The organism is Enterobacter cloacae complex sp. P2B (genome assembly GCF_014895985.1).
Taxonomy (GTDB): domain Bacteria; phylum Pseudomonadota; class Gammaproteobacteria; order Enterobacterales; family Enterobacteriaceae; genus Enterobacter; species Enterobacter bugandensis.
In genome coordinates this window covers 120254-167019 of record NZ_JADBQQ010000005.1, presented here as the reverse complement: position 1 = coordinate 167019, position 46766 = coordinate 120254, and the positions used below count along the sequence as shown (strand labels likewise).

Genomic DNA, 46766 nt, shown 5'->3' with positions numbered 1-46766 from the left:
GAAATAGGTGGTGGTTTTTTCATACCACACTCGCAGGGTATTGTTATTGGCGCGTCTAAAATTGGTGTTAATGCAACAATATACCAGCAAGTTACGCTGGGTGCGAAAAATATCGATATTCCATTCAATCACGCTAATCGCCCTGTTTTAGGTGATAATGTAGTAATTGCATCAGGGGCTAAGGTTCTTGGTGGTATTCGAATTGGTGACAATGTTATTGTCGCGGCTAACGCTGTTGTAATGCATTCCTGTGATGACAATGTGCTACTTGTAGGCATTCCGGCCATTGTGAAGAAGAGTATTTAAAATGAAAGTGCTGTTTTTATGTCCTCGCTTTTTTAATTATGAAACCGAAATATCTGATGGATTAAGGCGAGCCGGTGCCACCGTTGATTATTTCGATGAAAAGCCATTTAATAACGTCTTTTTTAAAATTTTACTTAGGCTCTGGAAAGATAATAATTTCCTTAAACGCATTTCAGACGCGTATTTTGAGAGGATATTGCTTCAAACAAGAGATGATTACGACTATGTTATAGTACTTAAAGGTGAGTCTCTCGATAGAAAAAATCTACTTAAATTCAAAAATAAATATAAGAGTGCTCAATTCATTTACTACGCGTGGGATTCTATTAAAAATTACCCTCATATTCAGGAGTATCTAAACTTATTTGACCGAGTGTTTACCTTTGATGATAATGATGCTCGAGAATATGATTTTATGGATCATTTGCCATTGTTTTATTCCCCTGATTTTGTAAGCACAGCGACAAGAAAAACAGCAAAGAATGTTAAGCCAAGTATTGCATTCCTCGGTACCGTACATAGTGACAGATACAAGCTATTAGGGGAAATTTATGAGAAATATAAAAATGAATATGATTTAAGGTTTGTGCTTTATTTTCCTTCTATTGTTGTATTGGCTGGTTTTATTCTTACCAATATAAAAGATGTCATTAAATACAGACTCTTTAGTTTTACACTTCGCTCTAGAAATAAAAAACAGATTGCGTCATTCTTCTCTGGTGCTGATGCTGTGCTTGACATCCAGCATCCCCGGCAGACAGGTTTGACGATGAGAACAATAGAATGCTTACCTCTAAAGAGGAAGTTCATAACTACTAATAGCAGAGTTAAGGACTACGACTTTTATGCATCTGAAAATTTTTATTTTATAGACCGCAAAAATATTTATATAGACTCTGCTTTTTTTGATATCCCGTATGATGAAAAGCATACGGATGCAATTTCGCGTTATAGCGTAGACTCATGGGTAAAAACATTGTGCTCAACTGATATCAGAAAAGATGTTGTTTAATTGAAAGATATTAATTCTAATTTAGCTTAAGAGTATTGAGGTAGTAGAATGAAGGGTATTATTCTTGCTGGCGGTTCAGGAACACGTTTACACCCAATTACACGTGGAGTCTCTAAACAACTTTTACCCATTTATGATAAACCTATGGTTTATTATCCAATGTCGGTGCTTATGCTTGCGGGTATCCGTGATATTCTCTTAATCACAACACCTGAAGATCTGCCTTCTTTTAAACGTTTGTTAGGAGATGGTAGTCGTTTCGGAATTAATTTGTCCTATGAAATTCAGCCGTCTCCTGATGGCCTTGCGCAAGCATTCATTATTGGTGAAGAGTTTATCTCTGGTGATAAATGTGCCTTAGTATTAGGTGATAATATTTTCTTCGGGCAGAGTTTTGGTAGGAAACTTGAATCGGTTGTTTCAGGTAATGCCGGGGCTACTGTTTTTGGCTACCAGGTAATGGATCCAGAGCGTTTTGGTGTTGTAGAGTTTGATGAAAACTTCAAGGCATTAAGTATAGAAGAAAAACCAGCTGCACCTAAATCCAACTGGGCTGTTACTGGCCTATATTTTTATGATGCAAACGTGGTTGATATGGCAAAACGCGTTAAACCATCAGCACGCGGTGAACTTGAAATTACTACGCTGAATGAGATGTATCTCGAACAGGGAAATCTTCAGGTAGAATTACTGGGACGAGGCTTTGCATGGCTCGATACCGGTACCCATGACAGTTTAATCGAAGCATCACAATTTATTCATACTATTGAGAAGCGACAAGGGTTCAAAATCGCCTGCCTGGAGGAAATTGCTTACCGTAACGGTTGGCTCACTGAGAGTGAGGTCCTGACCTACGGGAATGAAATGAGCAAGACCAATTACGGCCAGTATTTGCTCAATTTAATAAAAAATAGCAAATAGCGATTCATAAAATTAACAATATCATACCCTTAATAGCTATCAGGTTTTGATTATAAAATGAAAGCAAAATATTTTTTCCTTACCTCTGCGCTTCTTTTACCTCCTGCATTCTCTGGTGAAAAACAACAATGTGATTTTCTCTGGGGCACGGCATCCTCATCTTACCAGGTTGAAGGTGGCTGGAATGAGAGTGGAAAGGGTCCTTCAAACTGGGATTATTTTACTCATAATGAAGTAACAAAATATACTATTGGTACCGTTGAAAATGGAGATGTTGCAGCCAATCAAATTTCTCGGGATGTCTATCTAAAAGATATACAACTCATGAAAGAATTAGGTGTCAATTCGTACCGCTTCTCCATATCCTGGTCCAGGGTCATGCCTGACGGTGTAACGGTAAATAAAAAGGGATTAGAATATTACAACCAACTTATTGCTGACTTAAAAGAAGCTAATATTGAGCCGGTGATTACACTTTACCACTGGGACATGCCATTAGCGCTTTATAAAAAAGGTAGTTGGTCTAACCCTGAATCACCAGTGTGGTTCGAAAAATTTGCGCAAGTAATTTTTGAGAATTTTGGTAATAAAAGTCATAATTTTATTACCTTTAATGAGCCTGAAGGCTATGTTTTTACTCTTGAACCCCTTGCAGCAAATCTCATTGAAAAAAAACCAGACGGATACCGTGACGTTTTGTCCGTAGCGTCTCGTGGAAAACAAGCGGTAGCATTACACAACCTTTTGATTGCAAATGCGATGGTGGTACGTAATTACCATAAGGCTAAATATGATGGACGTATTGGCATTGCGTTAAACTTATCTCCTTGCATCGATAATGGACATCCAAATAGTACTACTGAGCAGTTATGTAACGATCTCCACAACAACTGGATTCTCGATGCTCTATATAAGGGAAAATATCCAGATTCAGTATTGAAAATGTATCAATCAGCATATCCTAAATTTAAGCCCACATCTCAAGATATGCAATTGATTACCCAAGGAAAACCTGATTTCATCGGCGTAAATTATTATGGTCCAACATTGGTTAGGTATGATAAATCTGAACCGTTTGAAATAGGTAATGTCCCTAACCCAGATAAAAAACCATCCGTCAACGGACCTGTTTCTCCTGAGGCGTTGGTTACAATGATGAAAAAGATTGATGCCGAATATGCTCATCCTACCTTCATTATTACTGAGAATGGTGCAGGTTTTGGTTTAGCTGATGAACAACTTAAGGAAGGGGTCATTTCTGATAAGTTGAGAGCAGACTATCTCAAGAGACATGTTACTGCCGTTATGAATGCAAAAAAGGAAGGATTGGATATTCAGGGCTATCTATTTTGGAGCTTGCTCGATAATTTCGAGTGGTTATGGGGTTACAAAAATAGATTTGGAATAATTGGTGTCGATTTCGATGATAAGAATTTGAAACGTATACCTAAGTTAAGCTATTATATTTACCAGAAAACTATTAAAGAATATAAAAAGCAATGTATTTCAACGACGCAAAAATGACCACTTGATAAAGCCATGCTTTTGTTATGGCTAAAGTGTATTAATGACCATAATTACCTACCTCTGCTCTCGATTTCTGAGTTAAGATTATTCGATAATATATCCACCGGGAAGTACCTGGTGGGACCACACCTGACAGGAGTATGTAATGTCCAAGCAACAGATCGGCGTTGTCGGTATGGCAGTGATGGGGCGCAACCTGGCGCTCAACATCGAAAGCCGTGGTTATACCGTCTCCGTTTTCAACCGCTCCCGTGATAAGACTGAAGAAGTGATTGCCGAGAACCCAGGCAAGAAGCTGGTTCCTTTCTATACGGTGAAAGAGTTCGTTGAGTCTCTGGAAACGCCTCGTCGAATCCTGCTAATGGTGAAAGCGGGCGCAGGTACCGATGCAGCTATCGACTCCCTGAAGCCTTACCTCGAAAAAGGCGACATCATCATTGATGGCGGTAACACCTTCTTCCAGGACACCATTCGTCGTAACCGTGAATTGTCCGCTGAAGGCTTCAACTTCATCGGTACCGGTGTTTCCGGTGGTGAAGAGGGCGCGCTGAAAGGCCCATCTATCATGCCTGGTGGCCAGAAAGAAGCGTACGAACTGGTTGCGCCTATTCTGACTAAAATCGCTGCTGTTGCGGAAGATGGCGAGCCGTGTGTGACTTATATCGGTCCGGACGGTGCGGGTCACTATGTAAAAATGGTGCACAACGGCATCGAATACGGCGATATGCAGCTGATCGCAGAAGCATACTCCCTGCTGAAAGGCGGCCTGAATCTCTCTAATGAAGAGCTGGCTGAAATCTTTACCGAGTGGAACAAAGGCGAGCTGAACAGCTACCTGATCGACATCACCAAAGATATCTTCACGAAGAAAGATGAAGAAGGTAAATACCTGGTTGATGTGATTCTGGATGAAGCAGCGAACAAAGGTACCGGTAAATGGACCAGCCAGAGCTCTCTGGATCTGGGCGAGCCGCTGTCTCTGATCACCGAATCCGTCTTTGCGCGTTATATCTCTTCTCTGAAAGAGCAGCGCGTTGCGGCTTCTAAAGTGCTGTCAGGCCCACAGGCTAAACCAGCCGGTGACAAAGCTGAGTTCGTCGAGAAAGTTCGTCGCGCCCTGTACCTGGGTAAAATCGTCTCCTACGCGCAGGGCTTCTCACAGCTGCGTGCGGCGTCTGACGAGAATAACTGGGACCTGAACTACGGCGAGATCGCGAAGATCTTCCGCGCGGGTTGCATCATTCGTGCGCAGTTCCTGCAGAAAATCACCGATGCCTATGCTGAAAACGCAGGTATCGCTAACCTTCTGCTGGCACCGTACTTTAAGAAGGTTGCAGACGAGTACCAGCAGGCGCTGCGTGACGTGGTTGCCTACGCTGTACAGAACGGTATCCCGGTTCCAACCTTCTCCGCTGCGGTGGCGTATTACGATAGCTACCGCGCTGCCGTTCTGCCTGCCAACCTGATTCAGGCACAGCGTGACTATTTCGGCGCGCATACTTACAAGCGCACGGATAAAGAAGGCGTGTTCCACACCGAATGGATGGAATAAGTTAATTTACTCGCTTTCATCAAACCCGGAGCCTGTCTCCGGGTTTTTTTATGCAAAAAATGCCGCGCATTATTCGAAGTAGTCTGAATCTCATCCCCCTCGTTGTGATTACTCCTGGTTTGCCTTGACAGTGCTGTTTGCCAGGAGGTACAAAGCCCAACAGTTATGTTTATCGCGATGGTCTGCCGGCCATCAATACAGTTAACTAAAAGAAGTCATTAGCGAATGAAAATAACAATTTCCGGAACAGGGTATGTCGGTCTTTCTAACGGCATTCTGATTGCTCAGAACCATGAAGTGGTTGCGCTGGATATCGTGCAGGCCAAAGTGGATATGCTCAATCAGAAGAAATCGCCGATTGTCGACAAAGAAATCCAGGACTATCTCAGCAACAAACCGCTGAATTTCCGCGCCACGACAGATAAAGAAGATGCATACCGCGATGCGGATTACGTCATCATTGCGACGCCTACTGACTACGATCCAAAAACCAATTACTTCAACACCTCAACCGTAGAAGCGGTTATCAAAGATGTTATTGCGGTCAATCCTGATGCGGTGATGGTTATTAAATCAACCATTCCTGTCGGCTTTACCAAATCCATCAAAGAAAAGTTTGGTATCGATAATATTTTCTTCTCGCCTGAGTTCCTGCGTGAGGGGAGAGCGCTTTATGATAACCTGCATCCTTCCCGTATCGTTATTGGCGAACGCTCTGATCGCGCTGAACGTTTCGCTGCGCTGCTTCAGGAAGGCGCAGTGAAGAAAGATATTCCGGTGCTGTTCACAGACTCCACCGAAGCGGAGGCGATTAAGCTTTTCGCAAACACCTATCTGGCAATGCGAGTCGCGTACTTCAATGAGCTCGACAGCTATGCAGAAAGTCTTGGGCTTAACACCCGCCAGATTATTGAAGGGGTTTGCCTCGACCCGCGTATTGGTAACCACTACAACAACCCGTCATTTGGCTACGGCGGTTATTGCCTGCCAAAAGATACCAAGCAGCTGCTGGCAAACTACCAGGCTGTACCGAATAATCTCATTTCTGCGATTGTTGACGCTAACCGTACGCGTAAAGATTTCATCTCCGATTCTATTCTTGCGCGCCAGCCGAAAGTGGTCGGCGTGTATCGTCTGATCATGAAGAGCGGTTCCGATAACTTCCGCGCCTCTTCCATTCAGGGGATCATGAAGCGCATCAAGGCGAAAGGCGTTGAGGTTATTATTTATGAACCGGCCATGCAGGAAGATCAGTTCTTCAATTCCCGCGTGATCCGCGATCTGGATGCTTTTAAGAAGGAAGCGGATGTCATCATCTCGAACCGTATGGCCGAAGAGCTGGCTGACGTCGCTGACAAAGTCTATACCCGCGATCTGTTCGGTAGCGACTAATTCTCTTACGTTAAAATAAAAAACCCGGCTGATTTGCCGGGTTTTTTATTTTCAGACCTTGTAAAACTCGCGGTACCAGTCAACGAAGTTCTTCACGCCGTCTTTAACCGAGGTTTGCGGTTTGAAACCGATCACGTCATAGAGCGCTTTCGTGTCGGCGCTGGTTTCCAGGACGTCGCCCGGCTGGAGTGGCAACATATTTTTCTCGGCTTTCTTACCCAGCGCCTCTTCCAGCGCGGTGATGTAGTCCATCAGTTCTACCGGCGAACTGTTACCGATGTTGTAAACGCGGTAAGGTGCTGAACTGGTTGCCGGTGAGCCAGTCTCGACGGTCCAGTTTGCGTCAGGATGGGGAATAACATCCTGCAGGCGGATAATTGCTTCAGCGATATCATCGATGTAGGTGAAATCGCGCTTCATCTTGCCGTAGTTATAGACATCGATGCTTTTGCCTTCAATCATCGCCTTAGTAAACTTAAACAGCGCCATGTCCGGGCGTCCCCACGGACCGTATACGGTAAAGAAGCGCAATCCGGTGGTCGGCAGGTTGTAGAGATGCGAATAGGTGTGCGACATCAGCTCATTGGCTTTTTTGGTCGCGGCATAGAGTGAAACCGGGTGATCTACGGAATCGGCAGTGGAGAAGGGCATCTTACGGTTGAGGCCATATACGGAGCTGGATGAGGCATAAAGCAAATGCTGAACGTGGTTATGGCGGCAGCCTTCCAGCACGTTGAGATGGCCAATAAGGTTGGCATCGGCGTACGCATGCGGGTTTTCCAGGGAGTAGCGTACGCCTGCCTGTGCGGCCAGGTGAATAACGCGATCGAACTTCTCGTCAGCGAAAAGCGCAGCCATACCTTCCCGGTCAGCTAATTCCATCTTGTGGAAGGTGAATCGCTCAGATTGTAGCCGTTCCAGACGTGCCAGCTTTAAATTAACATCGTAATAGTCGTTCAGGTTATCAATACCGACAACCTCATGACCGGCCTCAATGAGGCGTTTGCTGACATTCGAACCGATAAAACCCGCTGCACCCGTTACCAGAAATTTCATATCTTTCCTCAAATACCTAACGCTTACAGATGCGATAACGCATCACATGGTGACTATGATAGCGCGAAGGGGGGCGAGTTACATAACGCATCTTTCCGATATAACTCATCGGATTCTTATAGAAAAATCTTCAGCAATATATACACTATGCAAACATAATAATGTTCCCCCCCTTTTTATCTGTTAGGGATTGTATGACGCAAAACAACAATAGTCCGGTCAGCCGAAGCAATGACCCTGAGCACATTGATTTACTTGCATTAATGCTACAGCTGTGGCGTGGGAAGTGGACGATAGCAATTTTTGTTATTGTTTTTATTGCCATGGCGATAGGATATCTATCAGTCGCGAAGGAAAAGTGGACCTCACGGGCGATTATTGCACAACCAGATGCGGCCCAGATAGCGACTTATTCAAATGCATTGAACATCCTCTACGGCAGCGCTGCCCCTTCGATGCTGGACATTCAAACGCGCGCTATTGGACGTTTTAACTCTTCTTTCTCAGCGTTATCGCAGGCGCTGGACAATCAGGACGTGCCAGAAAAACTGACCATTGAGCCTGCTGTTAAAGGGGAAACGTTGCCATTAACCGTCTCCTATATCAGTACTTCTGCTGAAGCGGCTCAAAAGCAGTTAGCGCAGTACATTCAGCAAGTAGATGAACAGACGGCAAAAGAACTTGCCCTTGACCTCAAGGACAATATCAAGGAACAGATTAAATCCCTGAACGATTCTCTGGTAAGCCAGGAAAAGGTCGCTCAAGAGCAGAAAGAGCTGCGAATCAAACAGATTGCTGAGGCGCTGAAAAATGCTGAGGCGGCGAAAATTACCTCGCCGCGCATTCAGCAAACCCAGGATGTGACTCAGGAAACGATGTTTCTGCTGGGAAGCGACGGTCTGAAATCGATGATTGACAATGAAGCGTCACGCCCGCTTGTCTTTTCTGCTGCTTACTATCAGACCAGACAAAACTTGCTGGATATTCAAAACCTGAACGTAAACCCGGATACTATCCACGTCTACCGTTACGTTATGAAACCAAATCTGCCTGTACATCGTGACAGCCCCAAAAAACCAATCATTCTGACTCTTGCCGTGCTGCTGGGCTTGATGATGGGTTCTGTAGTGGTACTGGCGCGTAACGCATTGCACAACTACAAACCAAAAGCCTGATTTGCAGATTAAAAAAAACCGGGGAAATTCCCCGGTTTTTTTATTTATGACGCTTTCGAAGATTCTCAATCACCGCCGTCAAATCCAGCTCCTGATCCTGCAGCAGCACCAGCAGGTGATACATCAAATCCGACGCTTCATTCGTCAACTCTTCCCGGTCGTGTACGGTCGCGGCCAGCGCCGTCTCAACGCCTTCTTCACCCACCTTCTGCGCAATACGCTTAGTCCCGCTGGCATAGAGCTTCGCGGTATAGGAGCTCTCTGGATCCGCGGATTTACGCTCCGCCAGGAGTTGCTCAAGCTGGTACAGGAACAGCCACTGGTGACTCGCCTCGCCGAAGCAGCTGCTGGTGCCTTTATGGCAGGTTGGGCCGATTGGGTTCACCAGCACCAGCAGGGTGTCGTTATCGCAGTCTGGCGTCATGCTGACCACGTTCAGGAAGTGCCCCGAGGTTTCCCCTTTGGTCCACAGGCGCTGCTTCGTGCGCGAGAAAAACGTCACTTTGCCGCTGTCGATTGTTTTTGCCAGCGCGTCCTGGTTCATGTATCCCAGCATCAGCACTTCGCCTGAGACGGCATGCTGTACAACCACCGGCAGTAATCCGTCAGTTTTTTCCCAGTCCAACTGCGCCTGTTGTTGCTCTGTTAACATACCCTGATCTCCACGCCCTGGTCGGCCAGGTACGTTTTTAACTCGCCAATATTGATAATCTGTTTGTGGAACACGGACGCGGCCAGCGCGCCGTCGACGTTCGCATCGCGTAAGGCTTCCAGGAAGTGTTCCATGGTGCCCGCGCCGCCGGAGGCAATCAGCGGAACGTGGCACACCGCGCGAACTTTCTTCAGCTGCTCAAGATCGTAACCGTTACGCACGCCGTCCTGGTTCATCATGTTCAGCACAATCTCACCTGCGCCGCGCTTCTGCACTTCCTGCACCCAGTCGAGCGTTTCCCACTGCGTCACGCGCGTCCGGCTTTCATCGCCGGTATATTGGTTAACGTGATATTTGCCGGTCGCGGCGTCGAACCAGGTATCAATCCCAACCACTATGCACTGCACACCAAAGCGATCGGCCAGGCGGGTAATCAGTTCCGGCTCGGCCAGAGCAGGGGAGTTGATGGAAATCTTGTCGGCGCCAAAAGAGAGAATTTTGGCGGCGTCATCAGCAGACTTAATCCCGCCCGCCACGCAGAACGGAATATCAATCACTTCCGCCACGCGCGCGACCCAGCTTTTATCTACCACGCGGCCATCGCTGGAGGCGGTGATATCATAGAAGACCAGTTCGTCAGCGCCTTCATCGGCATAGCGTTTTGCCAGCGGGACGATATCGCCAATGATCTCGTGGTTGCGGAACTGCACGCCTTTCACAACCTGACCATCGCGCACGTCAAGACAAGGAATTATCCGTTTTGCCAGCATTGAATCGCCTCCGTCACCGTAAATTTACCTTCCAGCAGGGCCCGGCCCACAATCACGCCCTGTACCCCCGTTCCGCGCAGCGCGGCGATATCGGCTAAGTCACCGATGCCGCCAGATGACTGGAATGCCACCTGCGGATAACGGGCGCAAACTTCTTCATATAAAGAAACGTTGGAACCCGCCAGCGTGCCGTCGCGCGAGATGTCCGTGCACAACACGTGCTTCAGACCCACAGGGAGATACGTCTCGACCAGCGCTTCCAGCGTTACGCCGGAATTTTCCTGCCAGCCGCTGACCGCCACCTGTTTATTACCCTGTTCGTCAATGCGCACGTCCAGCGCCAGTACCAGGGCGTCGGCGCCAAAGCGGCGGAACCAGCCTTTCACCGTCTCAGGATCTTTCACGGCGGTTGAACCGACCACCACGCGCGCCACGCCCGCATCCAGCAGAGCCGCCACGTCGTCTTCGGTGCGTACGCCGCCGCCTACCTGCACGGGCACGTCAACACCAGCAACCAGTTTTTTCAGCAGCGGGATCTGGCGCTTCGCCGGATCTTTCGCGCCCGTTAAATCCACCAGATGCAGCACCTCTGCACCCTGGGCGGCATAATCCTGCAGGCGCGGCAGAGGGTCCTTTCCGTAGTCGCGCTGTTGACCGTAATCGCCCTGATGAAGACGGACAACCGTGCCGTCGATTAAATCTAAAGCGGGAATAATCATCACATCTCCAGGAAGTTTTTCAGCAACTGCGCGCCCGCGGCGCCAGAGCGTTCCGGGTGAAACTGCACGCCGAAGAAATTGTCTTTCTGCACCGCCGCGGTAAACGCCTCGCCGTAAGTGCACTGGGCGATGGTATTGACGTTCACCGGCATAGCGTAACTGTGCACGAAGTAAAAGTACGCGCCGTCTTCGATGCCGCGAAACAACCTGTCACCCGCTTTGGCGTAAACTCGGTTCCAGCCCATATGAGGCAGAGGCAGGCCGTGGTCGGTCATTTTCGGTACGTCTTCGTCGATAATGCCCAGCAGGTCAACGCCGTTGCTCTCTTCGCTGCGGCGGCCAAGAAGCTGCATGCCCAGGCAAATCCCCAGCACCGGCTGGGTACAGGCTTTGATCAAATCGACCAGATCGCGTTCGCGAATCTGGTCCATCGCCGCCTGTGCGGTGCCAACGCCCGGCAGGAAAAGCTTGTCAGCGCGCAATACAATGTCCGGATCGCGGCTCACCACCGGCTCATAGCCGTGGCGCGCGATGGCCGATTTCACGGAGTTGAGGTTGGCGCATCCGGTATCCAGAATCACCACGTTCATCACAGCACTCCTTTCGACGAGGGCAGGGCATCGCCTTCCACGCGGATCGCCTGGCGAAGCGTACGGCCAAAGGCTTTAAACAGGCTCTCCACGCGGTGGTGATCGTTTTTGCCTTTGGTTTTCAGGTGCAGCGTCAGTCCCATGGTGTAGGACAGGGAACGGAAGAAGTGCTCCACCATTTCGGTGCTAAGATCGCCGACGCGCTGGTAGGTGAAATCAGCTTTGTATTCCAGGTGCGGACGACCCGAGATGTCCATGGCGCAGCGCGCCAGGCACTCGTCCATCGGCAGGACGAAGCCGAAACGGTTGATGCCGCGCTTGTCGCCGAGCGCCAGCTTCAGGGCTTCACCCAGCGCCAGGCCGGTATCTTCCACGGTGTGGTGATCGTCAATATAAAGGTCGCCTTTTACCGCGATCTCCATGCGGAAACCGCCGTGGGTGGCAATCTGGTCCAGCATGTGGTCAAAGAAACCGACGCCGGTGTGGATCTTGCTGCCGCCTTCACGGTCCAGCCATACCTTTACATCAATCTGCGTCTCTTTGGTGTTACGCTCAACGTGAGAATAGCGGTCGCGTTTTGTCAGTTGCTCGCCAATCTTTGCCCAGTTAAGGTCGTTACGATCGTAGCGCAGCCCCGCGATGCCCATGTTTTCCGCCAGCGTAATATCGGTGATGCGATCGCCGATGACGTAGCTGTTGGTTTTATCCAGCATATCTTCGGCCAGATAGCGCTCAACCAGCTTCACCTTTGGCTTACGGCAGTCGCACTCGTCGGCTGGCATGTGCGGGCAAATCAGCACTTCATCAAATACCACGCCCTGAGAGGTCAGCACCTGCATCATCAGGTTATGCGGGCCGTCAAAGTCCGCCTGCGGGAAACTGTCCGTACCCAGACCGTCCTGGTTGGTAATCATTACCAGCTTATAGCCCGCTTTCTGAAGCTTAAGCAGCACCGGGATCACGTCCGGTTCAAAAGCCAGCTTGTCGAAACGATCGACCTGGAAATCGGCTGGTGGCTCCGAAATAAGGGTGCCGTCACGATCGATGAAAAGGATCTTCTGGGTCATACTTTCTCCGCTTTCAGGGCGTCAATGACGCGCTGGCTCTCTGCGCGGGTGCCTACGGTGATACGTAAACAGCCACTCAGGGAAGGTTGTTTATTCTGGTCTCGTAAGATAATGCCCTGATCCCATAAAGATTTAAATACGGCACTGGAGGCGGTGAAGCGCGCCAGGATGTAGTTGGTTTCCGAGTCGAACACCTGCTCGACGCAAGGGATGTCTTTCAGCGCGGTGACAAGGTACTGACGTTCCTCCAGGATCTGCGCCACGCGTTCGCGCATCGCGTTGATACCCTGAGGCGTCAGCGCCTGTGCCGCAATATCGGCAACCGGCGTTGAGAGCGGGTACGGGGCGATCACTTTCAGCAGCAGGTCGATAACCTCTTTATTCGCCAGCGTAAACCCGCAGCGCAGGCCCGCGAGGGCGAAGGCTTTTGACAACGTGCGCAGCACAACGAGATGCGGATACTCTTCCAGCCAGCCCGTCAGCGTCGCCTGCGGGCAGAACTCGATGTAGGCCTCGTCGGCCACCACCAGCGCTTTACCACGGGTCATCTCCAGCAGGGTGCGGATATCCTGCGGGTTAATAATCTGCCCGGTGGGGTTATTTGGGCTGCAGACGAAGACGACCTTCACGCCGTCGAGATTGTCGGCAATGCCCTGTAAATCGAGCTGCCAGTTCTCCAGCGCCTGGACGTTGCGGCACGCCACGCCGAAGGTTTCGGCGCTGACGCTGTACATGCCGTACGTGGGCTGGCAGTACATCACCGCGTCTTTGCCCGGCTCGCAGAACGCGCGGATCAGCAGCTCAATGCCCTCATCCGCGCCGCGGCTGACCAGTACCTGCTCCGGCTTCACACCCGCGTACTGGGCGTAGTTTTCAATCACCGCTTTTGGCTGACACTCCGGATAGCGGTTCAGCGTTTGCTGCGACAGCTCAAACTGCACCGCAGTCGGGAATTCGTTGGCGTTCAGCCATACGTCCCCGTTTCCGCCCAGACGACGCGCAGACTGGTAAGGCGTCAGGCGGCGGACATTTTCGCGGGCTAATTCTTCAATGTTCATGCTTGCTCCTTCAGGGCGGCAACGCGCAGCGTCACGGCGTTTTTGTGGGCGGTCAGACGCTCGGCGGCGGCCAGGGTTTCAATAGTAGAAGCCAGTGAAGCAAACCCCTCGCGGGACAGCTCCTGCACGGTCATGCGTTTCTGGAAATCCGCCAGGCCGAGGCTGGAACAGGTAGAGGTGTAGCCATACGTTGGCAGCACGTGGTTGGTGCCGGAGGCGTAATCCCCTGCGGACTCCGGTGACCAGTCGCCGAGGAACACCGAGCCCGCGCTGGTGATGCTGTCGACCAGATCGCGCGCGTTGCGGGTCTGAATAATCAGGTGCTCCGGGCCGTACTGGTTGGAGATGGCGATGCACTGCTTGAGATCGCGCGCCACAATCAGGCGGCTGGCCGCTAACGCCTGACGTGCCGTGTCGGCGCGGGGCAGGTCGGCAAGCTGGCGTTCAACGGCTTCGCCCACGCGTTTCGCCATATCGGCATCCGGCGTCAGCAGGATGACCTGCGAGTCCGGGCCGTGTTCTGCCTGTGAAAGCAGGTCGGAGGCCACGAAGTCCGGCGTTGCGCCGCTGTCGGCAATGACCAGCACTTCAGACGGACCGGCAGGCATATCGATGGCAGCGCCGTCGAGACGCTGGCTGACCTGGCGCTTGGCTTCGGTCACATACGCATTGCCCGGGCCAAAAATTTTGTCGACCTTAGGAATGGACTCCGTCCCGAACGCCAGGGCGGAAATCGCCTGCGCGCCGCCCACTTTATACACCGCCTGCACGCCGCAGAGTTTTGCCGCGTAGAGGATCTCATCGGCGATCGGTGGCGGAGAGCACAGCACTACTTTCTGGCATCCGGCGATACGCGCCGGCGTGGCGAGCATTAATACGGTCGAAAACAGCGGCGCTGAACCACCAGGGATATAAAGTCCCACTGACGCCACCGGGCGCGTCACCTGCTGGCAACGCACGCCGGGCAGGGTTTCGACATCCACGGTCTGCAGCTTCTGCGCGGTGTGGAAGGTATCAATGTTTTTCACCGCAACGGCCATCGCCTGCTTGATGTCGTCACCCAGACGATTACTGGCATCAATGATTTCCTGCTCCGTAACCTGCAATGCGCCGACTTCCGTCTTATCAAACTTCACGCTGTATTCACGCAGGGCGTCATCGCCACGGGCTTTGACGTTATCCAGGATCTCCGCCACGGTGCGGGAGATGCTTTCAGAGGCGGAAATTGCCGGGCGCATCAGCAGCTCGCGCTGTTGCTCGTCGCTACAATTATTCCAGTCGATGATTGTGTTAAAGCTCATGGCCATTATTCCATCATCTTCTCAATTGGCAGCACCAGGATGGAGCTTGCGCCCAGCGCCTTCAGTTTTTCCATGGTTTCCCAGAACAGGGTTTCGCTGCTCACCATGTGCATCGCCACGCGCTGCTGATCGCCCGCCAGCGGCAGGATGGTTGGGCGCTCAGCGCCCGGCAGCAGGGCAATCACTTCATTCAGACGCTCGGTTGGGGCGTGCATCATGATGTATTTGGACTCACGCGCCTGAATCACGCCCTGAATACGGGTCAGCAGCTTGTCGATCAGCTGCTGTTTGGCGTCGGCCATCTCGCCGTCGCGCTGAATCAGGCACGCTTTAGAGCGGTAGATGACTTCCACTTCGCGCAGACCGTTCGCTTCCAGCGTCGCGCCGGTCGAGACGAGGTCACAGATGGCGTCCGCCAGACCCGCACGCGGTGCCACTTCAACGGAGCCGTTCAGCAGGCAGGATTTAAACTGCACGCCTTTCTGGTCGAGATAACGCTTCAACAGGTGAGGGTAAGAGGTGGCGATACGTTTGCCGTTCAGCGCGGCCGGGCCGTCCCACGCTTCATCAACCGGCGTTGCCAGCGACAGGCGGCAACCGCCGAAGTCCAGACGACGCAGGGTGAAGTAACGCGGGTCTTCACCCTGGGCGCGGCGGGTCAGCAGCTCTTCTTCCAGCACGTTTTCACCGATGATACCGAGGTCAACGACGCCGTCCATCACAAGGCCGGGAATATCGTCATCACGCACGCGCAGAATGTCGATGGGCATGTTTTCAGCCAGGGCAATCAGGCGCTGGGTGTGCAGGTTGATTTTAATCCCGCAGCGGGCCAGCAGTTCGCGTGAATCGTCGCTCAAACGGCCTGATTTTTGAATAGCTATGCGTAAACGTGAGTTATCTAACATTCTTTATTCCTCGTTAACCTGTTTTAACCTGTCTGAATTCGGTCCAAAAAAAAAACCCCGGAAGAAGATCTTCCGGGGGCTTTTTCATGCGTTCATGCACCACTGGAAGATCCAAACGTCTTCCAGCACACATCGCCTGAAAGACTAGTCAGGATGATGGTGATGATGGTGGTGTTTAAATTGAACGCGTGTCATATAAATTCTCGATGAATGCTTATTCATTTGATGTCTTTTAACCTAAACCAGTTGTACGACATATTGCAAGGGCTTTTTTTGATCATTAATTCATTTCATATTGATGCTATGAATTGTGTGTTCTGCCGGGCTGGCGTAGCCTTATGAAAGACGAGTGAGAGTCAGGAGAATTCGCATGAAAAAGGTCGCGATTGTCGGTTTAGGATGGCTGGGAATGCCGCTGGCGATGTCATTAGCCGCGAAAGGCTGGCAGGTGACCGGGAGCAAGACCACCCGGGATGGGGTCGAAGCGGCACGCATGTGCGGTATTGATGGCGTTGAGCTGCGTCTGGAGCCGGAGCTGGTGTGTGATGCGGACGATCTGGACACGCTGATGAACGTAGATGCGCTGGTGATTACGCTACCCGCACGGCGCAGTGGCCCGGGCGAATCATTCTACCTGCAGGCGATGCAGGAGATTGTCGACAGCGCGCTGGCGCATCACGTCCCGCGCATTATTTTTACCAGCTCGACGTCGGTTTATGGCGATGCTGAGGGCGTGGTGAAAGAGAGTTCCGAGCGCCGTCCCGTAACCGCGAGCGGTCAGGTCCTGAAAGAGCTGGAAGACTGGCTGCATAACCTTCCCGGCACGCAGGTCGATATCGTTCGTCTGGCGGGGCTGGTTGGCCCGGGGCGTCATCCGGGGCGCTTCTTTGCCGGTAAGACGGCACCAGACGGTCAACATGGCGTGAATCTTGTGCATCTTGAAGATGTTATTGGCGCGATTGAGCTACTCTTACAGGCTCCAAAAGGCGGACACATCTATAATATATGTGCACCGTCTCATCCGGCGCGCAGCACGTTTTACCCGCTCATGGCACGCCAGCTTGGGTTGGCTCCGCCGGTTTTTGGTGAGGCAAAGAACGAAAGTAAAGGCAAAATTGTTGATGGCAATCGCATTTGCCATGAGCTGGGGTTTGAGTATCAGTATCCCGATCCGCTGGTGATGCCCATGGAATAAGACCCTCAGCGGAGACAATCGCACACCGGAAGGGGGCGAGCATGAAACCGCTGCTGGATGTTCTTATTATTCTGGATGCACTGGAAAAAGAGGGGAGCTTTGCGGCTGCCTCGGCAAAGCTTTACAAAACCCCTTCGGCCCTGAGCTATACCGTTCAAAAACTGGAAAGCGACCTCAATATTCAGATCCTCGATCGCTCCGGGCACCGCGCGCGGTTTACCCGCACCGGGCAGATGCTGCTGGAAAAAGGCCGTGACGTTCTTCATACCGTTCGCGAGCTGGAAAAGCAGGCCGTCAAGCTCCATCAGGGATGGGAGAATGAGCTGGTGATTGGCGTGGATGATACCTTTCCGTTTTCTCTACTGACGCCGCTCATTGAAGCGTTTTACCAGCATCACAGCGTCACCCGGCTGATCTTCATCAACGGGGTGCTGGGCGGCTCCTGGGAGGCTTTAACCCAGGGCAGGGCGGACATCTTTGTCGGTGCCCTGCACGAGCCTCCCCAGTTGAGTGACTTTGGTTTTGCCCGCCTGGGCGTGCTGGAGCAGGTATTTGCCGTGGCGCCCCATCATCCGCTGGCTCAGGAGCCTGATCCTCTTAACCGCCGCGTTATTAAGGGGTACCGCGCAATAGTAGTCGGGGACAGCTCGCGCCCCGAATGTGCGGTTTCCTCGCAGCTGCTGGATGAGCAGGAGGCCATTACCGTTTTTGACTTTAAAACCAAGCTGGAGCTGCAAATTAGCGGCCTGGGCTGCGGCTATTTGCCGCGCTACCTGGCGCAGCGCTTTATTGATAGCGGTGCGCTTGTTGAAAAACAGGTGCTTGCGCAAAGCAGTAACGAATCGGTGTGGGTCGGCTGGAATGAACAAACCGCCGGGCTGGCCAGCGCCTGGTGGCGGGACGAAATTTTAGCAAATAGTGCTATCGCCGCAGTTTACTCTCAGGGGAGCGCCGAGAAATCAGCCAGTTAGAAAAAAGAAAATGACCCGGTGCGTTGCAAAGTATTGCCTTTTGTATCCGATGTGGGGCAAAATGCCGCCGCTGCAACCAAATGAATAATCGACGATATAAAAGGCGTCGGTTATTTTTTTTTGCATGTACGAAACGAAACTAAAAACCAAGAGGCCGGGCTTCGTACCGGATAGATATTTACTAAAATCCGACAGTTGTTGTCGCTGAGGAAGAAAGAAATGGGGCAATTTTTCGCTTACGTGGCGGTTATCACCGTAAAGGAGAATAACTATGTCGCATAACGCAACTCCAAACACCTCTCGCGTGGAATTACGTAAAACGCTTACGTTGATTCCGGTTGTTATGATGGGCCTTGCCTATATGCAACCGATGACGCTGTTCGATACATTCGGTATCGTATCGGGCCTCACTGACGGTCATGTGCCGACGGCTTACGGCTTTGCGCTGATTGCGATCCTCTTTACCGCGCTGAGCTACGGTAAACTGGTGCGTCGCTATCCGTCTGCAGGTTCCGCCTACACCTATGCCCAGAAATCCATCAGCCCGACGGTTGGCTTTATGGTGGGCTGGTCTTCGCTGCTCGACTACCTGTTCGCGCCGATGATCAACATTCTGCTGGCAAAAATCTATTTTGAAGCGCTGGTGCCATCGATTCCCTCGTGGATCTTCGTCGTGGCGCTGGTAGCCTTTATGACGGCCTTTAACCTGCGCAGCATCAAGTCCGTTGCCAACTTTAACTCCGTTATCGTTGTGCTTCAGGTTGTCCTGATTGCCGTGATTCTTGGCATGGTGATCTATGGCGTATTCCACGGCGAAGGCGCGGGCACCCTGGCGAGCAGCAAACCATTCTGGTCTGGTGATGCGCATGTGATCCCGATGATTACCGGGGCGACGATTCTGTGCTTCTCCTTTACCGGTTTCGACGGGATTAGCAACCTGTCTGAGGAAACGAAGGATGCAGAGCGCGTGATCCCGCGTGCCATCTTCCTGACGGCGCTGATTGGCGGTCTGATCTTTATTTTCTCGACCTATTTCCTGCAACTGTACTTCCCGGATATCTCGCGCTTCAAGGATCCGGATGCGTCTCAGCCGGAAATCATGCTCTATGTGGCGGGTAAAGCGTTCCAGGTCGGCGCGCTGATCTTCTCCACCATCACCGTACTGGCGTCCGGTATGGCCGCGCATGCAGGCGTTGCGCGTCTGATGTACGTAATGGGTCGTGATGGCGTATTCCCGAAAAGCTTCTTCGGCTACGTGCATCCAACCTGGCGTACCCCGGCGATGAACATTATCCTGGTCGGTGCGATCGCGCTTCTGGCGATTAACTTTGACCTGGTGATGGCAACGGCGCTGATTAACTTCGGTGCGCTGGTGGCGTTCACCTTTGTTAACCTGTCGGTTATCTCTCAGTTCTGGATCCGTGAAAAGCGTAACAAGACGCTGAAAGATCACTTCCAGTATCTGTTCCTGCCGATGTGCGGTGCCCTGACCGTGGGCGCGCTGTGGGTTAACCTGGAAGAGAGCTCGATGGTGCTTGGCCTGATTTGGGCCGGTATCGGCCTGGTGTACCTGGCCTGTGTCACGAAGAGCTTCCGTAACCCGGTTCCGCAGTACGAAGACGTTGCTTAAGTCTTAACGTATTAAAAAAAAACCGGAGACCTTGTCTCCGGTTTTTTTATATCTCACTTCAGACTATCTCTTGCGCGTACTGGAACAGGGCTTTTAACAGGATCTGTTTTTCTGCGTTGCCTTCATACTGGTTGTATAACGACTCAAGCTCCTGCGCGTAATGCTGCAGATACTCTGGCGTAAACACGTTTCGACGGTGTTGCAGCCAGCGCGCCTGTTCTGCTTCATCCAGCGTGCCGGGATAATTGCGCGCCCGGTAGTTAAACATCAGCTTTTCGATGCGCTTATCGGCGAAGGTGATGTCCAGCGCAGGTAAGTTACGCGGCTCGGTTTGCAGAACAATATTCATGGCTGCACGGTCGGCATCGCTGAAGAAGCCGTTGTAGAGCTGGGCATCCACGTTTTCGGACGGCACGAACGGCTCCGCCTCGGCGAAGATGGCGACCACTTTCTCGCGCACCTGCGGGTTATCGCGAAGCACTTTCAGGTTATCCAGGCAGTGCTGACGGTTAATGCCCAGCCTGTCGGCATCTTCCGGACGCAGCGTGTTCGCCTGCGCCAGCACCGGACATTTATTGATGTGCACCAGCTTAACCGGCACCGCAGGCAGATCCCCGAGTTCATTTTTCGGGGTGTAAAGCCGTTCGCGCAGGGTATCGCTGTCAAGCTCCAGCAGCGGCGAAATATCGCCCGCCAGGTCCACCATGATAACCGCATTACGGTTATCCGGGTGCCACGCCAGCGGCGCAACCCAGCTGGTATTGCCGCGCCAGGCGCCAAACATGCCGGAGATATGCACCAGGGGCTTCATCTGCGGTACGTCGATAAGGGTCATGAGCTTCTGCTTGCTTCGGTGGCTCAGCAGATATTCAAACAGCCGGGGCTGTGCGGTTTTCACCAGCTTCGCCATGGCAATGGTGGCATAAACGTCTGCCATCGCATCGTGGGCATTGCTATGCTCGATGCCGTTGGCGCGCGTCAGGTGTTCCAGCCGGAAGCTGGTCAGCCCTTCCTCATTTTCTGGCCAGTTAATGCCTTCAGGGCGCAGGGCATAACAGGCGCGCATGATGTCGAGCAGATCCCAGCGTGAATTGCGGTTCTGCCAGCTCCAGGCGTACGGATCGTAGAAGTTGCGATAGAAGATATTGCGCGTCACTTCATCATCGAAGCGGATGTTGTTGTAACCGACCACGCAGGTATTAGGCACGGTAAACAGATCGTGGATGCGGCGGGCGAACTCTGCTTCGTTAACGCCTTTTTCCCGCGCTTCCTGCGGGGTGATCCCGGTGACCATCACCGCGCCGGGCTGCGGCAGGTAATCATCCGCTGGCTTGCAGTAAAAGACCTCAGGCTCGCCAATGATGTTGAATTCGTCATCGGTACGGATGGCGGCAAACTGCGCCGGTCGGTCCAGCGCCGGATGCGTGCCAAAGGTTTCGTAGTCGTGGAATAGGAAGGTAGGTTGTTTATCTTTGTCTGCCATTGATTAATATTGTCCACAATAGTTAATTAACTGCCTGTTATCACTCGAAAAACAACCCTTTTCTCACCTGAGTTTGTCCACGAACGTTAAATATAGTTGTTTACTGTGTCTCGATGTCCATGTGATATTGCGTACCAGAAGTGTACCAAACCACTATTTCTGAGCGTACCAAATATTATTTATGGCTATCAGCGACACAAAACTGCGTACCATTCATGGTAAACCATATTCGGGCCCACAAGAAGTGGCTGATGCTGATGGCCTCAGCGTGCGCATTTCTCCAAAGGGGGTCATCCAGTTCCAGTACCGATATCGCTGGCATGGTAAACCTCATCGTCTTGGCATTGGCCGCTACCCGTCGGTATCGCTAAAGGATGCCAGGCAGATCACGTCTGATTTACGAAACCTTTATTTCTCCGGCACAGATCCGCGCTCGTACTTTGAAGAGAAAACGCAGAACTCCCTGACAGTCGCTCAGTGCCTCGACTACTGGTTCGAAAATTACGTCTCTACAACACTCAGAGAAAAGACCCAGGCACTATACCGATCAACGGTTATGAAGCGGATGCATGACGCTTTCCCGAATCGACCGGCATCCTCCATCAATGTGAAGCAGTGGGTAGATCTCCTCACTGAAGAGGAAAGGGATAATCCGCGCCGCGCGCGTCAGGTGCTCAGTCAGCTAAGATCGGCGATAAGCTGGTGCATGCGGCGTCAGGTGATTGATAGCTGCGCAATTATGAGCATCCAGCCAAGAGACTTTGGCTCACGTGCAGCTGTGGGTGACCGCGTTCTGTCGTATAACGAGCTGGCTCAGATTTGGATGGCTATTGAAAGAAGCCGGGCGTCTACCTCAAACAAGCTTCTTCACCAGATGCTGATGCTGTGGGGGGCTAGGCTCTCAGAGCTCAGGCTGGCAACCAAGACAGAATTTGACCTGCTGGACAACGTATGGACCGTTCCGAAAGAGCACAGCAAGATGGGCAACGTCATCCGCCGCCCCATCTTCGAACAGATTATGCCTTTCCTTGAAAAGGCCATGACAACTTACAATGATGTGCTTTTCCCCGGGGAGGACATAAACGAACCGATCAGCATTGCGGCCGCCAACCGGTTCGTAAATCGAATAAGGGGAGGGATGGACCTTGGATACTGGCGAACCCACGACTTCAGGAGGACGCTGGTAACAAGGCTGTCTGAAATGGATGTCGAGCCCCATGTTACTGAGAGGATGCTCGGGCATGAACTTGGCGGGGTAATGGCCGTGTACAACAAACACGACTGGATCGAGGCTCAGCGCAAAGCGTATGAGCTTCACGCTGATAAGCTGTTCTGGCACATCAGGAGCATTTCTGGTTAACGCCACCATTGAGGATCCATCCATCAACAGCTTCCCGCAGGTACGCTTTCGGGTGGGTCCTGACTGGCTTGGGAAACCCGTGCCGGTTGGTGTAGTTCCAGATTGTCTGCCGTGATGAAACCCCAAGCTTGTTCATCACTTCTTTTTCGGGAATCAGGCTGGTGTCGGTCATTATGATCTCCTTACGCCAATGTCTTATACATGCGCGGCCCATCGATGGTGGCCGCGCGTAATTCGTTTTCCGCGTGCACTGAATAATTACCGTCATCCCAGCGCACCCAGGCCTTTGGGTGATCGCCTTCCGGCTCCAGTTGGCTATCCACCACGCCATTAATTCCGCCTGTCTTCTTCTGGACTAATGCGCCCACATTAAAAGCAGCCATTGCACACCTTCCGGTTCGTGAAGAAATGAGATGAGAGCGCCCAGCGCCATAAGTGCGGCGATGATCCAGTTCATGGGGTTTGATTGCATGGTGAACTCCCAAAAAGAAGCCCGGCGCAGGGCCTGGCAAAAGGGATAACGGAGCAGTGCTTTCGCACCCAATAGCCAGCTCATAACTGGATATCAGTTGCGTGAGTTAGATCTGCGATCGGGCATTCCGCTTTACCGAGAAGTTTCCGGTCAGCGCGCTGCTGATTGGGCCGCCGTTGTTCAGGTCTGCAACGATGATATCGACGGTCAGCCCTTCGCTTGTCATTTCGTTATCTATCGGCTCATTGTCCTCTAGCGCATCACGGAAGGACGCCGCAACAATCTTCCCACCCATAAACGACATGTCAGCGCTAACCGGCGGCTCTTTACCGTCCTCATACTCAAATACGAACGTCATCTTTCCCATATTCTCTCCTCATGCCGCACGCTGGGCGCGCAGCTTCTTCAGGTGTTCTGTTGTTTCGATTTCTTCGGCGATCCGCTCAGCCTGTGCTTTGGTCAGCGGCTCGAATTCATGCTGAAAGCGGCCCATGCTGGCGATGCAGGTGCGGCCGTTGCGGATGTAGTGGACTACTTCGTGGGTAGCGCGGAGGATTTTGCAGGGCGCGCCGTGGGGATCGGCGTACCAAGTATTAGGCTGGATTATCCTGAACATTGGGCACCACCTTAAATTCGATAACCCAAACCCATGGGTTATGCTTGAAGCTTTGATCCGGATAGATGCTGTCCCACAACTGGCGGAACCACAGCCATTTATCCATATTGCCGCCGTAAGGCGCAGGATTTGCCGGATAACCTTCTTTTCCCGCGTCGTCATCGCTGATACTGGCTAAGCGCTCCACCCGCACGCCGGTAACTTCCAGCAGAATGCGACAGGCTGCGCGAGGCATGTGGATAGATGGTTTCCAGCACGAACGGCCATCTTCATAGCCATCGTCATCACCCCAGGTAAAATCCCCATCTGCTGCGTAGATAGCGTGACCAGTGTAGTAACCACTACCAAACGGCATTTCGTGAATGGCTGTGGCAGGGCGGTCAGGGTTCCATGGCTGAATGCGACCGTCCTCATCCAGCTCATGACTCACTACTCCCCACGTTTCCCGTACCCAGATGCGATCGCCAACCAGACCGAATGGACAATTACTGGCAAGGCTGTGCCCTGGAATTGCAGGAACAGATTTCATGCTCCGGACCCATCCAGCACCGTATACCTCATAAAAACTACCATTGAAGACAGGCTGCACCTTCATGATCCTGCGTGTCTGCGTCTTCCGGCCGTCGAGGATGGCGCGCACCATCTCGCCGTTGAAAATCATTCCGCGCTCTTTCACTGGATCCCCCTCTGCTTATTCCTTAACTCGATAACACCCTGGCACTCTGCGCAGGTCTGACAGCCGGGAACGGCAACTCGTCGCGGCTCGGGAATTGGTTCGTCGCATTCAGCGCAATGCTCAGCTGATACGGCGTTGCGGTTGATCCGGTGAACGGAAAGGGCAGCGTTACGCTGAAGCTCTTCAATCTCTGCTGCTGTGTCGATGATGTCGGCCATAGTCAATGCTCCCGGAACTGTCGGTTAATTCTGTTGAAGGTGAACGCCAGCAATAAAAAAGGCCGACTAAGCGACCTGGTGATTTGCGATTTCATGGCTGTATCCACCCTTTACCTTTGACGTGCTGAATAACGCCAAGCTTCCTGAGCGACTGGAGTCGGCGGTCAAGGATGCGGAAGACGTCCATTGGGTGCTTTCCTTCTGCCTCAGCAATGACGAGGCACTCCTGCCTGACGGAAGGGCTAAATAGCTCCGAAAACGAGGTTGGCTGAGCGCCGATAGCGCTTAACACTTCGCTATCCAGTTTCGCGTATTTGGTCATGCTGCACCGCCTTCATTCTTCTCGGCCTCAACCGCCATCTGCTCAAGCCGTCGTGAAAGCTCGGCGGCCAGCGTCTGGAATTCTTCCTCGGTCGCCACCGGGATCGGCACAAAGCGAATCCCGATGTGCGAGAGGTTATTGGCAATTTCGAGGCTTTTTCTCAAATCAACTGGTGAGGCTCTGTTCATGCCGCACGCTCAAGCTCTACGAGCCCACCGCGCACTGCATCAATGATGCGTTCGAGGTACTGATAATGATGGTTCGGCACTGACGGCCATTTTGCGTACCATGGATCATCGCCTAGCAGGTTAAGCAGCTTGTCGCCGACGAGATAATTGCAGCAGCTCGCCTTCACATCTTCAGCATCTTCAGCCTCATCCCACATTGAGCAGGCTTCATTGCCGTCAATTTCCTGCTCACGACGCAGCCGGATAATCTCACCCTTAACGAAAGCGAGGTTGGCATCATTGTCATCATCTATTGTGCTTTGCAGCTGCGGATCGAAATAGCCGATAAGGTACTCATTGCTGACGCGCTTAATGAAGTCCTGAACAGTGTCACCACCCATAGCAAGCCAAGCCCTGGTCCACGCCTTACCGAAGCAGGTGATGGTGATGCGACCCTTACCGGGCTCATAGTTTTCAATCATCACCCTGACCGGGTCGAGGCGTTCAACATCTGAAATGGTAAACGCCAGAACATCGCTTTTTTCAACCTTCACGATTCAACTCCGAAGCGGCGATTAAGCCGCCCTGTGTATACGACGAACTCCAGGAGGCTAACTCCCAGAGCTTCAATTTTCTTGTGATGCTTGTTGATGATGGGAGGCACCGTTTCGTTCCAGTTAGGCTTTGGCTTCTTGCGCATGGCCTGCTGGATTTCCTCGGTGCAGCGGCGGCAGGCGGCGCGGATGGCGTTGTCAGTTTCTGGCGTCATGCAGCCTCCGTTTTCACAACATCTATGGCGCACCCGGGCAGCAGTTCCACCGCGGAGGTGGCACACTGATTTCCCCAGTGATCCCAGCCCGGCGCCGCGCTGCGGCTAAACAGCTCAATGCGCGGCACATCTCCGTAGAGCAGTTCCAGCCGATGTCGCACTTCCCACGGCTTTTCGCTGTGCGCACCGAGCGGGCTATATACCACTTGCTTAACCCCGGCGTGCTTTCGTTCCAGCCCGGCGCCGCGGGTGGCAATCAACAGGTCTTCGGTATTTGCACGGGTGTGGTTGCCGCCGTTCATGCGCGTCTCGGCGTTAAGCAGATCGAGGAAGTCGTAAAAGTCGGTGATTTCACCCTCGGCCATCGCCTTGTTGATGCGCAGTTCGGCGTTCTGGTTCAGCTTCACCCAGGTAAAGCCTTTCATCGTGCGAACGGTGAAGCCCCAAGCCTCGGCCAGTTCGATAGCCTCCTGGTTATGCGTGCCGGTGTACCACATCGCCAGCACCGCGTTTTCAGCGGCAAGCTCCCAGACTGGCAGGCGTTTGATATCGATTAACTTCATGGTTGAGTAGTGATCGGCAGCGGCGCCGTTGCTGACGGTGTTGCCGTAAGACCAAGGCGGATCGGCATACAGAAGTGAGTATTTCGCTGTCATGCCGCCTCCTGCCTTTCCCGATATTCCTCAGCGAGCCGCTGCGCCTTTAATGGATTGCTGACCACTTCACCCCATGGCATTAGCCAGCCTTTACCAATGAAGGGAAGGCACAGTGTGCCAACCCTGATGTCGTCGTGAGCGTGAGTCATAGGATGGACTCCATTTCGTCTATGTAGAGGCCCTGAGCAATTAGGCGGCGACGGCGGGCTGCACGTTGAATGCACTCCTGCCGTCTGCCTTCCTGCGATTGTTCGATGGCGCGCCGGGTGAACAGGCGCGATTTACCCTGAGGTGTTACGACCTTTGGCTTTGTGACCAGGTCGAAAGTCCGGTCGCAGATGCCGTCCTCGTTGATCCATTTTTCCGACTTAACTATCTGAGCTATCTGTCCGGAGCCGCGGGTAATACCGTTCGCGACCCGGTTAAACTCGATCAGTGTTACGCCAAACTTCTCAGCGATTTCGCTACCGGTGACCGGGCGGCCGCGCGTCTGAATCATCCAGATAACGCGCTCACGGAGGCCGGAGAATTGCCCGGTTCGCCCGGGCCTGCGGTAGAAGGGTGTGCGTTTCATTTCCACTGCTCCCCGAACGTGAAGCCGATCTCCGCCAGCGCCTCGTCCATCTTCTCAATGAACTCCGGCACCATTTCGTTGAAATCGGTCATGTACTGCGGATCCCGCTCAACGACGACGTGGTGAATGCCTTCGCGTTTCATGCGCGGGTCGTAGTTTGCAAAGAACCAGGCGTCTTTCCCTGTCACCCACATGCTGTACTGCACCTGTGCCATGTACGCAGACTTGATGGCTTCGAAACCGCCAAGGCGGAATTTCATGAAGTCGCGGGAGGTGAACGGGCATTTCAATTCGAGGCCGAAATCGTTACTGCACAAGCCGTCAGGGGAGCACGCGGTGCGCATGCTCTCGTCACGGAACAGGATCGGAGACTCCGTGACTTTTACGTCCGTGGTGAACTCGAAGAGGGTGCGGGCGTCTTCCTCGTACTGCTTGCCCCAGGCCAGCGCCTTGGCGTTAACCTCTGGCGCGACGCCGGTGCATACCTCGGCGAGCAGCGTGTGGAAGTAGGACATTTTCATGTCTGTCCACTTCTTCCCAGATCGTGGCTTGGCGATGACGTTATGCACTTCAGAGGCGGTGATAACGCCGAGGCGCAGCCGGTGCCATGCCTCGTCGCCTTGCTGGATAGTAGTAACGTCAATACCGGTCCGGGCCAGGATAATTTCTGGTGTCATGCTGCCGCCTTAGCCCTTTTCTGAAGGAAGCCAAACCCTTTCTGTGCCTCTTCTTCAGTGAGTTCTGACGCCTCAAGAATTTGCCGTTTGAAGATGTCGCTGCACAGTGGTAGGAAGTCTTTTTCCCAGTCTTTATCCAGAGTTGTTAAGAGATCGGTTATCGCCTGAAGCGTTTCTTCGCTTGCTGCTGGTGGAAGCGCTTCTGTGGTGTTGCGCGGCGTGACGTCACGGATATCTACGTCCAGTGATTTGCCTTCCATTTCTTCGGCGGTAGGCTGCTGTCCAATCTCAGGCCATGCCTTACGCAACGCCTGGGCTTCCGCGCATTTCGCCAGCTGTCCATATGGGCGCTTTTTCCACATCGCGTTCGGCGCCGTGGTGTCGCGGCCACCGGTGGCATAGTTCTCAATCCAGTATTCTTTGGCGCTGAACTCGACGATCTCGCCGCTGGGCATGCGCTTGAAGACGGTGTATTTGCACCACTGAGGGAAGGTAACCTCGACACCAGTGAGCGTCTGAGTTACGTCTGGCCCGAACTCGGGCTCACGAGCACCGGCATAATCGCCGGAACGGTCTGCCTGAATGCGGTAAAGCCCGATGCCCGGCATGACGACGTCGCGCCATTCACTTTTACCTGTTCTCGAGTCTTTGACGCTCATCGGCACGAGGTGGACAGGTTTCAGTAGTGGATCCAACTGGCGGGCACGGCAGTAATCGAGCGCCATCATTACCGATTCGTCTTTGGCGCCAGGGTAGATACTATTCTTCAGCGCGCTCCAGGTAGCGACGTCGATGCCTTTTTCCTGCAGCGCGCTCGCCGTGATTGTTAATTCGTTTGCCATCGTTAATCCCCTCAAAATTAAAACGGGCAGCCGGTACGGTGTTCCCAGTCGTATTCCGCCTGGGCGTAAGCAACTGCCGAAATGAAATCGTTGTAGGCCTCGCCAGCTTTATCGCTGCGAAGTCCTTCGTATGGGCTGGTGTCGATCGGGACCGTGAAGTGGAAGAGGCCGGACGGCTCTTTAGGCATCATGTCGATGATTTCCCGAGCCCGATCTCCGATCCACTTCTCTTTCTCGTCGGTGAGCTGCTGCTCTACCCAGCGCCGTTCTTCGATGCGGTCGTAAGTGAGGTATGCGTTCATGGTTGCCTCAGTAATGAATTTTCGCGCAGGGGATCAGGTCATCTTTCAGAGCGGTAAGCACTTCGATAGCCTGCTCGCGGGTTAAGCTGGTTTGGCTGGTGAGCGCGTTAACGATGTTGGTGCCGACCGTTTTGCGGTGCTTCACATCGGCTTCACGTTTTGCCTGCTCATCGGCGATTCGCTTCTCTTCTGCCAGGCGTTTCTCTTCTGCCTGTTTTGCTTTGAGGCGCTCAGCTTCCACTGCCTCAGCTTTTTCTCTTTCCGCCCGGGCTTCTGCTTCCTGCTTCTCGCGTGCCGCACGCTGTTCCGCTTCAATGCGCTGGCGTTCCGAAGCTTCAGCACGAGCCTTCCCTTCAGCTTCACGGCGCGCTGCGGCTTCGATCTCAGCTTTGTGCTTCGCTTCGGCATCGAGGCGGGCTTGCTCTGCTGCTTCACGCTTAATGCGCTCTTCATGCTCACGCTGTGCCTGTTCCGCCTGGCGGCGCTGCTCTTCGCGGTCACGGTCAAACTTGTCATTCATCAGCAGAGCCATTTCGTGGTCCGCTTCGATTTGCGCGGCGCGCTGGCGGTCAAACTCTTCGTTCATCTCCAGCGCTTCGGTGTGCATCGCGTTCATGGCTTCTTCAGCCTTAATGCGTTCCTGCGCGGCTTCCCACTCAGTGAGTGGGCGCCGGGTCGCATCGCGCAGCTCGTCACAAGCATCAACGAATCGTTTAATTTCGGCCTCAGCGGGGCGCACAGCTTCTTTCAGGCGCTTCAGGTACTCACGTCCTGGCTTTTCAATTGCCGTCTTGCTGCGAGACACCTGCGCAGACAGAGAGGCAACACGGTCACGGCCTTTCTTCGTGGACAGGTCCGGCACTTCGTTTACTGCCTGGCGGATTTGCTCGAGGTAAGCGTCAAGGCCGCCGGCTACGTAAAGCACTGGCGCCTGCTCCGGCTTGATTTCGATGACAGTTAAGTCCGTTACTTCGCTCATGGTTTCTCCTGAAATTTGGATGTGCAGATCCCGCCCGCAGAAAGCCAGGCCGATCGGTTGAATAGGGTGGTTACTGCTGCGCGATGGATTTCGCCGGGAACTCGCCGTTGCGAAGGATGCTTTCTACCGGCCAGCATTCAGCTGTTACTTTCTGTTCTGTAGCTGCCTGGCTGCATTCCTGTTGGCTGTCGTATACGCCGAGAATGACATCCTGATAATCACCGTTGGTCATTGCCACGGTCAGGACGAGCGCGAATAAAGTTTCCATCAGTGAAGAGTCCTCCCGATGGCGACGGCGTAAAGGCGCTTTGCTTCTTCCCACGCCGGAGCATTGCGATGAAGCACCGCGAACGAAGCGAGTCGTTGGGCCTCTCTGATCTGCTGCTGGTTTACCATGATTACCTCTTAGCCTTATCGCGGCGAACGGAACAGTTAATACAAGACTTCAACGCATTTATTCAGTGTTTCAATGGGCGGTGGATGGCCGCCGGTTGTCATAACTAAGCAACCTCTGTGAAGTTGCTGAGGTATGGCCGATAAAAAACCCGCCGGAGCGGGTTACTTAATTAGTGAGGCTGCGTATTCGAGGAGATAAAGCTTTGGGGCCAGCCAGATTTTTAGCCACGTCAGGTCAGATAAGATGACGAAGGAGATGACCGAATACAGGAACATAATGGTGCCAAAAAATACTGAGGAAGCACTGATAGTGCCGTCTTTGTCCCAGACCAATGTAGGTCTATATTTTGGCTTGCCGCGTTCCCATGAATATCCCTCTTCGCCATAAACTCCGTCCTGCTCGCGCTTCATCATTACCCTGAAGAATTTTTCGCAACCGGGATAGTCGCCAGAATAACCAGTGTGAGCATCATGCTTTTGGTGAATTTCCATACCAGCAACTGATGCACAACTTCCGGAATCTGCGCCTGGCTAAATGACACCGCAGCATCGATGCCATTCGCCGCTTTCTGTAATAGCTCAACGAGAATTTTGTTCGCTTGTTCGTTCATAATTGCCCCTGTAGTTACCCGTTGATGCGGGAGAAATGCTTTGGTGCTGGCTCCCCACAATGAAGCAGGGAAAGCCGTCATCGCCTTGGTGAGCCATTACCTCACCAACTAGCTGATAACCGTCTGCCAGCCCAAAGCACTTCGCCACACTCTCGCAGTGGCCGCGCTCATGCCCTTGAGACTCCGTCGCTCATCGCCGCTCATAACCGGTGCGCGTCTGGCGTTCGCGCTGCTTTACCGGCACGTCTTTTTTCTATTAACCCTACCCAGCGCGCACTCCACCTTTGACGTGGATCTGGCTAGCCATGCTTCGGCTATTCGGGTCAGCACCAGGTGCTGAATTGGCACTACTTGCCGCGGTCTATCCGCTTTACTGCTACATAACCCACCTCACTAGTTGATTTATGTTTGATAATCATTGCGCTTCGCACCTCTCATCCAGCCAGTGTTGCCCGTTCCCACGCCTTTATCGCTCTCGCGAGGGGGTAGCCTCACACCGACCGGATCGCGCCCGGTGCTGCGCCGAATTTTTACGTTGGGGTCTAAACAGGATTACCGAGTGCTGTTCCGACTTTGCATGTTGTTAAAAAGCAGGCGACTTGCTGTCCGCCGCTGGCTAACTTCGCTCAGCTGTCGATGTTTCGTTTCGATGGACTAACAATAGCTAAAGCGATTATTTGAGTCAATCGCCAAAACGATATTTATCATCGATAAAGCGATAATGCATTGAATGTTAAAGCGATATTTTTTTATTTTCTGAAGAAAAAAGTGATAAGGATTTGGTTTTTAGAAGGGGTGAGAAAGAGAGGATGGATCTGCGGATAATAAAAAACCCGCCGGAGCGGGTTATGCGAATCGTTTATAGTCGACTGACTGTCTGAGTAGTACCTTTGCCATGACGTAGAACGCGTCCTCGTCCTCTGGCTCAACGTACCACTTCTCGTAAATGGGGTTGTCGGATATTACTGCGAGACGGTCACGCTGCATCTGAAGTCGCTTAACATGCAGTGTTTTGCCGAAGACGAAGACATATACCCCGTCACCATCAAAATGCGTAACGCCGGTATCAACGAAGATCTGATCTCCAGGCGAAATGGTGCCATCCATACTGTCACCATTAACGGTAATGACCTTAACGTGTGTAGCTGGCCGGTTGCCAAACAGCGCTCGCGCCTGCTCATTCGTGTATTCGATGGCCCGGATAGTTTCAATGAAATCGCTGGTGACCAGTGTGCCCGGCCCAGCACTGGCTTTAACGTCGAGTACATCCACGCGATAAATCCCATTCAGTGACGGCTTAACCTGGTATAGCGCAGTTGACTCCCTGGCGCCACCGGCAGCCATTTCCCCCTCACCAGTAGAAAGCCATTCAGGGCGAACACCAAGTACAGAGGCAATCTCAACGGTTTTTCGAGAGCCTTTAGCATTCTTTAGTAACTTATTTACGCTGGACTGAGCCATGTCGACCTCTTTAGCTAATCGACCCTGTGTATATCCAGCGTTTTCCATTGCCTGCGCTAAGCGCTCCGAGAATCCCATATTCACCTCTGTTAATGACTTCTTTAACTCTATCGCTCAAGCGATTATTTAGCAAAAAATCGCCTATGCGATTGACATTCGCTAAAGTGATAACCATAATCGCTTTTAACTGATAGCTGAGGTGATTATGAAGACCCCAACAGTAGAGAAGAACTCCGCAGTAGAGAAAGCGATCGCCATCGCTGGCAGCCAGAAAGAACTGGCAAAACGTTGCGGCAAAGCCCAGTCCACTATCTGTGACTGGCTTAACGGAAAGAAACGCATCTCCCCGGTTCACGTTCCTGAACTGGTGAAAGCGGTTGGTGGTGAAATCCAGGCTCACGAATTCCGCCCGGACCTGCCGTCCATCTTTCCACACCCTGACAACCATGCCGCTTAACGGCGGCCTTAACAACGAAAGGGAAAGCAATGCATTCACTTGCGTATCAACACAATACCGGAATACACCCGGGAGCGGTGATAAACCGCGCTCAACCTAAAGCGGCGCCAGACCACGAAAAGATCCGCGATGCGGTCCGGGCATGGTCATCGGCGCTGGACAACCAGGATGTGGTTTCGGCGCTGATCATCAACGAATACCGGGAGCATGGCGGGACCGCCATCAGCTTCCCGGAAGACATCAGCCGGGCACGCCAGAAACTTTTTCGCTTTCTGGATAACCGTTTCGACTCTGAGCAGTACCGCGAGAATGTTCGGCAGCTGACACCGGCAATCATGGCGGTCCTTCCGCTGGAATACCGCAACCGCCTGGCACCACAGAACGACACGATGTCGCTGATCGCCTCTGCGATGAAAGAGTGTGCCGAGGCTAAACAGGCAGTGCTGCTGGACGCTCCAGAGCATCAGAAGCTGAAAGAGGTAAGCGAGGGTATAGCGTCGCTGTTCCGCCTTATGCCGGAACAGGTAGGGCCGCTGATGACGATGGTGACGTCGATGCTGGGGGTTATGTGAGAGGCACCAGAAAAGAAAAAGCCCTTGAAGCGGTAACTTCAAAGGCCCTTATCACACTGTGTTACGCCAAGTAACGGGAGTAAGTATGTCAAAAACTCGCAAAAAGTACCAGGAAAAAGAGGAACGTCGCCATCCAGATTCACCAGATGGCCTGGTTGTCGCCGCCTCAAAAAACAGGGCGTTCGCTGAGCGCTTCGTTGGCATGGCAAGACTGGCACTGATTCAGGCAGGGGTGAAGCATGGGCGTCGTTAAGCATTTAGCAGACTACAGGCCGCCGCTGGAGGTCGTGGAGCATCGTGTGGCGCAACTGGAAGATGGGTTCACTCGCGTTGCGAATGAGCTTCTTGATGCCGTTATGGCTTCAGGTTTGAGCGAAACTGAGATGTGCATTGTGCTGGCAGTCTGGCGCAAGACATACGGCTTCAATAAAAAAATGGATTGGGTCAGCAACGAGCAATTGGAGCAGATGGTTGGTAAGCACCACACGCATTGCTCTACTGCAAAAAATCTGCTGATCAGCAAGAAGGTATTCATTCAGGAAGGCCGCAAAGTTGGCATGAATACCAATGTTTCCGACTGGAAAACGAAGGTTAACGGATTCTGCAAAACATTAGCTAAACCTGCTAAGAAAACATTAGCGGAAGTTGCTAACGGAACTAAGCAGAAGGTGCTAACCACAAAAGACAATAATCAAAATACAGAAAAACAAGATCCCCCTAAATCCCCCCAGGGGGAAAACTCACTCGCTCAGGAAGTGATGGATTACTTCAACGAGCTAACGGGTAGTCGTTGTGCTGCACTGGCGCCTTTCGAGAAAGCTCTCTCCACGGTGAAGAGCAAAGACCAGTGCTACACCGCTGAAGAGCTGAAACTCGTTATCCGCTGGGCCCATGTGAACTGGGGTCACAGCTTCAAGCCAGAGAACCTGTGCCGTATGACCCGCTTTGATGGATACCTGTCAGACGCCCTGATATGGGCAGATGGTCATGGAAGCAACCCGAAAGCCTGTCCGCACGAAGAGATCATCAAGCTCTGGAATGAAAAATTCCCTTCGAAGGCCGTTTCACTGCATGAGTGGAACCGCCGCCGTCCGGCCTATCGAGACCTGGAAGCTGTGTGGAACGGCAAAACCACCCAGGGCAACTGGCGAGAACTGAAGCACATGGGAATGGCCTTCGAGCTGATTAGCAAGTCTTCCCTGTTCGGCACCAGAGGCGATCAGCCATGGCTGACTCTCGACTGGATACTGAATCCGAAGAACTGGGGATCTGTCTACGAGCAGGCCATCAACGAGCACCGTGAGCGCAAGGGAGTCAAAGCATGAGCCGTTTTATTGATTTATACGTTGAGCAGGCCGTCATTGGCGGAATAATGCTTGCAGCAGGTCGCGCAGATGGCGCCGACATGGCTACCGATGCGATTGAGGGTCTGACTGAGGACCACTTCACAGCAACGCCCCATAAAGTGGCTCTGCGGTCATATAAGCGACTCAACGAATCCGGTTCGAAGATAGACCTGCTTACGTTGACCAGCGATCTTGAACAACTCGGGGTTCTTGAGAGTGCGGGTGGGTTCGCTTACCTGGCTGAATGCAGCAAAAACACTCCGTCTTTCGCAAACCTTGCAGCCTACTGCGAAAAGCTTCGGGAAATGTACCTTGGTCGCCGTATGACCCTGGCGTTACAGGTTGGGATCCAGAAGTTGTCCGAACCAACGACCGAGGGTATAGCAGACATCATTGGCAACATTCAGGCCGACATCTCTGGGATTGAGCACAGCGCTGACTACGGAACTGAACACATCACCACTGGCATCGACATGTCGCTGGAAACAATCCAGGCGATCATCAATGGCGACATCTGGAAATACAAAACAGAGCTCGGCATGTCGACTATCGATAGCGCTTTCGGAGGATTCAACAATACGGATTTTATCGTCGTTGGCGGGCGCCCTGGCATGGGTAAAACGATGTTTAGCACCACAGTGACAGAAACCGTAGGCCTCAAAAACAAAAAACCGGTGCTGTTCTTCAGTCTCGAGATGCCAGTGGAACAAATCTCTGAGCGAGTAGCTTTCCACCGGGCGCGGGTAAGCAAAGAAGATCTGCTGAGCAAGGTTAGCGGGAAAATGGACGAGGCATGGGGGAAGGTTAGTCACTGCATGAAGGAGTTCATCGACTCTCCGATCTACATCAATGACAAGCCATCCCTAAGCGTTCACCAGGTGCGTGCGGAAGCGCGGCGTATGAGCAAGAAGTTGGGCGGACTGGGCGTGGTAATCGTCGATTATCTCCAGAAGATGCGGATGTCAGACCCGGAGAACATGAACCGCAGCGTAGGGGAGATCGCCACTGGCCTGAAGAACCTGGCGAAAGAATTGCGTTGCCCGGTCATCGCTCTGGCCCAGCTGAACCGAAACCTTGAACAGCGCGCTAATAAGCGTCCCGTAGCGGCAGACCTGCGAGAGTCTGGCGTCATTGAGCAGGAAGCAGATGTGATCTTCATGGTGTATCGGGATGAGAAGTACAACGAGAACACCGAGCTGAAAGGCATCACCGAAATCATCTGTGTGAAGTCCCGCCATGCGCCGGGGGCAGAAAAGACCTACCACTTCAGCAGCCGCTACTCCGGCCTGGACCCGGTAGATTTCACCTACAGCGGCCAGATGCAACAGGAGGCTGACTATGAGTGCTAAGACGATGAAAGGCAAACAGGCAATTCTGCGTTATCTCGAAACGCACCGGACCTTCACCGCGAAGGATGTGGCCACAGAGTGCGGCATGACCATCAACTGCATCACGAAGAACGCCATCGATCTGGAGCGGGCCCGCAAGATTGTCCGTGTGAGCAAGGTATGGCGAACGGTGACTTATCGCCTGGCGACGCCGGAAGAGCAGGACGGCACCGCGCGCAGCTGTACCAACGGAATATTTCAGGAGTGCCGCAACAGCGCGGCGATGAAGCGAGTATTGATGGTTTGGGGGAGGGTAGGGGCATGAGCGTGAAACGTTATGACATTGGCACTTTTGGCGGCATGAGCATGGAATCGAGCAGTGATGGAGCTTACGTTCATCACGAAGACTACGCCGCACTTGAAGCCAGATGCGCTGCGCTGGCTGCGGAACTGAGTGCAGTCGAAGCAATCCACAACGAGGCAGTGTTCATCACAGACGATCGCTATGAGCAGTGCCCACCGGAAGTGCAGAAAATGATTCGTTCACTGGCTGTGCTGCAGATTCCAGCTTATCAGTCTTTCCTGGCTGAAGTGCGGGCGCAGGGTGTGGAGATGTTTGCGTTGATGTTCGCTGAAGAGGCTATTAAGACCAACAACATCACAACCGGATGGAGAGCTAAGGCCAGCAGAGCAGCATCTGAATACGCTGAAGCCCTTCGAGAGGATGCCGCCCAAATTCGCAAAGGAGTGCAGTCATGAGCAACGAAGCAATGAAAATGGCATTAGCAAAGCATTTGACGATTGCTCTGCAAAACCTCGGTGCTCCTGTCGAATTGCTCTGCATCGTTGGGAGCTACGGAGATACACAGGCTGACTCTGACATTCTTGAAATGCTGGAACAATACAACGAGCGCGGCACCTGCATGGAATTTATTATCTCGCCTGCCTATGTCTGGAATCCGCCAAAAGGAGCAGCCCAATGAGCAACATCGACAAACAGGCTGTGCAAGCAGTTGCTGATTTGAAAGCTGGTTACACCCTAGGTCACGCTGATGTGGCAATCTTGAATGAGCTGGTGCGTATCGCGCTGGCATCGCTCGAAGCGGAGGCTGTGTGCGTCATCGACCAGCCCAATCTTGATTATCTCAAATCAGGCTCTGATGCCGATGTATGGCCAGCATCCAGAACGGAAATGGGTGATGTGCTTCTGTATCGCTCCGCCCCGCCAGCGCCGGTATCTGTGCCTGAATGTTTCAAGCGCCTTCTCCACCATGCTTACGGCATGACAATGGGGCATGACTGGAACAAAGGGACTATGGCTGGACATCACCGCGCCAAGCTGTGTCAGGCTGTTGATGAATGCCGCGCCGCCATGCTTCAGGGTGCCGAACCTGTAACGACGGCTTATAAGTTGCCAGAGGGGTGGGTGGCGGTGCCGGTTGAGCTCACTCAGGATATGCGTGCAGCATGGGATTCAGCGCCAAACACAGACGATGATGACCATAACATGCAGGCTGCCTACCGCGCGATGATTGAAGCAGCACCTAAGCAGGAGGTGAAGTGATGCCTTGGCACTCACCTGAAACTGACGCCATTCTCGAATCCATGCCGAGAAAACAGAAGCGGCAGAAGTTGATCTACAACGTAGCCGAAAACGATGCAGAGTTCTGTATCGGTTGCATTATGGACGGGAAAATCATTCGTCATGGAGCTTACGCAGCATGGATTAACATGCTTCAGCGCTGTTATGGCGAATCATATCGTAGCGCACGTAAGCAATATCTTCAGGTATCACTCGACCCTGCCTGGCATAAGTTTTCTGCTTTCTACGCCTGGTGGAAGCCACGATATAGGACCGGATGGCATCTCGATAAGGACCTCCTTATCCCAGGAAATCAGGTTTATGGGCCATCCACATGCGTCTACATCCCTAAAGAGCTGAATAACTTCACCGTTGGGAGAGATTGTAAACGAGGTGATTTACCAATAGGGGTAGGCTGGGATAAGCAGCATGGTAAATACATGTCCAGGGCCAATGACAGCAAGGGGAAATATTTATTCCTCGGTCTTTACGATGATCCGATGGAGGCGCATGAAGCATGGTTCTTTAAGAAGCTTGAGATAGCTCTGGAATACAAAGGGCTATGCGACAGCATACACCCCGATCTTTACCGAGGCGTTCAGAGAAAGTTGCTGTTTATCCACCGGGAGCAGTTGGCAGCTTAGGCAGTGATTCTTGATAATCATTTTTCAAAAGTGATGCTATAATTAAGTCGCAGTTGGTCTGAACAGCCGGTTGCGACTTCTGCGCATTTAAGGGGACTTAAATGCGACCACAATCTGAACTCCTCACATTGTCACAGATGCAGAAATGCACCTGCGATTTTCTGCATTCTGCGGTTTCCGTCAAGGAGGCCGTATGACTCTGCCAGTAGACGGTATCAAACTCCATCGCGGCAACTTCGCCGCCATAGGCCAGCAGATTCAGCCATTGCTGGATGCCGGGCAATGTTTCCGCCTTCAGGTTAAGCCATGGCGCGAGAAGCGCAGCCTGTCGCAGAACGCGCTCAGCCACATGTGGTACACGGAAATCAGCGAGTACCTGGTTAGCTCCGGACGTACCGACGCAACTCCGGAGTGGGTTAAGCGCAACCTCAAGAAAACCTATCTCGGCTGTGAAGAGGTGACCTACACCGACTTCATCACCGGTGAGAAAACCACGACCTGGGAGCCACGCCACACCGCCGACCTCGATACAGGCGAAATGCATATCTTCCTGGTGAAGGTTGAAATGTGGTGCGCCCAGTTCGGCCTGGCCCTGACAATTCCGAACGGTTGCGAATACCAGCAGCTGCGCGATAAGCAGGAGGCGTGATGTCTACTCCACTATCCCGCGTCATCACCAACGAAATCTTCCGCGTTCCGGCGCGCCGACAGCGCAAGCCTGCGGTTAAGCCGTCCGATATCCCGACCTTGAAAGGCTACACCGCCCGCCTGGTGGATCAGAAATGGCTGCGTCTCGCGGCACGGAGGAATCATGCGTAAACCATCCCGCCGTAAGTGCAAAGTATGCAGTGAATACTTCGTGCCGAAATTCCATGACATCCGGATCCGCTGGTGCTGTCCGGAGCACGGCACAATCCTCGCGATGGAAGAACGAGAAAAGGAGAAGGTGAAAGCCGCGGCTAAGCGCATCAAGGAGCGCAAAGAGAAAGAGCGGGCGGATCGCCGGGATCTGAAAGCGAGAAAGGTGGCGCTAAAAACGAAACCGCAGTGGAGGGCTGAAGCGCAGGCGGCTTTCAACCGGTACGTCCGTCTGAGGGATGCTGGCAAGCCATGTATCAGCTGCGGCAGGATGCCAGAGCAGAAGTTTGGCGGAACCATGGACTGCGGCCACTACCGCACCCGTGGAGCTGCCGCGCATCTGGCTTTCAACCTTCACAATACCGCAGCTCAGTGCGTCTATTGCAACCGTGATCGGGACGGCGCGCAAAAGGCATTTGAACAGGGCCTTATTGAGCGCATTGGTGCCGAAAAAGTTGAGGCGATAAACAACGACAATTCCGTCCGCCGGTTCGACATCCCATACCTGCGGCGCATCAAATCCATCTTCACCCGTAAATCCCGCGCGCTGGAAAAACGCCGTGCCCGCCGACAGGAGGCAGCATGAATCACGCCGACTTCCTCCGGTACCAGGCAGAAAGCGTTAAGCGCGCTAATCTGCCGCCAGTAGCAAAGCACAGCCAGACCAAAACAAACCAGCCACATAAGGAAGCCGCATGAACAGTCAGCAACTGGAATACGTACGTCAGCAGCTCATTGTGGCGACCGCAGATCTGAGCGGGGCGACGAAAGGGCAACTGGTAGCTTTCGCCGAGAATGCACAGTTCACCGCGACGGCGCGCAGTCGGGGACGGAAGAAAATAACCGACCCGGTCACCGGCCGGAAGGTTAACCCCGACGGCCCGGCGATGAGCGGCAGCCAGTCCCGCGCCAAGGGATCGTCTATCGCGTTAGTCAGCCCGGTTGAGTTCGTCACCGCCTCATGGCGCCGCGCTGTTCTGTCGCTGGAGGAGCACCAGAAAGCATGGCTGCTGTGGAACTACAGCGAGAACATCCGCTTCGAGTACCAGGTGGCGATCACCCAGTGGGCATGGGCTGAGTTCCGGGAGCAGCTCGGAGCGAGGAAGGTGGCGAGCAAGACGATGGAGCGCCTGAAGAAGCTGATATGGCTGGCGGCGCAGGGCGTCAAAGCTGAACTGGCAGGGCGTGAGACGTACGAATATCAGGTGCTCGCGGAACTGGTGGGCGTAACGCCAAAGAACTGGTCAGAAACGTTTACGGACCGCTGGGTGGAGATGAGACGTATCTTCCTTCGCCTGGACAGCGGTGCTTTGTTGCAGGTTAAGCGATCACGTTCACAACAAAAGGCGACAAATTTCGATAGAAGTCTTGCAAAACTGGATTGAAACGCATATATTTCATGTAAATCTGATATTGTGCCATTGTTGTATGCATTGGCGGTATCAAACACTTCGTTAAGAGGTTGAGATGGAAGTAAGCCAGCTTAAAAGACCCATGCACCCACTCAAGGTAATAGAGGAGTGGCGTAAGGGTTGCTCCTACAGCATCGGTGATGACGGAAAGCCAGCTCACCCATCCAACTGCGAAGAGTGTACCGAAGCAGCAATGAAGGCGATCGAGGGTTGGTTTAAATCCTCAAGTGAGCCTGAATGGGGTGACTGGAAACCAGCGCCTTAACTACAAAGAATAAAATTACCCGCCTCGCCATCGTGCGGGGCTTTTTCGTTTCATGGTCAGAAGCACAGCGGTTGTGCGTTCGGCTGTTAACCGAATGGTCGAAGGTTCGAATCCTTCCTGTCCCGCCAAATTCGCCGGTCTAGTTCAGTGGCAGAACGGCAGCCTTGTAAGCTGCGCGTCAGAGGTTCGATTCCTTTGCCCTGCACCAATTTGCCTGTAGCTCAGAGGAAAGAGCAACCGCCTTCTAAGCGGTTGGTCGCTGGTTCGAATCCAGCCAGGCGAGCCATCAGCAAAACAAGTCGTCATCGCGGCGGCTTTATCTTGCATCAGGTGCATAACTGAATTCGCGAATACGTTATGCCGTCCGCTCCACGAAACGGAGTGCACAACAGGAAAGAGCATTGAACAAGGCGAAAACCGGTAGACGCGACTAATGCCATCCGGGCGTCCAGTGCTCTATCCGTTGTGGTGTAACTCAATTCCCGCTTGCGGGTTGAATGGGTAGAGTAACGCATCAACCGGTTATCCGGCAGGGCAGGCATGATGCTAATGCTGAACCTGAGTATCGGTTCGAGTCCGATCGCCACACACAGAACCCACTACCTGGGACCCTTCGGCCATAGAGTCGACATTGCCTTACCCTCACATTGCCAGCCTGTCGCTGGCTTTTTTATTTTCAGGCTCCGGGAACCATCCTCGACATGCCTTCTTGTTAAATCGTCCCGAGGGCCTGAACCAACTACACACGGAATAAATATGTCTGAGACCTTCACTATCGTAGGCGTTGGTCTTACATCGTCATCAGTCGGTGTAACCTTTGCCACGCTGTTTCCGGAGGCGACTCCAGCAGTGATGCTCGGATCACTCGCCGGAACGGCGCTATACGTTCTGACCTCAGATCCCCATCAACTCTGGAAGCAGGCTATCTTTGCGCTGATATCGTTTATCAGTGGGGTGTTCTTCTCCGTACCCATGGCGAAAATCATGGCCGGAATCATCAACACGCCGTTAAGCCTGATGAAGCCACCGGCCAGCATTGAGGTATCGCCAGCTGTCGGTGCAATTGTCACTGCTTCCATTTCCGTGGCAGTCCTGCTGCGTATTCTCCGCAAATCCAAAAGCGGGAAGATGCCGGGGCTGGGGGAGGAAGATAAATGACATGGCAGCTTCTTCTGATGGATGCAAACGCCATAGTTTGCCTTTTAATCATGGTCAGGCTGATGTTTTTCCGGAAAGAGGGAAAGCGTCATCGCCTGAGTGTCGCGGTACTGGCCTACTTGGTCATCCTTGCCGCCGGATTCAACGCCTTCAACATTCTGCTCGGCCACTACGTACAGGTTAACCTCGGCGATCTGCTGCTGAACTCCCTCATCTGCATGGCGGTGTGGCTGGCGCGTGGAAACCTTGCGAAGGTCGTTATAACGGAGTAGTCCATGCATACCAGCGAAAAGGGCATTGCCCTGATCAAAGAGTTCGAAGGCTGCAAACTCACAGCCTACCAGGACAGTGTCGGCGTCTGGACGATCGGCTATGGCTGGACTCAGCCTGTCGACGGAAAACCAATCCGCGCCGGGATGACGATTAAGCAGGAAACGGCAGAGCGTCTGCTGAAGGCCGGGCTGGTCAGCTATGAAAGTGACGTGTCACGACTGGTTAAAGTCGGTCTGACTCAGGGGCAATTTGATGCCCTGGTGTCGTTCACGTATAACCTCGGCGCCCGGTCATTGTCGACATCTACTCTCCTGCGAAAACTCAATGCCGGAGATTGCGCTGGCGCTGCCGATGAGTTCCTGCGCTGGAATAAAGCTGGTGGGAAGGTGCTGAATGGCCTGACACGTCGCCGTGAGGCAGAGCGCGCTCTGTTCCTGTCGTGATTGGTGCACTGGTCAGGCGTTACTGGTTGCAGTTGCTGGTGGTGGCTGTAATCGGCATGCTGGCGCTCTTCGTGAACCACTACCGCGACAACGCCATCACCTACAAAGACCAGCGCGATAAGGCGACGGTCCGGGCAGACAAATCGGAGGCGATCACCAACAACGTGATCACCACGATGAACCTCATCCGTGACATATCACAGGCTACCCAGAATGCAAAGAACGAACTGGCCCAAAAAGGCGAGACGCGCATTGTCTACATCAGGCAGGCGCTTGAAGGCGATCCGTGCGCTAACCAGCTTGTTCCTTCTGCCGCTGCTGACAGCCTGCGGGAATACGCAGACAGTTTACGTTCCGGCCCCAGTGGTGCCGATAAGCGCTGACCTGACCACAGACACGCCGATCCCCGGAATGGCGGTTCCGTTCACGTGGCAGGCAAGTCTGGAGTTAAACGCTCAGCTCTACACGGCGCTGGGGCAGTGCAATCTGGATAAGGCGGGGATTAGAAGTATTGAAGAACGCCGTAGTGCTTTGCAATCAACAGGCAAATCAGAGAAATGATCGCATTGATGCCGTCGGCATAGGCCTTTGCGAGTTCGAAAAATTGGTTTTGGGACATGTTACCTCCTATAGGAAAATCGAGTCAGTCGACCCCTGCTCCTACAGTGAGTGATAAGTTATATTCTCATGTAGAGGAAAATTAATGCGACATCCCTCAAGCTCATTAAGAGGCTCTCAATGTCCGACATCTACCAAATCACGCTAATCACCCAAACAGATGAAACCTTCACGGGCAAGATGTCTCGGCGTCAGCCTGAACTGGTTAACGGCTTTGTGCCGCTGGCGAACGAGGATGGTGAGTGGCTGTACTTCATCCCAACTGACGTGAAGCGCATGAGATTCACGCCAGTATCAGCAGAGCAGACCGAACAAACTACGGAGTAACCCATGGTTAACGATGACGAGCGCAGGCCATACCCGCCAGTTAACTTCATCGACTCCGAAAGCTGGCAGCCATACACCAGGCTGATCCCCGCTAACGAAGTGCATGAGTGGATAAACCGCCAAATCCTCAGCGATACCGGCAGCATCCATAACCCTGACCATGAGCACCTGCTTGAGGCTGATCTCTGCTTCATGTGGGCGTCCGATTCGTTCGCGAAGAAGGGCCGCTACGTTCTCGGTCAAGCCGAACAGGTAATGCTCCGCGCCGGTGGATGGCAGAAAGCCAGAATGGAACAGCAGATGCATGAATGGTTCGGGCGAATACCGAATTTCATCATCACGCTGGCAGCCGATTACTGCTCACAATGCAGTGACCTCGAGTTCTGCGCACTGGTAGAGCACGAGCTTTACCACATCGCTCAGGCCACCGATGATTTCGGCGCGCCGAAGTTCAACAAAGAGACCGGGCAGCCAGTGCTTACACTGCGCGGCCACGACGTCGAAGAATTCACTGGTGTCGTACGTCGATACGGTGCCAGCAAAGAAGTACAGGAGCTCGTTGATGCGGCAAATGCGCCTGCAGAAGTGGCTCACATCGATATAGCCAGGTCATGCGGGACGTGCATGTTAAAGCTGGCCTAACAATATGACTGATTATGACAGGCAGGTAATCTATGGCGACACTGAAAGGTGAGGTCAAAGCCTTCATCGTTCAGTCCCTTGCCTGCTTCGATACCCCATCCCAGGTGGTTGAGCTGGTCAAAAAAGAATTTGGCCTGAGCATCACTCGTCAGCAGGTCGAATCTCACGACCCGACGAAAGCAAACGGCAGGGGGCTGGCGCAGAAGTGGGTGGACATGTTCAATGCCACCCGCGAGCGCTTCCAGAATGAAATCTCCGATATTCCGATCGCCAACAAGGCATACCGACTCCGCGTTCTCGACCGTATGGCAACGCGCGCCGAGGGCATGAAGAACCTCGCGCTTACGGCAGAGATCATCGAGCAGGCGGCGAAGGAATGCGGCGATGCCTACACCAATAAGCACAAGTTTGAACATTCCGGCCCTAATGGTGGCGCCATCCAGACGATCACCATGAGCAAAGAGGAATACAAATCCGCACGGCAGGAGATGATGGAGGATGACGACTGCTGAGCAAAAGACATTTGCCCGTAAGGTTGAATGCGAAGAGGACGGGCTCTATTACGCGCGCTACTTCTTCAAGCAGCGCACCGGCGGAAAGATGATTGTCGCGCCGCACCACAAGGTGATTCAGCAGACGCTGGACCGCGTCATTGATGGTGAGATTCAGCGCCTGATCATCAACGTCCCGCCTGGGTACACGAAAACGGAACTGGCGACCATCAATATGATGGGCCGAGGGCTGGCGCTGAACTGCCGGGCCCGTTTCATGCACCTGTCCTATTCGCATAACCTGGCGCTGCTGAACTCCTCAACCGCGCGCGGCATGATTAAGTCGCAGGCCTACCAGTCGATGTGGCCGATGTCGTTGCGCGATGACGCAGACAGCAAAGCAATGTGGTGGACCGAACATGGCGGCGGCGTTTACGCGTCATCAGCTGCGGGGCAGGTTACCGGCTTCCGTGCCGGCCATATGGAGCCGGGTTGGCAGGGCGCGCTGATTATCGATGACCCTGTTAAGCCGGATGACGCTTACTCTGAGATCGTCCGCGACGGCGTGAACAACCGTTTCAACGAGACAATCAAATCACGACTGGCGATCGAGACGACGCCGATGATTGTCATCATGCAGCGGATCCATTACCACGACCTGAGCGGCTATCTACTGCGTGGCGGGAGTGGTGAGAAGTGGCACCACCTGAATCTTCCGGTGATTATCGACAACAGTCAGCCATACGCTGCGCAGTACCCTGAAAACACCCACGCTATACCGATTGACCATGGCTTGCCTGACGGCTGGCTGTGGCCTTTTAAGCACAATGAATCGCACCGCGTATCGCTGTTCTCTCACCGGCGCACCGCAGAAGCTCAGTACATGCAGAAGCCACGCAGGTTTAATGCTGAAGGAGCCCTGTGGACAGAAGTGATGATCAGCGCGGCACGCGAGCTACAAATTCATCACGGTAAGGTTCGCACAGTCGTGGCGATTGACCCACAGGCAACAAACAGCGACGAGAGCGATGAAACAGGCATTGTCGCTGCCAGCTTATATGGTGCCGGTGACAAAAAGCAGTTCTCTGTGGATGGCGATTACAGCGGAAAATATTCACCTGCTGGATGGGCCAAGAAAGCCATATCGGCCTATGAGCAACACGAAGCTGACGCGATAGTCATCGAGACGAACCAGGGCGGAGACATGGCGGAGGAGACACTCCGCAACGCCGGGTTCAAAGGTCGCATCATTCGTGTCCATGCCAGCAAAGGGAAGTATGCCCGCGCGGAGCCGATATCCGCGTTATACGAGCAGGGCCGTGTGGCTAATCACGGCAACCTCTACGTGTTGGAGAACCAGCTGATGGAATACATACCCGCCACCGCTAAGAAATCGCCTGACCGCCTCGACGCGATGGTTTACGCGCTGACAGAACTGAATGGATCGCAGCCTGTTGGAATGATGATTCCAAAACGTCTGCAGGGCCGATAAGATGCTTATTCACTTAAATTAGCAAATGGATCGGCCATGAAAATCGAATTTGATGAAGTTGCTGAAGGGCAGGTAAGAGCCACCCTTACACTGAAACGTGTCCCTGGCGAATGTGTACGTAGTTACGGGGTATTCGCAGAGGATGAAGAAACCAGTGCAAAACAGTTACTCGCTTGGATGAAAGAAGAAGGTAAGGTGCCGGAAGATTTCGAGTAAAATTACACAAAACACATGGTCGCCACGGCGGCCTTTTTTATTGCCATAAATCCACCAACGGACAATCCATGACTGACAAATTGACTCTCGCCGTCAACCATGCGTTGAACGATGCGCTGATGGCGCGTGCCCGAATGGGGCTGATGGCACCGACGATGGGGTTGGACAATAAGCGCCATTCCGCATGGTGTGAGTATGGCTTCCCTGAGCAGGTAACCTACGAAAACCTCTACGCACTGTACCGTCGTGGTGGAATAGCCCA

The 46766-nt window shown here is 52.9% G+C and carries 69 protein-coding genes, 2 tRNA genes and 1 other annotated feature (1 of these 72 cut by a window edge); of the genes, 39 read left to right on the top strand and 32 right to left on the bottom strand.

Annotation, left to right across the window (positions count from 1 at the left end; all coding sequences use genetic code 11):
- The 6 genes from IM313_RS22515 to ugd all read left to right on the top strand — a co-directional run.
- Positions 1–306: serine O-acetyltransferase (locus tag IM313_RS22515; RefSeq protein WP_370551893.1), on the top strand; the 306-nt coding region annotated here is incomplete at its 5' end.
- Between the two features lies 1 nt (position 307).
- Complete coding sequence (locus IM313_RS05225) at positions 308–1318, top strand: hypothetical protein (RefSeq protein WP_049137382.1); 1011 nt, start codon at positions 308–310, stop codon at positions 1316–1318.
- 48 nt (positions 1319–1366) lie between these two features.
- A complete protein-coding gene (gene rfbA, locus IM313_RS05220; RefSeq protein WP_028013773.1) occupies positions 1367–2239 on the top strand; it encodes a glucose-1-phosphate thymidylyltransferase RfbA in 873 nt (290 codons plus the stop codon).
- Positions 2240–2296: 57 nt separating this feature from the next.
- Positions 2297–3763: a glycoside hydrolase family 1 protein gene (locus IM313_RS05215; RefSeq protein WP_049137384.1), complete on the top strand. Its 1467-nt coding sequence runs from the start codon at positions 2297–2299 to the stop codon at positions 3761–3763.
- Positions 3764–3911: 148 nt separating this feature from the next.
- Positions 3912–5318 (top strand): NADP-dependent phosphogluconate dehydrogenase, encoded by a 1407-nt coding sequence (gene gndA, locus IM313_RS05210; protein WP_192971318.1) that lies wholly within the window; start codon positions 3912–3914, stop codon positions 5316–5318.
- A 225-nt stretch (positions 5319–5543) separates the two neighbouring features.
- The gene (gene ugd, locus IM313_RS05205) at positions 5544–6710 is read left to right on the top strand and encodes a UDP-glucose 6-dehydrogenase (RefSeq protein ID WP_048961289.1); all 1167 of its coding nucleotides are present in this window, start codon (positions 5544–5546) and stop codon (positions 6708–6710) included.
- A gap of 51 nt (positions 6711–6761) precedes the next feature.
- On the opposite strand, the gene IM313_RS05200 is transcribed toward ugd, so the two are convergent.
- A complete protein-coding gene (locus tag IM313_RS05200; protein ID WP_192971319.1) occupies positions 6762–7766 on the bottom strand; it encodes an NAD-dependent epimerase in 1005 nt (334 codons plus the stop codon).
- Positions 7767–7960: 194 nt separating this feature from the next.
- On the opposite strand from IM313_RS05200, the gene wzzB reads away from it, so the two are divergent.
- The gene (wzzB, locus tag IM313_RS05195) at positions 7961–8941 is read left to right on the top strand and encodes an LPS O-antigen chain length determinant protein WzzB (RefSeq protein ID WP_192971320.1); all 981 of its coding nucleotides are present in this window, start codon (positions 7961–7963) and stop codon (positions 8939–8941) included.
- A gap of 40 nt (positions 8942–8981) precedes the next feature.
- On the opposite strand, the gene hisIE is transcribed toward wzzB, so the two are convergent.
- The 9 genes from hisIE to hisL form a co-directional block, all read right to left on the bottom strand.
- A complete protein-coding gene (gene hisIE, locus IM313_RS05190) occupies positions 8982–9593 on the bottom strand; it encodes a bifunctional phosphoribosyl-AMP cyclohydrolase/phosphoribosyl-ATP diphosphatase HisIE (RefSeq protein ID WP_045260396.1) in 612 nt (203 codons plus the stop codon).
- Positions 9587–10363: an imidazole glycerol phosphate synthase subunit HisF gene (gene hisF, locus IM313_RS05185; RefSeq protein ID WP_192971321.1), complete on the bottom strand. Its 777-nt coding sequence runs from the start codon at positions 10361–10363 to the stop codon at positions 9587–9589. The genes hisIE and hisF overlap by 7 nt, the downstream gene beginning before the upstream one ends.
- Positions 10345–11082: a 1-(5-phosphoribosyl)-5-[(5-phosphoribosylamino)methylideneamino]imidazole-4-carboxamide isomerase gene (gene hisA / locus IM313_RS05180; protein WP_192971322.1), complete on the bottom strand. Its 738-nt coding sequence runs from the start codon at positions 11080–11082 to the stop codon at positions 10345–10347. The genes hisF and hisA overlap by 19 nt, the downstream gene beginning before the upstream one ends.
- Positions 11082–11672, bottom strand: a complete 591-nt coding sequence (gene hisH, locus IM313_RS05175) for an imidazole glycerol phosphate synthase subunit HisH (protein WP_028013765.1) — start codon at positions 11670–11672, stop codon at positions 11082–11084. Before hisH ends, hisA begins: the two co-directional genes overlap by 1 nt.
- Positions 11672–12739: a bifunctional histidinol-phosphatase/imidazoleglycerol-phosphate dehydratase HisB gene (hisB, locus tag IM313_RS05170; RefSeq protein ID WP_028013764.1), complete on the bottom strand. Its 1068-nt coding sequence runs from the start codon at positions 12737–12739 to the stop codon at positions 11672–11674. Before hisB ends, hisH begins: the two co-directional genes overlap by 1 nt.
- Positions 12736–13797 (bottom strand): histidinol-phosphate transaminase, encoded by a 1062-nt coding sequence (gene hisC / locus IM313_RS05165; RefSeq protein WP_028013763.1) that lies wholly within the window; start codon positions 13795–13797, stop codon positions 12736–12738. The genes hisB and hisC overlap by 4 nt, the downstream gene beginning before the upstream one ends.
- Positions 13794–15098, bottom strand: coding sequence for a histidinol dehydrogenase (gene hisD / locus IM313_RS05160; protein ID WP_048961300.1), 1305 nt, complete (start codon positions 15096–15098; stop codon positions 13794–13796). The genes hisC and hisD overlap by 4 nt, the downstream gene beginning before the upstream one ends.
- A 5-nt stretch (positions 15099–15103) precedes the next feature.
- Positions 15104–16003 carry an ATP phosphoribosyltransferase gene (gene hisG / locus IM313_RS05155; protein WP_192971323.1) on the bottom strand — a complete coding sequence of 300 codons (900 nt, stop codon included), beginning with the start codon at positions 16001–16003 and terminating at the stop codon, positions 15104–15106.
- 45 nt (positions 16004–16048) lie between these two features.
- Positions 16049–16172, bottom strand: a sequence feature (His leader region).
- The gene (gene hisL / locus IM313_RS05150) at positions 16148–16198 is read right to left on the bottom strand and encodes a his operon leader peptide (protein ID WP_001364200.1); all 51 of its coding nucleotides are present in this window, start codon (positions 16196–16198) and stop codon (positions 16148–16150) included. Its footprint overlaps the feature before it by 25 nt.
- Positions 16199–16373: 175 nt before the next feature.
- On the opposite strand from hisL, the gene IM313_RS05145 reads away from it, so the two are divergent.
- The 4 genes from IM313_RS05145 (at position 16374) to plaP (ending at position 19799) form a co-directional block, all read left to right on the top strand.
- Positions 16374–17198 (top strand): SDR family oxidoreductase, encoded by an 825-nt coding sequence (locus IM313_RS05145; RefSeq protein ID WP_028013761.1) that lies wholly within the window; start codon positions 16374–16376, stop codon positions 17196–17198.
- A 41-nt stretch (positions 17199–17239) separates the two neighbouring features.
- Complete coding sequence (locus IM313_RS05140; RefSeq protein ID WP_049137393.1) at positions 17240–18169, top strand: LysR substrate-binding domain-containing protein; 930 nt, start codon at positions 17240–17242, stop codon at positions 18167–18169.
- 219 nt (positions 18170–18388) lie between these two features.
- Positions 18389–18451: a membrane protein YoeI gene (yoeI, locus tag IM313_RS05135; protein WP_099458931.1), complete on the top strand. Its 63-nt coding sequence runs from the start codon at positions 18389–18391 to the stop codon at positions 18449–18451.
- Positions 18441–19799 (top strand): putrescine/proton symporter PlaP, encoded by a 1359-nt coding sequence (gene plaP / locus IM313_RS05130; RefSeq protein ID WP_028013759.1) that lies wholly within the window; start codon positions 18441–18443, stop codon positions 19797–19799. The genes yoeI and plaP overlap by 11 nt, the downstream gene beginning before the upstream one ends.
- Before the next feature lie 58 nt (positions 19800–19857).
- On the opposite strand, the gene sbcB is transcribed toward plaP, so the two are convergent.
- Complete coding sequence (sbcB, locus tag IM313_RS05125; protein WP_192971324.1) at positions 19858–21282, bottom strand: exodeoxyribonuclease I; 1425 nt, start codon at positions 21280–21282, stop codon at positions 19858–19860.
- A gap of 181 nt (positions 21283–21463) precedes the next feature.
- Between sbcB and IM313_RS05120 the strand changes: the two genes are divergently transcribed.
- Complete coding sequence (locus IM313_RS05120; protein WP_192971325.1) at positions 21464–22642, top strand: site-specific integrase; 1179 nt, start codon at positions 21464–21466, stop codon at positions 22640–22642.
- On the opposite strand, the gene IM313_RS05115 is transcribed toward IM313_RS05120, so the two are convergent.
- From IM313_RS05115 to IM313_RS05020, 21 genes are all read right to left on the bottom strand, one after another.
- The gene (locus tag IM313_RS05115; protein WP_028018495.1) at positions 22623–22814 is read right to left on the bottom strand and encodes an AlpA family transcriptional regulator; all 192 of its coding nucleotides are present in this window, start codon (positions 22812–22814) and stop codon (positions 22623–22625) included. The two genes, IM313_RS05120 and IM313_RS05115, sit on opposite strands and share 20 nt — an antisense overlap.
- 10 nt (positions 22815–22824) lie before the next feature.
- Entirely contained in the window at positions 22825–23025 is a 201-nt protein-coding gene (locus IM313_RS05110) for a hypothetical protein (RefSeq protein WP_192971326.1), read from the bottom strand.
- A 195-nt stretch (positions 23026–23220) separates the two neighbouring features.
- Positions 23221–23481, bottom strand: coding sequence for a hypothetical protein (locus tag IM313_RS05105; RefSeq protein ID WP_192971327.1), 261 nt, complete (start codon positions 23479–23481; stop codon positions 23221–23223).
- A gap of 9 nt (positions 23482–23490) precedes the next feature.
- The gene (locus IM313_RS05100; protein WP_192971328.1) at positions 23491–23730 is read right to left on the bottom strand and encodes a DUF4222 domain-containing protein; all 240 of its coding nucleotides are present in this window, start codon (positions 23728–23730) and stop codon (positions 23491–23493) included.
- Positions 23708–24406 (bottom strand): hypothetical protein, encoded by a 699-nt coding sequence (locus IM313_RS05095; protein ID WP_192971329.1) that lies wholly within the window; start codon positions 24404–24406, stop codon positions 23708–23710. Before IM313_RS05095 ends, IM313_RS05100 begins: the two co-directional genes overlap by 23 nt.
- Positions 24403–24624, bottom strand: coding sequence for a TraR/DksA family transcriptional regulator (locus IM313_RS05090; RefSeq protein ID WP_192971330.1), 222 nt, complete (start codon positions 24622–24624; stop codon positions 24403–24405). The genes IM313_RS05095 and IM313_RS05090 overlap by 4 nt, the downstream gene beginning before the upstream one ends.
- 91 nt (positions 24625–24715) lie before the next feature.
- A complete protein-coding gene (locus IM313_RS05085; protein ID WP_006176201.1) occupies positions 24716–24946 on the bottom strand; it encodes a hypothetical protein in 231 nt (76 codons plus the stop codon).
- Positions 24943–25134 carry a DUF1382 family protein gene (locus tag IM313_RS05080; RefSeq protein WP_192971331.1) on the bottom strand — a complete coding sequence of 64 codons (192 nt, stop codon included), beginning with the start codon at positions 25132–25134 and terminating at the stop codon, positions 24943–24945. Before IM313_RS05080 ends, IM313_RS05085 begins: the two co-directional genes overlap by 4 nt.
- Complete coding sequence (locus IM313_RS05075) at positions 25131–25667, bottom strand: hypothetical protein (RefSeq protein ID WP_192971332.1); 537 nt, start codon at positions 25665–25667, stop codon at positions 25131–25133. Before IM313_RS05075 ends, IM313_RS05080 begins: the two co-directional genes overlap by 4 nt.
- Positions 25664–25882, bottom strand: coding sequence for a hypothetical protein (locus IM313_RS05070; protein ID WP_006176198.1), 219 nt, complete (start codon positions 25880–25882; stop codon positions 25664–25666). Before IM313_RS05070 ends, IM313_RS05075 begins: the two co-directional genes overlap by 4 nt.
- Positions 25879–26538 (bottom strand): MT-A70 family methyltransferase, encoded by a 660-nt coding sequence (locus IM313_RS05065; RefSeq protein WP_192971333.1) that lies wholly within the window; start codon positions 26536–26538, stop codon positions 25879–25881. Before IM313_RS05065 ends, IM313_RS05070 begins: the two co-directional genes overlap by 4 nt.
- Positions 26535–26687 carry a DUF1317 family protein gene (locus IM313_RS05060; RefSeq protein ID WP_023306344.1) on the bottom strand — a complete coding sequence of 51 codons (153 nt, stop codon included), beginning with the start codon at positions 26685–26687 and terminating at the stop codon, positions 26535–26537. Before IM313_RS05060 ends, IM313_RS05065 begins: the two co-directional genes overlap by 4 nt.
- Complete coding sequence (locus IM313_RS05055; RefSeq protein ID WP_192971334.1) at positions 26684–27112, bottom strand: regulator; 429 nt, start codon at positions 27110–27112, stop codon at positions 26684–26686. Before IM313_RS05055 ends, IM313_RS05060 begins: the two co-directional genes overlap by 4 nt.
- Positions 27109–27789: a lambda exonuclease family protein gene (locus tag IM313_RS05050; RefSeq protein ID WP_116339132.1), complete on the bottom strand. Its 681-nt coding sequence runs from the start codon at positions 27787–27789 to the stop codon at positions 27109–27111. The genes IM313_RS05055 and IM313_RS05050 overlap by 4 nt, the downstream gene beginning before the upstream one ends.
- Positions 27786–28631: a phage recombination protein Bet gene (bet, locus tag IM313_RS05045; RefSeq protein WP_192971335.1), complete on the bottom strand. Its 846-nt coding sequence runs from the start codon at positions 28629–28631 to the stop codon at positions 27786–27788. Before bet ends, IM313_RS05050 begins: the two co-directional genes overlap by 4 nt.
- A gap of 17 nt (positions 28632–28648) precedes the next feature.
- On the bottom strand, positions 28649–28933 hold the full coding sequence (gene gamL, locus IM313_RS05040; protein WP_192971336.1) for a host nuclease inhibitor GamL: 285 nt from the start codon (positions 28931–28933) through the stop codon (positions 28649–28651).
- Positions 28934–28940: 7 nt separating this feature from the next.
- Positions 28941–29912, bottom strand: a complete 972-nt coding sequence (locus tag IM313_RS05035; protein WP_192971337.1) for a hypothetical protein — start codon at positions 29910–29912, stop codon at positions 28941–28943.
- A 70-nt stretch (positions 29913–29982) separates the two neighbouring features.
- Positions 29983–30180, bottom strand: a complete 198-nt coding sequence (locus IM313_RS05030; protein ID WP_048207095.1) for a DUF1482 family protein — start codon at positions 30178–30180, stop codon at positions 29983–29985.
- Positions 30181–30470: 290 nt separating this feature from the next.
- Entirely contained in the window at positions 30471–30722 is a 252-nt protein-coding gene (locus IM313_RS22770) for a hypothetical protein (protein WP_370551892.1), read from the bottom strand.
- The gene (locus tag IM313_RS22765; protein WP_370551894.1) at positions 30722–30919 is read right to left on the bottom strand and encodes a hypothetical protein; all 198 of its coding nucleotides are present in this window, start codon (positions 30917–30919) and stop codon (positions 30722–30724) included. Before IM313_RS22765 ends, IM313_RS22770 begins: the two co-directional genes overlap by 1 nt.
- Positions 30920–31765: 846 nt before the next feature.
- Positions 31766–32458, bottom strand: coding sequence for a helix-turn-helix transcriptional regulator (locus IM313_RS05020; protein WP_023300413.1), 693 nt, complete (start codon positions 32456–32458; stop codon positions 31766–31768).
- 127 nt (positions 32459–32585) lie between these two features.
- Here IM313_RS05020 and IM313_RS05015 point away from each other — a divergent pair, with 127 nt between their 5' ends.
- The 27 genes from IM313_RS05015 to IM313_RS04890 form a co-directional block, all read left to right on the top strand.
- Positions 32586–32837 carry a helix-turn-helix domain-containing protein gene (locus IM313_RS05015; RefSeq protein WP_001514164.1) on the top strand — a complete coding sequence of 84 codons (252 nt, stop codon included), beginning with the start codon at positions 32586–32588 and terminating at the stop codon, positions 32835–32837.
- 29 nt (positions 32838–32866) lie between these two features.
- Complete coding sequence (locus IM313_RS05010; protein WP_192971338.1) at positions 32867–33409, top strand: toxin YdaT domain-containing protein; 543 nt, start codon at positions 32867–32869, stop codon at positions 33407–33409.
- Positions 33410–33494: 85 nt separating this feature from the next.
- Complete coding sequence (locus tag IM313_RS05005) at positions 33495–33662, top strand: hypothetical protein (RefSeq protein WP_013095956.1); 168 nt, start codon at positions 33495–33497, stop codon at positions 33660–33662.
- Positions 33649–34734 (top strand): replication protein, encoded by a 1086-nt coding sequence (locus tag IM313_RS05000; RefSeq protein ID WP_192971339.1) that lies wholly within the window; start codon positions 33649–33651, stop codon positions 34732–34734. The genes IM313_RS05005 and IM313_RS05000 overlap by 14 nt, the downstream gene beginning before the upstream one ends.
- Positions 34731–36104, top strand: a complete 1374-nt coding sequence (locus IM313_RS04995) for a replicative DNA helicase (RefSeq protein ID WP_063850938.1) — start codon at positions 34731–34733, stop codon at positions 36102–36104. The genes IM313_RS05000 and IM313_RS04995 overlap by 4 nt, the downstream gene beginning before the upstream one ends.
- A 4-nt stretch (positions 36105–36108) precedes the next feature.
- Entirely contained in the window at positions 36109–36408 is a 300-nt protein-coding gene (locus IM313_RS04990; protein WP_192971383.1) for a protein ren, read from the top strand.
- The gene (locus tag IM313_RS22510; RefSeq protein WP_226837327.1) at positions 36405–36842 is read left to right on the top strand and encodes a hypothetical protein; all 438 of its coding nucleotides are present in this window, start codon (positions 36405–36407) and stop codon (positions 36840–36842) included. Before IM313_RS04990 ends, IM313_RS22510 begins: the two co-directional genes overlap by 4 nt.
- Complete coding sequence (locus IM313_RS04980; RefSeq protein ID WP_192971340.1) at positions 36839–37066, top strand: hypothetical protein; 228 nt, start codon at positions 36839–36841, stop codon at positions 37064–37066. The genes IM313_RS22510 and IM313_RS04980 overlap by 4 nt, the downstream gene beginning before the upstream one ends.
- Complete coding sequence (locus tag IM313_RS04975; RefSeq protein ID WP_192971384.1) at positions 37063–37647, top strand: hypothetical protein; 585 nt, start codon at positions 37063–37065, stop codon at positions 37645–37647. Before IM313_RS04980 ends, IM313_RS04975 begins: the two co-directional genes overlap by 4 nt.
- Complete coding sequence (locus IM313_RS04970; RefSeq protein ID WP_192971341.1) at positions 37644–38309, top strand: hypothetical protein; 666 nt, start codon at positions 37644–37646, stop codon at positions 38307–38309. The genes IM313_RS04975 and IM313_RS04970 overlap by 4 nt, the downstream gene beginning before the upstream one ends.
- 193 nt (positions 38310–38502) lie before the next feature.
- Positions 38503–38958, top strand: coding sequence for a YbcN family protein (locus tag IM313_RS04965; protein WP_023277185.1), 456 nt, complete (start codon positions 38503–38505; stop codon positions 38956–38958).
- Positions 38958–39128, top strand: a complete 171-nt coding sequence (locus tag IM313_RS04960; RefSeq protein ID WP_032652810.1) for a NinE family protein — start codon at positions 38958–38960, stop codon at positions 39126–39128. Before IM313_RS04965 ends, IM313_RS04960 begins: the two co-directional genes overlap by 1 nt.
- Positions 39121–39753: a recombination protein NinG gene (locus IM313_RS04955; RefSeq protein WP_192971342.1), complete on the top strand. Its 633-nt coding sequence runs from the start codon at positions 39121–39123 to the stop codon at positions 39751–39753. The genes IM313_RS04960 and IM313_RS04955 overlap by 8 nt, the downstream gene beginning before the upstream one ends.
- Positions 39750–39866, top strand: a complete 117-nt coding sequence (locus tag IM313_RS22505) for a hypothetical protein (protein ID WP_094881377.1) — start codon at positions 39750–39752, stop codon at positions 39864–39866. Before IM313_RS04955 ends, IM313_RS22505 begins: the two co-directional genes overlap by 4 nt.
- The gene (locus tag IM313_RS04950) at positions 39863–40552 is read left to right on the top strand and encodes a bacteriophage antitermination protein Q (protein ID WP_192971343.1); all 690 of its coding nucleotides are present in this window, start codon (positions 39863–39865) and stop codon (positions 40550–40552) included. The genes IM313_RS22505 and IM313_RS04950 overlap by 4 nt, the downstream gene beginning before the upstream one ends.
- Positions 40553–40977: 425 nt before the next feature.
- Positions 40978–41052: transfer RNA gene (locus IM313_RS04945), tRNA-Thr, on the top strand.
- A 2-nt stretch (positions 41053–41054) separates the two neighbouring features.
- Positions 41055–41130, top strand: a tRNA-Arg gene (locus IM313_RS04940).
- A gap of 470 nt (positions 41131–41600) precedes the next feature.
- A complete protein-coding gene (locus IM313_RS04935) occupies positions 41601–42002 on the top strand; it encodes a putative holin (RefSeq protein WP_001514183.1) in 402 nt (133 codons plus the stop codon).
- Positions 41999–42274 (top strand): phage holin family protein, encoded by a 276-nt coding sequence (locus IM313_RS04930; protein WP_192971344.1) that lies wholly within the window; start codon positions 41999–42001, stop codon positions 42272–42274. The genes IM313_RS04935 and IM313_RS04930 overlap by 4 nt, the downstream gene beginning before the upstream one ends.
- A 3-nt stretch (positions 42275–42277) precedes the next feature.
- Complete coding sequence (locus tag IM313_RS04925; protein ID WP_192971345.1) at positions 42278–42718, top strand: lysozyme; 441 nt, start codon at positions 42278–42280, stop codon at positions 42716–42718.
- Positions 42715–43101 carry a DUF2570 domain-containing protein gene (locus IM313_RS04920; protein ID WP_192971346.1) on the top strand — a complete coding sequence of 129 codons (387 nt, stop codon included), beginning with the start codon at positions 42715–42717 and terminating at the stop codon, positions 43099–43101. The genes IM313_RS04925 and IM313_RS04920 overlap by 4 nt, the downstream gene beginning before the upstream one ends.
- A 355-nt stretch (positions 43102–43456) precedes the next feature.
- Complete coding sequence (locus tag IM313_RS04915) at positions 43457–43663, top strand: hypothetical protein (RefSeq protein WP_192971347.1); 207 nt, start codon at positions 43457–43459, stop codon at positions 43661–43663.
- 3 nt (positions 43664–43666) lie between these two features.
- Positions 43667–44305 carry a putative metallopeptidase gene (locus IM313_RS04910; protein WP_192971348.1) on the top strand — a complete coding sequence of 213 codons (639 nt, stop codon included), beginning with the start codon at positions 43667–43669 and terminating at the stop codon, positions 44303–44305.
- A gap of 32 nt (positions 44306–44337) precedes the next feature.
- A complete protein-coding gene (locus IM313_RS04905; protein ID WP_022651005.1) occupies positions 44338–44817 on the top strand; it encodes a DUF2280 domain-containing protein in 480 nt (159 codons plus the stop codon).
- Positions 44804–46288, top strand: a complete 1485-nt coding sequence (locus IM313_RS04900) for a DNA-packaging protein (RefSeq protein WP_192971349.1) — start codon at positions 44804–44806, stop codon at positions 46286–46288. The genes IM313_RS04905 and IM313_RS04900 overlap by 14 nt, the downstream gene beginning before the upstream one ends.
- 36 nt (positions 46289–46324) lie before the next feature.
- On the top strand, positions 46325–46504 hold the full coding sequence (locus tag IM313_RS04895; RefSeq protein ID WP_116339176.1) for a hypothetical protein: 180 nt from the start codon (positions 46325–46327) through the stop codon (positions 46502–46504).
- A 68-nt stretch (positions 46505–46572) separates the two neighbouring features.
- Positions 46573–46766 carry the 5' end (the start) of an anti-CBASS protein Acb1 family protein gene (locus IM313_RS04890; protein WP_192971350.1) on the top strand. 1156 nt of this gene lie beyond the right edge of the window, so only the first 194 of its 1350 coding nucleotides appear in the window; the start codon lies at positions 46573–46575; its stop codon lies off the right edge, out of view.

Excerpts from the sequence above, each read along its gene's own strand:
- IM313_RS05030 (WP_048207095.1), bottom strand. The coding sequence starts at position 30,180 with ATGGAAACTTTATTCGCGCTCGTCCTGACCGTGGCAATGACCAACGGT.
- IM313_RS04935 (WP_001514183.1), top strand. The coding sequence starts at position 41,601 with ATGTCTGAGACCTTCACTATCGTAGGCGTTGGTCTTACATCGTCATCA.
- wzzB (WP_192971320.1), top strand. The coding sequence starts at position 7,961 with ATGACGCAAAACAACAATAGTCCGGTCAGCCGAAGCAATGACCCTGAG.
- IM313_RS05225 (WP_049137382.1), top strand. The coding sequence starts at position 308 with ATGAAAGTGCTGTTTTTATGTCCTCGCTTTTTTAATTATGAAACCGAA.
- IM313_RS05145 (WP_028013761.1), top strand. The coding sequence starts at position 16,374 with ATGAAAAAGGTCGCGATTGTCGGTTTAGGATGGCTGGGAATGCCGCTG.
- IM313_RS04925 (WP_192971345.1), top strand. The coding sequence starts at position 42,278 with ATGCATACCAGCGAAAAGGGCATTGCCCTGATCAAAGAGTTCGAAGGC.
- IM313_RS04905 (WP_022651005.1), top strand. The coding sequence starts at position 44,338 with ATGGCGACACTGAAAGGTGAGGTCAAAGCCTTCATCGTTCAGTCCCTT.
- IM313_RS05035 (WP_192971337.1), bottom strand. The coding sequence starts at position 29,912 with ATGAGCGAAGTAACGGACTTAACTGTCATCGAAATCAAGCCGGAGCAG.
- IM313_RS04895 (WP_116339176.1), top strand. The coding sequence starts at position 46,325 with ATGAAAATCGAATTTGATGAAGTTGCTGAAGGGCAGGTAAGAGCCACC.
- plaP (WP_028013759.1), top strand. The coding sequence starts at position 18,441 with ATGTCGCATAACGCAACTCCAAACACCTCTCGCGTGGAATTACGTAAA.
- IM313_RS04995 (WP_063850938.1), top strand. The coding sequence starts at position 34,731 with ATGAGCCGTTTTATTGATTTATACGTTGAGCAGGCCGTCATTGGCGGA.
- IM313_RS05200 (WP_192971319.1), bottom strand. The coding sequence starts at position 7,766 with ATGAAATTTCTGGTAACGGGTGCAGCGGGTTTTATCGGTTCGAATGTC.
- IM313_RS04975 (WP_192971384.1), top strand. The coding sequence starts at position 37,063 with ATGAGCAACATCGACAAACAGGCTGTGCAAGCAGTTGCTGATTTGAAA.
- IM313_RS05070 (WP_006176198.1), bottom strand. The coding sequence starts at position 25,882 with ATGACGCCAGAAACTGACAACGCCATCCGCGCCGCCTGCCGCCGCTGC.
- gndA (WP_192971318.1), top strand. The coding sequence starts at position 3,912 with ATGTCCAAGCAACAGATCGGCGTTGTCGGTATGGCAGTGATGGGGCGC.
- IM313_RS05090 (WP_192971330.1), bottom strand. The coding sequence starts at position 24,624 with ATGGCCGACATCATCGACACAGCAGCAGAGATTGAAGAGCTTCAGCGT.
- IM313_RS22765 (WP_370551894.1), bottom strand. The coding sequence starts at position 30,919 with ATGAACGAACAAGCGAACAAAATTCTCGTTGAGCTATTACAGAAAGCG.
- IM313_RS05100 (WP_192971328.1), bottom strand. The coding sequence starts at position 23,730 with ATGTTCAGGATAATCCAGCCTAATACTTGGTACGCCGATCCCCACGGC.
- IM313_RS04960 (WP_032652810.1), top strand. The coding sequence starts at position 38,958 with ATGTCTACTCCACTATCCCGCGTCATCACCAACGAAATCTTCCGCGTT.
- IM313_RS22505 (WP_094881377.1), top strand. The coding sequence starts at position 39,750 with ATGAATCACGCCGACTTCCTCCGGTACCAGGCAGAAAGCGTTAAGCGC.
- IM313_RS04980 (WP_192971340.1), top strand. The coding sequence starts at position 36,839 with ATGAGCAACGAAGCAATGAAAATGGCATTAGCAAAGCATTTGACGATT.
- IM313_RS04950 (WP_192971343.1), top strand. The coding sequence starts at position 39,863 with ATGAACAGTCAGCAACTGGAATACGTACGTCAGCAGCTCATTGTGGCG.
- rfbA (WP_028013773.1), top strand. The coding sequence starts at position 1,367 with ATGAAGGGTATTATTCTTGCTGGCGGTTCAGGAACACGTTTACACCCA.
- IM313_RS05080 (WP_192971331.1), bottom strand. The coding sequence starts at position 25,134 with ATGAACAGAGCCTCACCAGTTGATTTGAGAAAAAGCCTCGAAATTGCC.
- IM313_RS04910 (WP_192971348.1), top strand. The coding sequence starts at position 43,667 with ATGGTTAACGATGACGAGCGCAGGCCATACCCGCCAGTTAACTTCATC.
- IM313_RS04900 (WP_192971349.1), top strand. The coding sequence starts at position 44,804 with ATGACGACTGCTGAGCAAAAGACATTTGCCCGTAAGGTTGAATGCGAA.
- hisC (WP_028013763.1), bottom strand. The coding sequence starts at position 13,797 with ATGAACATTGAAGAATTAGCCCGCGAAAATGTCCGCCGCCTGACGCCT.
- IM313_RS05085 (WP_006176201.1), bottom strand. The coding sequence starts at position 24,946 with ATGACCAAATACGCGAAACTGGATAGCGAAGTGTTAAGCGCTATCGGC.
- IM313_RS05115 (WP_028018495.1), bottom strand. The coding sequence starts at position 22,814 with ATGACCGACACCAGCCTGATTCCCGAAAAAGAAGTGATGAACAAGCTT.
- IM313_RS05105 (WP_192971327.1), bottom strand. The coding sequence starts at position 23,481 with ATGGGAAAGATGACGTTCGTATTTGAGTATGAGGACGGTAAAGAGCCG.
- IM313_RS05015 (WP_001514164.1), top strand. The coding sequence starts at position 32,586 with ATGAAGACCCCAACAGTAGAGAAGAACTCCGCAGTAGAGAAAGCGATC.
- IM313_RS04965 (WP_023277185.1), top strand. The coding sequence starts at position 38,503 with ATGACTCTGCCAGTAGACGGTATCAAACTCCATCGCGGCAACTTCGCC.
- IM313_RS22510 (WP_226837327.1), top strand. The coding sequence starts at position 36,405 with ATGAGCGTGAAACGTTATGACATTGGCACTTTTGGCGGCATGAGCATG.
- IM313_RS04915 (WP_192971347.1), top strand. The coding sequence starts at position 43,457 with ATGTCCGACATCTACCAAATCACGCTAATCACCCAAACAGATGAAACC.
- IM313_RS05060 (WP_023306344.1), bottom strand. The coding sequence starts at position 26,687 with ATGACTCACGCTCACGACGACATCAGGGTTGGCACACTGTGCCTTCCC.
- gamL (WP_192971336.1), bottom strand. The coding sequence starts at position 28,933 with ATGAACGCATACCTCACTTACGACCGCATCGAAGAACGGCGCTGGGTA.
- IM313_RS05140 (WP_049137393.1), top strand. The coding sequence starts at position 17,240 with ATGAAACCGCTGCTGGATGTTCTTATTATTCTGGATGCACTGGAAAAA.
- IM313_RS22770 (WP_370551892.1), bottom strand. The coding sequence starts at position 30,722 with ATGATGAAGCGCGAGCAGGACGGAGTTTATGGCGAAGAGGGATATTCA.
- hisF (WP_192971321.1), bottom strand. The coding sequence starts at position 10,363 with ATGCTGGCAAAACGGATAATTCCTTGTCTTGACGTGCGCGATGGTCAG.
- IM313_RS05215 (WP_049137384.1), top strand. The coding sequence starts at position 2,297 with ATGAAAGCAAAATATTTTTTCCTTACCTCTGCGCTTCTTTTACCTCCT.
- bet (WP_192971335.1), bottom strand. The coding sequence starts at position 28,631 with ATGGCAAACGAATTAACAATCACGGCGAGCGCGCTGCAGGAAAAAGGC.
- IM313_RS05120 (WP_192971325.1), top strand. The coding sequence starts at position 21,464 with ATGGCTATCAGCGACACAAAACTGCGTACCATTCATGGTAAACCATAT.
- IM313_RS05050 (WP_116339132.1), bottom strand. The coding sequence starts at position 27,789 with ATGACACCAGAAATTATCCTGGCCCGGACCGGTATTGACGTTACTACT.
- hisG (WP_192971323.1), bottom strand. The coding sequence starts at position 16,003 with ATGTTAGATAACTCACGTTTACGCATAGCTATTCAAAAATCAGGCCGT.
- IM313_RS05065 (WP_192971333.1), bottom strand. The coding sequence starts at position 26,538 with ATGACAGCGAAATACTCACTTCTGTATGCCGATCCGCCTTGGTCTTAC.
- IM313_RS05110 (WP_192971326.1), bottom strand. The coding sequence starts at position 23,025 with ATGGCTGCTTTTAATGTGGGCGCATTAGTCCAGAAGAAGACAGGCGGA.
- hisB (WP_028013764.1), bottom strand. The coding sequence starts at position 12,739 with ATGACCCAGAAGATCCTTTTCATCGATCGTGACGGCACCCTTATTTCG.
- IM313_RS05020 (WP_023300413.1), bottom strand. The coding sequence starts at position 32,458 with ATGGGATTCTCGGAGCGCTTAGCGCAGGCAATGGAAAACGCTGGATAT.
- ugd (WP_048961289.1), top strand. The coding sequence starts at position 5,544 with ATGAAAATAACAATTTCCGGAACAGGGTATGTCGGTCTTTCTAACGGC.
- IM313_RS04955 (WP_192971342.1), top strand. The coding sequence starts at position 39,121 with ATGCGTAAACCATCCCGCCGTAAGTGCAAAGTATGCAGTGAATACTTC.
- hisIE (WP_045260396.1), bottom strand. The coding sequence starts at position 9,593 with ATGTTAACAGAGCAACAACAGGCGCAGTTGGACTGGGAAAAAACTGAC.
- IM313_RS05055 (WP_192971334.1), bottom strand. The coding sequence starts at position 27,112 with ATGAAACGCACACCCTTCTACCGCAGGCCCGGGCGAACCGGGCAATTC.
- IM313_RS04930 (WP_192971344.1), top strand. The coding sequence starts at position 41,999 with ATGACATGGCAGCTTCTTCTGATGGATGCAAACGCCATAGTTTGCCTT.
- IM313_RS05005 (WP_013095956.1), top strand. The coding sequence starts at position 33,495 with ATGTCAAAAACTCGCAAAAAGTACCAGGAAAAAGAGGAACGTCGCCAT.
- sbcB (WP_192971324.1), bottom strand. The coding sequence starts at position 21,282 with ATGGCAGACAAAGATAAACAACCTACCTTCCTATTCCACGACTACGAA.
- hisA (WP_192971322.1), bottom strand. The coding sequence starts at position 11,082 with ATGATTATTCCCGCTTTAGATTTAATCGACGGCACGGTTGTCCGTCTT.
- IM313_RS04990 (WP_192971383.1), top strand. The coding sequence starts at position 36,109 with ATGAAAGGCAAACAGGCAATTCTGCGTTATCTCGAAACGCACCGGACC.
- hisD (WP_048961300.1), bottom strand. The coding sequence starts at position 15,098 with ATGAGCTTTAACACAATCATCGACTGGAATAATTGTAGCGACGAGCAA.
- hisH (WP_028013765.1), bottom strand. The coding sequence starts at position 11,672 with ATGAACGTGGTGATTCTGGATACCGGATGCGCCAACCTCAACTCCGTG.
- IM313_RS05000 (WP_192971339.1), top strand. The coding sequence starts at position 33,649 with ATGGGCGTCGTTAAGCATTTAGCAGACTACAGGCCGCCGCTGGAGGTC.
- IM313_RS05010 (WP_192971338.1), top strand. The coding sequence starts at position 32,867 with ATGCATTCACTTGCGTATCAACACAATACCGGAATACACCCGGGAGCG.